51 protein-coding genes, 6 tRNA genes, 3 rRNA genes, 1 pseudogene, 1 riboswitch and 1 other annotated feature (2 of these 63 only partly in view) are annotated in these 57671 nt (G+C 39.1%); of the genes and pseudogenes, 48 read left to right on the top strand and 13 right to left on the bottom strand.

The window, feature by feature from the left end:
• From zwf to D0Z64_RS01875, 13 genes are all read left to right on the top strand, one after another.
• Positions 1-1054 carry the 3' portion of a glucose-6-phosphate dehydrogenase gene (zwf, locus tag D0Z64_RS01820; RefSeq protein WP_080881188.1) on the top strand. 398 nt of this gene lie to the left of the window's left edge, so the window shows 1054 of its 1452 coding nt (coding positions 399-1452); its start codon lies beyond the left edge, outside the window; it ends in the stop codon at positions 1052-1054.
• Entirely contained in the window at positions 1047-2168 is a 1122-nt protein-coding gene (gene dinB, locus D0Z64_RS01825) for a DNA polymerase IV (protein ID WP_080881189.1), read from the top strand. Before zwf ends, dinB begins: the two co-directional genes overlap by 8 nt.
• Before the next feature lie 56 nt (positions 2169-2224).
• Positions 2225-3181: a DHH family phosphoesterase gene (locus D0Z64_RS01830; RefSeq protein WP_080881190.1), complete on the top strand. Its 957-nt coding sequence runs from the start codon at positions 2225-2227 to the stop codon at positions 3179-3181.
• Positions 3174-4535: a DEAD/DEAH box helicase gene (locus D0Z64_RS01835; protein WP_040457229.1), complete on the top strand. Its 1362-nt coding sequence runs from the start codon at positions 3174-3176 to the stop codon at positions 4533-4535. The genes D0Z64_RS01830 and D0Z64_RS01835 overlap by 8 nt, the downstream gene beginning before the upstream one ends.
• Before the next feature lie 237 nt (positions 4536-4772).
• A complete protein-coding gene (alaS, locus tag D0Z64_RS01840) occupies positions 4773-7412 on the top strand; it encodes an alanine--tRNA ligase (RefSeq protein ID WP_080881191.1) in 2640 nt (879 codons plus the stop codon).
• A 52-nt stretch (positions 7413-7464) separates the two neighbouring features.
• Positions 7465-7722, top strand: a complete 258-nt coding sequence (locus D0Z64_RS01845; protein ID WP_080881192.1) for an IreB family regulatory phosphoprotein — start codon at positions 7465-7467, stop codon at positions 7720-7722.
• A complete protein-coding gene (gene ruvX / locus D0Z64_RS01850; protein ID WP_080881193.1) occupies positions 7723-8151 on the top strand; it encodes a Holliday junction resolvase RuvX in 429 nt (142 codons plus the stop codon). It abuts the gene before it with no gap.
• Position 8152: 1 nt separating this feature from the next.
• The gene (locus D0Z64_RS01855) at positions 8153-8467 is read left to right on the top strand and encodes a DUF1292 domain-containing protein (protein ID WP_006352125.1); all 315 of its coding nucleotides are present in this window, start codon (positions 8153-8155) and stop codon (positions 8465-8467) included.
• 66 nt (positions 8468-8533) lie between these two features.
• On the top strand, positions 8534-10888 hold the full coding sequence (locus D0Z64_RS01860; protein WP_080881888.1) for an endonuclease MutS2: 2355 nt from the start codon (positions 8534-8536) through the stop codon (positions 10886-10888).
• 89 nt (positions 10889-10977) lie between these two features.
• A complete protein-coding gene (gene trxA / locus D0Z64_RS01865; RefSeq protein ID WP_080881194.1) occupies positions 10978-11289 on the top strand; it encodes a thioredoxin in 312 nt (103 codons plus the stop codon).
• A gap of 121 nt (positions 11290-11410) precedes the next feature.
• The gene (locus D0Z64_RS08470; RefSeq protein WP_236943524.1) at positions 11411-12340 is read left to right on the top strand and encodes a hypothetical protein; all 930 of its coding nucleotides are present in this window, start codon (positions 11411-11413) and stop codon (positions 12338-12340) included.
• A gap of 5 nt (positions 12341-12345) precedes the next feature.
• Positions 12346-12756, top strand: a complete 411-nt coding sequence (locus tag D0Z64_RS08475) for a GHKL domain-containing protein (protein ID WP_236943525.1) — start codon at positions 12346-12348, stop codon at positions 12754-12756.
• 3 nt (positions 12757-12759) lie between these two features.
• Positions 12760-13557 carry a LytR/AlgR family response regulator transcription factor gene (locus tag D0Z64_RS01875; protein WP_080881195.1) on the top strand — a complete coding sequence of 266 codons (798 nt, stop codon included), beginning with the start codon at positions 12760-12762 and terminating at the stop codon, positions 13555-13557.
• Positions 13558-13600: 43 nt separating this feature from the next.
• Here D0Z64_RS01875 and mscL read toward each other — a convergent pair whose 3' ends face one another.
• Both mscL and D0Z64_RS01885 read right to left on the bottom strand, forming a co-directional pair.
• Positions 13601-13969 carry a large-conductance mechanosensitive channel protein MscL gene (mscL, locus tag D0Z64_RS01880; protein WP_080881196.1) on the bottom strand — a complete coding sequence of 123 codons (369 nt, stop codon included), beginning with the start codon at positions 13967-13969 and terminating at the stop codon, positions 13601-13603.
• Between the two features lie 82 nt (positions 13970-14051).
• Positions 14052-14462, bottom strand: a complete 411-nt coding sequence (locus D0Z64_RS01885; RefSeq protein ID WP_080881197.1) for a YslB family protein — start codon at positions 14460-14462, stop codon at positions 14052-14054.
• Between the two features lie 86 nt (positions 14463-14548).
• On the opposite strand from D0Z64_RS01885, the gene murI reads away from it, so the two are divergent.
• On the top strand, positions 14549-15352 hold the full coding sequence (gene murI / locus D0Z64_RS01890; RefSeq protein WP_080881198.1) for a glutamate racemase: 804 nt from the start codon (positions 14549-14551) through the stop codon (positions 15350-15352).
• Positions 15352-15972, top strand: coding sequence for an XTP/dITP diphosphatase (locus D0Z64_RS01895; protein WP_006352115.1), 621 nt, complete (start codon positions 15352-15354; stop codon positions 15970-15972). Before murI ends, D0Z64_RS01895 begins: the two co-directional genes overlap by 1 nt.
• A 34-nt stretch (positions 15973-16006) precedes the next feature.
• On the opposite strand, the gene D0Z64_RS01900 is transcribed toward D0Z64_RS01895, so the two are convergent.
• Positions 16007-16855 carry a mechanosensitive ion channel family protein gene (locus tag D0Z64_RS01900; RefSeq protein ID WP_006352114.1) on the bottom strand — a complete coding sequence of 283 codons (849 nt, stop codon included), beginning with the start codon at positions 16853-16855 and terminating at the stop codon, positions 16007-16009.
• Between the two features lie 110 nt (positions 16856-16965).
• Here D0Z64_RS01900 and D0Z64_RS01905 point away from each other — a divergent pair, with 110 nt between their 5' ends.
• Together D0Z64_RS01905 and D0Z64_RS01910 are read left to right on the top strand one after the other, a co-directional pair.
• Positions 16966-17391, top strand: a complete 426-nt coding sequence (locus tag D0Z64_RS01905; protein WP_040457212.1) for a DUF948 domain-containing protein — start codon at positions 16966-16968, stop codon at positions 17389-17391.
• A gap of 25 nt (positions 17392-17416) precedes the next feature.
• The gene (locus D0Z64_RS01910) at positions 17417-17773 is read left to right on the top strand and encodes a hypothetical protein (RefSeq protein ID WP_006352112.1); all 357 of its coding nucleotides are present in this window, start codon (positions 17417-17419) and stop codon (positions 17771-17773) included.
• A gap of 61 nt (positions 17774-17834) precedes the next feature.
• Here D0Z64_RS01910 and D0Z64_RS08780 read toward each other — a convergent pair whose 3' ends face one another.
• The 3 genes from D0Z64_RS08780 to D0Z64_RS01920 all read right to left on the bottom strand — a co-directional run bounded on the left by D0Z64_RS08780 (position 17835) and on the right by D0Z64_RS01920 (position 20194).
• Complete coding sequence (locus tag D0Z64_RS08780) at positions 17835-17933, bottom strand: IS3 family transposase (protein ID WP_406565681.1); 99 nt, start codon at positions 17931-17933, stop codon at positions 17835-17837.
• A 179-nt stretch (positions 17934-18112) separates the two neighbouring features.
• A complete protein-coding gene (locus D0Z64_RS01915) occupies positions 18113-19009 on the bottom strand; it encodes a DDE-type integrase/transposase/recombinase (RefSeq protein WP_406565680.1) in 897 nt (298 codons plus the stop codon).
• Between the two features lie 78 nt (positions 19010-19087).
• On the bottom strand, positions 19088-20194 hold the full coding sequence (locus D0Z64_RS01920; protein ID WP_006352109.1) for an aminopeptidase P family protein: 1107 nt from the start codon (positions 20192-20194) through the stop codon (positions 19088-19090).
• 172 nt (positions 20195-20366) lie between these two features.
• Between D0Z64_RS01920 and D0Z64_RS01925 the strand changes: the two genes are divergently transcribed.
• The 6 genes from D0Z64_RS01925 to D0Z64_RS01950 all read left to right on the top strand — a co-directional run bounded on the left by D0Z64_RS01925 (position 20367) and on the right by D0Z64_RS01950 (position 25131).
• Complete coding sequence (locus D0Z64_RS01925; protein ID WP_080881199.1) at positions 20367-21368, top strand: substrate-binding domain-containing protein; 1002 nt, start codon at positions 20367-20369, stop codon at positions 21366-21368.
• 86 nt (positions 21369-21454) lie between these two features.
• Positions 21455-21787 (top strand): hypothetical protein, encoded by a 333-nt coding sequence (locus tag D0Z64_RS01930; RefSeq protein WP_040457211.1) that lies wholly within the window; start codon positions 21455-21457, stop codon positions 21785-21787.
• Between the two features lie 11 nt (positions 21788-21798).
• On the top strand, positions 21799-23175 hold the full coding sequence (locus tag D0Z64_RS01935) for a bifunctional metallophosphatase/5'-nucleotidase (protein WP_006352106.1): 1377 nt from the start codon (positions 21799-21801) through the stop codon (positions 23173-23175).
• Positions 23176-23754: a YutD family protein gene (locus tag D0Z64_RS01940; protein ID WP_080881200.1), complete on the top strand. Its 579-nt coding sequence runs from the start codon at positions 23176-23178 to the stop codon at positions 23752-23754. It begins immediately after the preceding gene.
• Between the two features lie 2 nt (positions 23755-23756).
• On the top strand, positions 23757-24539 hold the full coding sequence (locus D0Z64_RS01945) for a TIGR01457 family HAD-type hydrolase (RefSeq protein ID WP_006352104.1): 783 nt from the start codon (positions 23757-23759) through the stop codon (positions 24537-24539).
• Complete coding sequence (locus D0Z64_RS01950; RefSeq protein WP_080881201.1) at positions 24523-25131, top strand: TIGR01906 family membrane protein; 609 nt, start codon at positions 24523-24525, stop codon at positions 25129-25131. The genes D0Z64_RS01945 and D0Z64_RS01950 overlap by 17 nt, the downstream gene beginning before the upstream one ends.
• 11 nt (positions 25132-25142) lie before the next feature.
• Here the strand turns inward: D0Z64_RS01950 and D0Z64_RS01955 are convergent, their stop codons facing one another.
• Positions 25143-25793, bottom strand: a complete 651-nt coding sequence (locus tag D0Z64_RS01955; RefSeq protein WP_080881202.1) for a VTT domain-containing protein — start codon at positions 25791-25793, stop codon at positions 25143-25145.
• Positions 25784-26815: an NAD(P)/FAD-dependent oxidoreductase gene (locus D0Z64_RS01960; RefSeq protein WP_080881203.1), complete on the bottom strand. Its 1032-nt coding sequence runs from the start codon at positions 26813-26815 to the stop codon at positions 25784-25786. Before D0Z64_RS01960 ends, D0Z64_RS01955 begins: the two co-directional genes overlap by 10 nt.
• Before the next feature lie 357 nt (positions 26816-27172).
• Between D0Z64_RS01960 and D0Z64_RS01965 the strand changes: the two genes are divergently transcribed.
• From D0Z64_RS01965 to D0Z64_RS02015, 11 genes are all read left to right on the top strand, one after another.
• Positions 27173-28736 (top strand): 16S ribosomal RNA (locus tag D0Z64_RS01965).
• Between the two features lie 201 nt (positions 28737-28937).
• A 23S ribosomal RNA gene (locus tag D0Z64_RS01970) occupies positions 28938-31836 on the top strand.
• A 59-nt stretch (positions 31837-31895) separates the two neighbouring features.
• A 5S ribosomal RNA gene (gene rrf / locus D0Z64_RS01975) occupies positions 31896-32012 on the top strand.
• The 16S, 23S and 5S rRNA genes sit together here with 3 tRNA genes alongside, the layout of an rRNA operon.
• Before the next feature lie 13 nt (positions 32013-32025).
• A tRNA-Asn gene (locus D0Z64_RS01980) sits at positions 32026-32098 on the top strand.
• Between the two features lie 5 nt (positions 32099-32103).
• Positions 32104-32194, top strand: a tRNA-Ser gene (locus D0Z64_RS01985).
• Positions 32195-32213: 19 nt separating this feature from the next.
• Positions 32214-32286, top strand: a tRNA-Val gene (locus tag D0Z64_RS01990).
• A gap of 88 nt (positions 32287-32374) precedes the next feature.
• The gene (locus D0Z64_RS01995; protein ID WP_080881204.1) at positions 32375-33253 is read left to right on the top strand and encodes a metal ABC transporter solute-binding protein, Zn/Mn family; all 879 of its coding nucleotides are present in this window, start codon (positions 32375-32377) and stop codon (positions 33251-33253) included.
• 59 nt (positions 33254-33312) lie between these two features.
• Positions 33313-33384, top strand: a tRNA-Glu gene (locus D0Z64_RS02000).
• Between the two features lie 5 nt (positions 33385-33389).
• Positions 33390-33462, top strand: a tRNA-Val gene (locus D0Z64_RS02005).
• 64 nt (positions 33463-33526) lie between these two features.
• Positions 33527-33613, top strand: a riboswitch (SMK box riboswitch).
• Complete coding sequence (gene metK, locus D0Z64_RS02010) at positions 33611-34810, top strand: methionine adenosyltransferase (protein WP_080881205.1); 1200 nt, start codon at positions 33611-33613, stop codon at positions 34808-34810. It overlaps the preceding riboswitch by 3 nt.
• A gap of 22 nt (positions 34811-34832) precedes the next feature.
• Positions 34833-36299 carry an MDR family MFS transporter gene (locus tag D0Z64_RS02015; protein ID WP_080881206.1) on the top strand — a complete coding sequence of 489 codons (1467 nt, stop codon included), beginning with the start codon at positions 34833-34835 and terminating at the stop codon, positions 36297-36299.
• Between the two features lie 38 nt (positions 36300-36337).
• Here the strand turns inward: D0Z64_RS02015 and D0Z64_RS02020 are convergent, their stop codons facing one another.
• Entirely contained in the window at positions 36338-37006 is a 669-nt protein-coding gene (locus D0Z64_RS02020; protein ID WP_080881207.1) for a phosphatase PAP2 family protein, read from the bottom strand.
• Positions 37007-37076: 70 nt separating this feature from the next.
• Positions 37077-37259, top strand: a binding site (T-box leader).
• A gap of 37 nt (positions 37260-37296) precedes the next feature.
• Here D0Z64_RS02020 and leuS point away from each other — a divergent pair.
• From leuS to D0Z64_RS02040, 5 genes and pseudogenes are all read left to right on the top strand, one after another.
• Positions 37297-39711 (top strand): leucine--tRNA ligase, encoded by a 2415-nt coding sequence (leuS, locus tag D0Z64_RS02025; RefSeq protein WP_006351655.1) that lies wholly within the window; start codon positions 37297-37299, stop codon positions 39709-39711.
• A gap of 99 nt (positions 39712-39810) precedes the next feature.
• Entirely contained in the window at positions 39811-41460 is a 1650-nt protein-coding gene (locus tag D0Z64_RS02030) for a putative polysaccharide biosynthesis protein (protein ID WP_080881208.1), read from the top strand.
• 415 nt (positions 41461-41875) lie between these two features.
• Positions 41876-42095, top strand: a pseudogene (locus D0Z64_RS02035) (cupin domain-containing protein); the annotation flags it as partial.
• A gap of 21 nt (positions 42096-42116) precedes the next feature.
• Complete coding sequence (locus D0Z64_RS08290; RefSeq protein ID WP_164742110.1) at positions 42117-42749, top strand: hypothetical protein; 633 nt, start codon at positions 42117-42119, stop codon at positions 42747-42749.
• Positions 42750-43269: 520 nt separating this feature from the next.
• The gene (locus D0Z64_RS02040) at positions 43270-44109 is read left to right on the top strand and encodes a hypothetical protein (RefSeq protein ID WP_127345550.1); all 840 of its coding nucleotides are present in this window, start codon (positions 43270-43272) and stop codon (positions 44107-44109) included.
• Positions 44110-44152: 43 nt separating this feature from the next.
• On the opposite strand, the gene D0Z64_RS02045 is transcribed toward D0Z64_RS02040, so the two are convergent.
• Together D0Z64_RS02045 and D0Z64_RS02050 are read right to left on the bottom strand one after the other, a co-directional pair.
• Positions 44153-44380 carry a PspC domain-containing protein gene (locus tag D0Z64_RS02045; RefSeq protein WP_127345551.1) on the bottom strand — a complete coding sequence of 76 codons (228 nt, stop codon included), beginning with the start codon at positions 44378-44380 and terminating at the stop codon, positions 44153-44155.
• A gap of 88 nt (positions 44381-44468) precedes the next feature.
• Positions 44469-44552, bottom strand: a tRNA-Leu gene (locus D0Z64_RS02050).
• A gap of 97 nt (positions 44553-44649) precedes the next feature.
• On the opposite strand from D0Z64_RS02050, the gene D0Z64_RS02055 reads away from it, so the two are divergent.
• From D0Z64_RS02055 to D0Z64_RS02075, 5 genes are all read left to right on the top strand, one after another.
• On the top strand, positions 44650-45948 hold the full coding sequence (locus D0Z64_RS02055; RefSeq protein WP_127345552.1) for a serine hydrolase: 1299 nt from the start codon (positions 44650-44652) through the stop codon (positions 45946-45948).
• Positions 45949-46806, top strand: a complete 858-nt coding sequence (locus tag D0Z64_RS02060; RefSeq protein ID WP_127345553.1) for an NAD(P)H-hydrate dehydratase — start codon at positions 45949-45951, stop codon at positions 46804-46806.
• 16 nt (positions 46807-46822) lie between these two features.
• Entirely contained in the window at positions 46823-47458 is a 636-nt protein-coding gene (locus D0Z64_RS02065; RefSeq protein ID WP_127345554.1) for a L,D-transpeptidase, read from the top strand.
• 249 nt (positions 47459-47707) lie between these two features.
• Positions 47708-49393 carry an arginine--tRNA ligase gene (gene argS / locus D0Z64_RS02070; protein ID WP_127345555.1) on the top strand — a complete coding sequence of 562 codons (1686 nt, stop codon included), beginning with the start codon at positions 47708-47710 and terminating at the stop codon, positions 49391-49393.
• 109 nt (positions 49394-49502) lie between these two features.
• A complete protein-coding gene (locus D0Z64_RS02075) occupies positions 49503-50417 on the top strand; it encodes a class II fructose-bisphosphate aldolase (protein ID WP_127345556.1) in 915 nt (304 codons plus the stop codon).
• A 68-nt stretch (positions 50418-50485) separates the two neighbouring features.
• On the opposite strand, the gene D0Z64_RS02080 is transcribed toward D0Z64_RS02075, so the two are convergent.
• On the bottom strand, positions 50486-51295 hold the full coding sequence (locus D0Z64_RS02080) for a Cof-type HAD-IIB family hydrolase (protein WP_080881216.1): 810 nt from the start codon (positions 51293-51295) through the stop codon (positions 50486-50488).
• Positions 51296-51410: 115 nt separating this feature from the next.
• On the bottom strand, positions 51411-52250 hold the full coding sequence (locus D0Z64_RS02085; RefSeq protein WP_127345557.1) for an RluA family pseudouridine synthase: 840 nt from the start codon (positions 52248-52250) through the stop codon (positions 51411-51413).
• Between the two features lie 90 nt (positions 52251-52340).
• Between D0Z64_RS02085 and D0Z64_RS02090 the strand changes: the two genes are divergently transcribed.
• The 4 genes in view from D0Z64_RS02090 to D0Z64_RS02105 are tightly spaced (at most 20 nt apart) and all read left to right on the top strand, a layout consistent with a single transcriptional unit that may run on beyond the window.
• Entirely contained in the window at positions 52341-54422 is a 2082-nt protein-coding gene (locus D0Z64_RS02090; RefSeq protein WP_127345558.1) for a PBP1A family penicillin-binding protein, read from the top strand.
• 20 nt (positions 54423-54442) lie between these two features.
• Complete coding sequence (locus tag D0Z64_RS02095) at positions 54443-54793, top strand: YlbF family regulator (RefSeq protein ID WP_006351641.1); 351 nt, start codon at positions 54443-54445, stop codon at positions 54791-54793.
• Positions 54794-54799: 6 nt separating this feature from the next.
• Positions 54800-56005 carry a metallophosphoesterase family protein gene (locus D0Z64_RS02100; RefSeq protein WP_006351640.1) on the top strand — a complete coding sequence of 402 codons (1206 nt, stop codon included), beginning with the start codon at positions 54800-54802 and terminating at the stop codon, positions 56003-56005.
• Positions 55986-57671, top strand: partial view of an ATP-binding protein gene (locus tag D0Z64_RS02105; RefSeq protein WP_127345559.1) — the 5' portion only. The gene runs 804 nt beyond the window's last position; only the first 1686 of its 2490 coding nucleotides appear in the window; its start codon is at positions 55986-55988; its stop codon lies beyond the right edge, outside the window. Before D0Z64_RS02100 ends, D0Z64_RS02105 begins: the two co-directional genes overlap by 20 nt.

Consider the following 57671-nt stretch of genomic DNA (forward strand, 5'->3'; position numbering starts at 1 on the left):
CGATCAGCATTTGACTGGCAGCGGCTTTAACCGGATTGTTGTTGAAAAGCCATTTGGCCGTGATCTTAAGAGTGCTGAAGAATTAAATAAGCAAATTACCGCTTCATTTTCTGAAAATGAAATCTTTAGGATCGATCATTACCTTGGCAAGGAAATGATTCAAAATATTTTGCCAATGCGTTTTACCAATCCATTGATTAAGAATATTTGGAACAAAGGCAATCTCAAGAATATTCAAGTTACTTTTGCTGAAAGACTCGGTGTTGAAGCTCGTGGTGAATATTATGAAACCTCAGGTGCTTTGCGTGATATGGTGCAAAATCATATTTTCCAAATCATTACCTTATTGGCAATGCCAGAACCAGAGAATATTTCTTCAGAAGCCATTCACAAGGCAAAGCAAGAATTGTTGGAAAGCTTGATTATTCCAAATGCTGAACAAGTAAAAAAGGACTTCGTTCGAGGCCAATATGCTGGTAGTGACACCACCTTTGCTTATAAGAAAGAACCGAAGGTAAATCCTAATTCTTTAACTGAAACATATGTCGCAGGAAAGGTTAAGTTTGAAAGAGGACCAATTGCCGATGTTCCAATTTACTTCAGAACTGGTAAGAAATTCAAAGAAAAGAAGAACCGAATTGACATAGTGCTAAAGCATATCAACACTCCATATGGTCAAGCTTATTCCAACAATATTACGATTGAAATTGATCCAAAAAGTCGAATTTTTATTACCATCAACGGTAAAAAGATTAGTGAAGAAGGAATTAGAAGAGAAAATCTTGACTACACTTTCTCTAAGTCTGAATTAGCAGAAGTGCCAGATGGTTATGAACGCCTTCTCCATGATGTTTTTGTCAATGATTCCACTAACTTTACCCACTGGAGCGAATTAAAACGTTACTGGATGTTCATTGATGCAATAGAAGATGCTTGGCAAAAGGAAAACGAAGCTGGCAACCCAGATATCGTCCAATACGCACCATATCGGATGGGGCCAACTGAAAGCAACCATATTTTTGAATCTCCAACTGAACATTGGATTTATGAATAATAACGAGAATTTATTACCTAAAAACGACATCCATCGCCGGATTATTCATCTGGATATGGATGCTTTTTACGCTTCAGTGGAAATGCGGGATCATCCCGAATTAAAAAATAAGGCAGTAGTTGTTGCTCATGATCCGCGGGATTTCAATGGTCATGGCGTGATTACGACTGCAAATTATATCGCGCGCAAATATGGCGTTGGCAGTGCTATGCCGGCAATTAAAGCAGTGCAGCTTATTCCAGCAGATAAATTAGTCTTTATTCCGCCCAATTTTGACAAGTATCATGCGGTTTCTAATCAAGTCCATGCCATTATGCACGAAGTAACAGATATCATTGAGCCCGTTTCTTTAGATGAGGCATATCTTGATGTTACGAAAAATAAACTAGGCGATTACTCTTCAATTCAGTTAGGCAATTACATGCAGCAAAAAGTATATCGCACGACCGGTTTAACTTGTTCATATGGCGTGACCTATAATAAGTTTTTGGCAAAAATGGGTTCTGAATATGCCAAACCATTTGGAAAAACAGTCATTTTGCCCAGTGAAGCCCAATCCTTTTTAGCACAGCAGGATATCAAGAAGTTCCCTGGAGTCGGGAAAAAGATGCAGGCCGTTTTAAGAGAAATGGGGATCAATACTGGTGCCGATTTGCAGCAAAAAAGCGTCAAATTTTTAATTGATCATTTTAAAAAGATGGGTTACGTATTAGCGATGCATTCACGTGGCATAGACTTAAGTCCGGTTGAAGCCAAGAGACAACGGAAGTCGATTGGCAAGGAAAGGACGTTTGAGCCTAGCATTTTTGACCAGCAGCAAGCGCTGACTTTATTAAGAAATTATGCACGAGATGTCAGTCAGATGCTTAAAGAAAAAAATCTGCAAACCAATTGCATCGTCTTAAAATTGCGCAATACCGATTTTCATACGGTTACCCGGCGACGCATGCTGCGGCAAAAGACGCAGGATGAACAGTTGATTTATAGTGAGGCAAAGTCATTATTTGAGACTTTGCCGGAATTTTTAGATCAAGGAATTCGGCTGCTCGGTATCTCGGCTACCAATTTGGAACAAGAAACTTATCGTGAAACTAATCTGTTTTCAACTTTATAAAAAAGGCGATTGTCTGTTACACTAGAGGGTAAGAAAATTAAGGAGAGTTAAAGATTATGAGTACTTTTGATGAAATCTACGAAAAAATTAAAGAATATCCTACTATTATCTTGCATCGTCACGCCAGTCCTGATCCAGATGCAATTGGTTCACAAGCTGGTCTTGCTAGAAGCTTGCAAGAAAAATTCCCTGACAAACGTATTTTGTGTGCCGGTGAAAATGACGAAGGCGATTTAGCCTGGATTAATACTATGGATAAGGTCACTAAGAAAGATTATGAAGGTGCTTTGGTAATTACAACTGATACTGCCAACACCTCTAGAATTTCCAACAAGCTTTACCGTGAAGGTTCTTTCTTAATTAAAATTGACCACCACCCTGATGTCGATCCATATGCCGATATGAGTTATGTCGATCCAGATGCACCAGCAGCTTCTCAAATTATTGTTGATTTTATTAATGCTGAAAAATTGCCTCTTCCTGAAGAAGTTGCTTATCCGCTTTATGCTGGAATTGTTGGTGATACCGGACGGTTCATGTATCCAGAAACTTCCGCTCATACTTTTGATGTAGTAGCTCAACTTGCCAGAACAGGCATTAATATTACTGAGATTGCTCGTAATATCAGTGATGTTACCTTTGCTCAAGCTAAACTTCAAGCTGCCGTTCTTGACTATATGACAGTTGATCCATGCGGCGCAGCTTATGCTGTTTTAATGCAAAAAGATTTGAAGAAACTTGGCATTACTGATGATCAAGCATCAGTTACTGTTTCTACTCCAGGAAGAATTAAAGATATCAAAGCTTGGAATGTTTTTGTTGAAAAACCAGATGGTACTTTCCGCGTTCATTACCGTTCAAAGGGTCCTGTAATCAACAAATTAGCTGAAAAACATGATGGCGGTGGTCATGCTTTGGCTTCAGGCGCTAATGCAAAAGATATGGATGAAGTAAAGCAAATCTTCGCCGAAGTTGTTGAGGTAACTAAGAAATACAATGAAGAACATGAATAATACTTTTACTGATTCAAGAATTAAACCTGAACTGCAGGCCGGGCTTGAAAAAATTCATTTTACTAAGCCAACTAAAGTTCAGGAACGAGTTATCCCGACCATGCTTTCACGGCAAAATGTGATTGTACAGTCAGCAACAGGTTCTGGTAAGACGCATGCTTATCTAGTACCGGTTTTTAATGATATTGATCTGTCTTCTGACTATGTTCAAGCAATTATTACTGCACCTAGTCGTGAATTAGCCGATCAGCTTTATCAGGTTGCCAAGAGCCTGCGCAAGGCTTCAGGATTGAATATTTCAATCATGCACCTGGCTGGAGGAACTGACCGGGAACGTCAATTAGAAAAAATCGAAAATAAAAAACCGCAACTGGTTATTGCAACGCCAGGTCGTTTGCTGGATTTTGTCCAAAAGAAGATCTTTGCTGTTGATGCCGTGAAGGACTTTATCATTGATGAAGCTGATATGACTTTGGATATGGGCTTCTTAAATGATATCGATCAAGTAGCTGCTAAGTTGCCAAAGGATGTGCTTTTTGCAGCCTTTTCAGCAACTATTCCAGTGAAGTTGGCCAACTTTTTACGTAAGTATATGGCGCATCCTGACGAAATTATCATTGATAATCCAGCAATTATTGCGCCAACAATAAAAAACGATCTTTTGGATGTTGGTTCAAAAGATAAGAAGAACGTTCTTTATCAATTATTAACGATGGGGCAGCCATATTTGGCCTTGGTTTTTGCCAATACAAAGCAAAAAGTTGATGAATTAACCAAGTTTTTGCAGGATCAAGGATTAAAGGTCGCTAAAATTCACGGCGGCATCACTGAACGTGAGCGTAAACGGACGTTGCGCCAAGTTGAACAGGGGCAATTCCAATATGTAGTTGCCAGCGACTTGGCAGCCCGTGGTCTTGACATTGATGGCGTAAGTTTAGTTATCAATTATGAAGTTCCGCGCAATTTGGAATTCGTCATTCACCGGATTGGCAGAACAGGTCGCAACGGTTTGCCAGGTCACGCAGTTACTTTGATTCGCGAAGAAGAGATGAACCGAATTGAAGAGCTGGAAAAGATGGGCGTTCATTTTGATTTTGTTGAAATTAAAAAGGGCGAACTGGTTCCTCGTAAACATTATCGCCGTCGCGACAACCGTGAAGCTAAGAATCGCAAGCTTGATACAAAACTGGTTGGTTATGTTAAAAAAGAAAAACGTAAACGCAAGCCAGGCTACAAGAAGAAAATCAAACGTGCTATTCAAGAAGACAATCGTCAAAAGCGCAAGCTTGAACAGCGGCATGAGGTTCGCAAAGCTAAGCGGCAACGTCGCCGTCGGCGTGAGCAGGGACGTTGACAAACTTCGTCTAAGTAGTACAATTATTTTCAGCTTAAGATATGTCTTTTAAAGTTGAATTTCAAAGAGAGAGCTAATTGGTGAGAAAAGCTTAATTCGCTTTAGGGGATGCTCCTTTAAGTATTAATTTTAAAGATAATCAAGAGGTAACAAACACTGTTGCAATCAAGGTGGTACCGCGCACGTAGCGTCCTTGAAACTGTAATGGTGTTTTTTATTTTGGATTAGGAGATAAAAATGAAGAAACTAACAAGTTCAGAGTTTCGGCAAATGTTCTTAGACTTCTTTAAAGAACATGGCCATATGATTATGCCAAGTGCATCACTTATTCCACAAGATGACCCAACTCTTCTTTGGATCAATTCTGGTGTTGCCACAATGAAGAAGTACTTCGATGGTTCAGTTGTTCCTAAGAACCACAGAATTACTAGTTCACAAAAATCAATCAGAACTAATGATATTGAAAACGTTGGTAAAACTGCTCGTCACCAAACCTTCTTTGAAATGCTTGGTAACTTCTCAGTTGGGGACTACTTCAGAAATGAAGCTATTACTTGGGCTTGGGAATTTTTGACAAGTCCTAAGTGGTTAGGTCTTGATAAGAGCAAGCTTTATTGTACTGTTTATCCAAAAGACATTGATTCACAAAAGGTATGGGAAAAGGCAGGAATGCCTAAAAATCATATCTTTAAGTTAGAAGACAACTTCTGGGATATTGGTGAAGGTCCATGTGGTCCTGATACTGAAATTTTCTATGACCGTGGTCAAGAAAACAACGATGTTGCTGAAGATGACCCTGAAAACTTCCCAGGTGGTGAAAACGCTCGTTACCTTGAAATTTGGAACATTGTTTTCTCACAATACAACCACCTTCCAAATGGCAAATATGTTGATCAGCCACATAAGAATATCGATACTGGTATGGGTCTTGAACGTGTGCTCTCAATTTTGCAAGGCGCACCAACAAACTTTGAAACTGACTTGTTCTTGCCAATTATTCATGCAACTGAAGAGATGACTCCAGGCAAGAAATACGGTGTTAACAAAGCAGATACTACTGCTTTCAAGATCATTGCCGACCACGTTCGTGCCGTAAGTTTTGCTATTGCTGACGGTGCTCTTCCTTCTAACAATGGTCGTGGCTACGTTCTTCGTCGTTTAATTCGTCGTGCTGATTTGAATGGTCAACGTTTGGGCATTAAAGGTGCATTTCTTTACAAACTTGTTCCAGTTGTTGGTAAAATTATGCAAAGCCATTACCCAGAAGTTATGGATCAAAGAGGCTTCATTGAAAATGTTATTCAAAATGAAGAGGAAAGATTCCAAGCAACTCTTGATTCTGGTTTAACTTTGCTTGATGAATTAATTGCCAAGGCTAAGAAGTCAGACAATAAGACTATTTCAGGCAAGGATGCCTTCAAGTTGTTTGATACTTATGGCTTTCCTTATGAATTAACATTCGAATCAGCTCAAGATGCAGGTCTTAAGATTGACAAGAAGGGCTTTGATAAAGAAATGCAAGCTCAAAAAGAGCGTGCTCGTAAAGCTCGTGGTGACCTGCAATCAATGGGTCGTCAAGATGTAACCTTGATGAATATCAAGGACAAGTCAGAATTTGAATATGGCAAGTATGAAGAAGACCATGCTAAATTGATTGACATTGTTGTTAATGACAAGTTGGTCAACAAGGCTGATGGTGAAGAAGCAATTTTAGTATTTGATAAGACGCCATTTTACGCTGAACGTGGTGGACAAGTTGCCGATCATGGTAATATTTACAACCAAGATGGCGAATTAGTTGCTAAAGTTACAGATGTTCAACATGCACCTAATGATCAAAACTTGCACTTTGTTGATATCATTTTGCCACTTGAAAAGGGCAAAGAATATGTTTTAAAGATTGATCGTGAACGTCGTGAAGGTTTGCGTCACTCTCACACTGCAACTCACTTATTGCACGCAGCTCTTCGTCAAGTTTTAGGTGAACATACTCACCAGGCTGGTTCACTTGTTGAACCTGATTACTTGAGATTTGACTTCACAGCTATGGAACCAATGACTCCACGTGAAATTAAATCAGTTGAAGAATTGGTTAACCAAAAGATCTGGGAAGCAATTCAAGTTAAGACTACTGTCACTACACCAGAAGAAGGCAAGAAGATGGGTGCCTTAGCTTTGTTCAATGGCAAATACGGTGATAAAGTTCGTGTTGTTCAAGTAGGTGACTTTTCATCAGAATTTTGTGGTGGTACTCACTGTGACAATACCAACCAAATCGGTATTTTCAAGATTATTTCTGAATCCGCTGTTGGTGCAGGTATGCGCAGAATTGAAGCCGTAACTTCAAAGAAGGCTTATGAATACTTAGCTGACCGCTCAACTTTACTTGATGATATTCAAGAACATGTTAAGGCTACTAAGCCAGATGGCATTATAGACAAGATTGATTCACTTGAAAGTAGCTTGCATGATGCCCAAAAGCAAATTGAAGATTTAACTAAGAAGATCAACCAAGCAAAGGCTGGAGAAATCTTTGACAATGTTCAAAAGGTTGGCGATTTAACAGTTATTGCTGCAACAGCAGACGTTAGCGGTATGAACGACTTGCGTGAAATTGCCGATAGCTGGAAAAGTGGCAACAAGTCTGATGTCTTGGTATTGGCTGCCAAGAATGATGGCAAGGCTAACATGATTATTAGCTTGAATAAGAAGGCTCTTGATAAAGGTCTTAAGGCTGGCGATTTGATTAAGAAAGCCGCTCCAATCTTTGGTGGTGGCGGTGGTGGCCGTCCAAACATGGCTCAAGCCGGCGGTAAGAAGCCAGAGGGCATCGATGAGGCTATTAAGACTGTAATTAGTGAAATTTCTAAGAATTAAATAATTGAGTTTGGCTCTTATTTCAAGTAGAATTGTGACAGGAGGAATAATTATGAGTTCATTAGATAAAACCATGCATTTTGACTTTAACCAAAATAAAGGCAAAAACGTGTATGATACTCTAAAAGATGTTTACAATGCGCTCGAAGAAAAGGGCTACAATCCAATTAATCAAATTGTTGGATACTTGCTTTCTGGGGATCCTGCTTATATCCCACGGCATAATGATGCTCGTAATTTAATTCTTAAGCATGAGCGTGATGAAATTATTGAGGAGCTTGTAAAGAGCTACCTTGGCAAAGATAAGTAAATGAGATTAATCGGTTTAGATATCGGCTCCAAAACAGTTGGAGTTGCAGTCAGCGATGAATTGGGGATTACTGCGCAAAAATTAGAGACGATTCCAATTGATGAGAGTAAATTTAACTTTGGAATGCGTCCACTGAAGAAAATTGTGCGCGAATATGATCCTGCAGGATTTGTCTTAGGTCTGCCAAAGAACATGGATGGAACAAGTGGGCATTCAGTAGATCGGAGCAAGGCTTATGGCGAACGTCTGAAAAAGAAGTTTAATCTGCCTGTTTATTATGATGATGAACGATTAACAACAGTGGAATCACGAAGAGTTCTAGTTGAAGAAGCTGGCGTTCATGATCGCAAGAAGCGTAAGCAGGTAATTGATCAGATGGCTGCAGTGCTTATCTTGCAAAATTATTTAGACTTACACCGAAAGGATTAAAATGGCAGCAAACATTAATGGTGATGGTGATAAGGACCGTCAAATTACCTTGATTGATGATCAGGGCAATGAAGAATTATATGAGATCTTATTCACTTTCCATTCTGATGACTACAATAAGTCTTACGTACTTCTGTATCCTGCAGCAGTAGGTGATGATGAGGATATCGAAGTGCAAGCATTTAGTTATGATGCTGATGATGCAGGCGACGTTACAAGCAGCGACTTGCATGAGATTGAATCAGATGAAGAATGGGATATGGTTCAAGGAGTATTGAATACATTCTTGAGCGATGATCGTTTAAGTGGTGAATAAAACAAAAAGGACTGGCATTGCCAGTCTCTTTTTGTCTTACTTGGAATGTAAAGATAAATAGCTATGATGAACAAAAAAATTTTAGAAATACTTGAATTTCAACGGATCACTGCTCGTTTAAAGAGTTTGGCAATCACAGCTCCTGCTAAAAAGAGGGCAGAACAATTATTGCCAAGTGGTGATTATGAGCAGGTACAAAAACAATTGGATCAAACTTTTGCTTTAAGCAGTCTTTTGAGAGTGAAGGGCAATTTACCATTAACAGACTTTGAAGATGTTCGTCCAAGTACCAAAAGATTAGGTGTAAAAGCAAATTTAAATGCAAAAGAATTAGGCAATTTGTTGTTGGTTTTGACTTTAGCTAATGATGTTAACGGCTTTATGGAAGAAGTCGATGATGAAGTTGATCTAAGTTCAGTTGACGAAATTTTGACAGAACTTGATGTACCGGAGACTTTGTTTCATGAATTAAAAAAGTCGGTCGACTATGACGGTGAAGTACTGGATACAGCTTCTACTGCTTTAGCCAGACTGCGTCATGATATGCGCAGCAATGAAGAAGAAATTAAAGCAAAAATGGAAGGCTACACCAAAGGCAATTCTAGTAAGTACTTGTCTGAAGGAATTGTAACTATCCGTGATGATCGCTATGTTATTCCAGTCAAGCAAGAATATCGTGGAAAATTTGGTGGCGTTGTTCATGATCAAAGTGCCAGTGGTCAAACTTTGTTTGTGGAACCAGAAGCCGTTTTGAATTTAAATAATCGGCAGCAAAATCTGGTAGCGCAAGAGCAACAAGAAATTCACCGCATTTTAAAGTCGCTTTCAAATTTAGCACGGACTGAAATTGATCGCTTAAATGCGATTGCCTCAGCTCTGACTGAATTAGATTTTTTGCAGGCTAAAGCAAAGTTGGCAAAGCAAATGAAGGCCTCACAGCCAAAACTGAGCAAAGATCATTCTTTGAATTTGCTTAAAGCGCGGCACCCATTAATCGATCCAGAAAAGGTAGTACCAAATGATATTCGCTTAGGTGATAAGTTTGATACAATGCTGATTACTGGCCCCAACACTGGTGGTAAAACTATTACTTTAAAAACTGCCGGGTTATTGCAATTAATGGCGCAATCTGGTCTGTTTATTCCAGCTGAAGAAGGCAGCACGGTAGGCGTCTTTAAACAGGTCTATGCTGATATCGGTGATGAACAGTCGATTGAGCAATCACTGAGTACTTTTTCTTCACACATTAACGATATCGTGTACATTATGAAGCATGTCAATGCCGATACTTTAGTTTTAATTGATGAAATTGGTGCGGGAACTGATCCAGAAGAAGGGGCTAGTTTGGCAATAAGCATTTTGGACTTTTTGCGCAAAAAAGATGCCAAAATCATGGTTACCACACACTACCCTGAATTAAAACTGTATGGCTACAATCGCGAGCGAACAACAAATGCTTCAATGGAATTCGACCTCAAGACGCTGTCGCCGACATACCATTTGCAGATCGGTATTCCGGGGCATAGTAATGCGTTTGCTATTGCACGTCGATTGGGGATGCGTGAAGACGTCGTTCAAAATGCCCAAGGATTAATGAAAGATAGTGACTCTGACATCAATAAGATGATTGAACGCTTGAATGAACAAACAAAGGCTGCAACGGCGGCCCGTAATCGGCTGCAAACCAGTTTGGATCGCAGTCAAAAATTAGAAGAAAAACTGCAAGAGGCACTGGACTGGTACAATCAGCGAGTTCAAAAGCAGCTTGATTTTGCCCAGGAACGAGCTAATGAAGTTGTTGCTAAGCGTCGTAAAAAAGCTGATCAAATTATTAAGCAGCTCGAAAACAGCCGGCAGCATATTAAAGAAAATGAGATTATTGATGCTAAAGGTCAGCTTAATAAGCTTGAACAGCAGGAGGCAAACAATTTAGCCCATAATAAAGTCTTGCAGCGTGAGAAGCGTCACCACCATGTGAATGTTGGCGATAAGGTAAAAGTCCTCTCATATGGGCAAACTGGGACGATTACCAAGAAACTGTCTGAGCATGAATATGAAGTTCAGATTGGAATTATCAAGATCAAAGTTTCCGATCGCGATATTGAAAAAGTAACGGGTGAAAAAACCACGCCAAAGAAGCAAGTACGTGCAACCAGTGGTACTTTGAGAAGAAATAATGCTCATAGCGAACTCGATCTGCGTGGTCAGCGTTATGATGAAGCAATGACGAACTTGGATCGTTATATCGATTCAGTTTTGCTAGCCGGACTTGACTATGTCACAATTATTCATGGAATCGGGACAGGTGCTATTCGTAAAGGCGTATGGCAATACCTGCGTTCAAGCAATCACGTTAAAAGTTTTAATTATGCACCGGCTAATGAAGGCGGCAATGGTGCAACGATTGTCCATTTAAAATAAAAGCAAGCAATTAACTTGTAAAAAGTAAGTAAACTTGCTATAGTATTTTTATAAAGAAAAAAGATTATTGATTAAGAGAGGTAAAAACGATGGTTGATGCAATTACTGACCAAAATTTTGAAGATGAAACTAAAGATGGCGTTGTTTTAATTGATTTCTGGGCACCCTGGTGTGGTCCATGCAAGATGCAATCACCAGTTATTAATCAATTGGCTGAAGAACGTCAAGATGTTAAATTTACTAAGATGGACGTTGATGATAACCAAGATACTGCTAAGAAGTTGGGTATTATGGCTATTCCAACTTTGCTTATCAAGAAGGACGGCAAGATTGTTGACCGTTTGACTGGTTACACCCCAAAAGAAAAATTGAATGCAATCTTGGATCAATATACTGATTAAGTTTGTAATTAAAAAGAGGATTAAGCGTTTGTGCGCTTAATCCTTTTTTTACTGCTTATTTTATTTTTACTATAAATATGGGCTAAAATTAGTTATCTTATCAATAAAAGGAAATGAAAATATGGATTTTTATATCGATTTCTACGGAATGATTCTAGCTTTTATCGATCTTTTTTATTTCTTGTTAAGCCTTGCCGTAGACGTCGTTGTTTTTGTTAAACTAGCGCAGCCGATTAAGACAGGGAAAGATAAACTATTTTTGGTACTTTTTTGCTTAATTATGTCGGTGATTTTGGTATTTAGTCCATTAGATTTCGTTAATACCTGGCTGACCTATGCCGAAATAGCGGTCTTGTATCTGTATTTTGCGATAATTCGCAAGAATAACCATAAATTAATTTTAGGTTCGCTACTTTTCTTTTACGTAATTGATCAATTTCTTTTGGCGAGTGAGTTTTTAATTAGCTCCTTCATCGCCTTTCTCAAGCTGCATATCTGGGAAGAAGCCTTTGATATTTTACTAATTACAATGGTGATTGTTGCAAAATATAGCCGTTTTTTACGCGAAAGATTGATCGATCAAAATAGCAATATTTTCATTGGTATCTTGTTCTATATTTACCTTTCCTGCGATGTTATCAATTATTATTTGGGAATTGATAACCGGCCAATTGAAGTAATTCAAATTTCAATTGGTTTGTTGATTTTCCAAACTATTTTTGCAATCTTGATTTATATTGGAATGGTTCACACGCAGCGTAATTTGTTAAATCATCAGGAGCAAAAAGCAGAATTTGAAAAACAGCAGCAGCTTGAGGATTACGCGACTTATCTCGAAAAAAGCGAAGACGAACTTAGAAGCTTTCGTCATGATTACCGCAATATGTTTGAATCACTTAAATTGAGTGCAAAAGAGGGCAATGTTGACGAAGTAATTGAAAAATTGGATCAGTATACTAAAACCAATTTAAATTCACAGGCATTTTTGAAGTATAAGGATATTAATCATGTCCATTTAAAATTATTAAGAGCATCATTATTTCTAAATTAACAGAAATGTATAATTTAGGAATTAAATATAATTTTGAATGTCGCCAAGAAATTACGAAATTGCCGCAAAACTTCGATGCCTTGGATTTGGTTAGAATTATTGGGATTACCTGCGATAATGCGATTGAAGAAAGCAAACTGCTAAAAAAACGCGGCCTAACGCCAGAGATTCAAATCATGTTTTATTCTGAAGGCAATAATGAATTTGAATATGAAATTCGCAATCGAACAGTGCAGTCTAAAATTTCTATCAAAAAAATTCAGGAACAGGGTTATACCACTAAGAAAAATCATGCTGGCCTGGGTTTAGCAAATATTGCCAAGATTGAAGATAAATATGCAGAAATGTCGATTTCATATAATGTAAAAGATAATTGGTTCGACTTTTATTTAGTTATTGACACGGAAGGAGATTAAAGAATGAATTATTCGATTATTGTTTGCGATGATGATCGAGCGTTGTCAGAGAGACTCGCTGACCAGATTAAGATTGCTATTCAAAACATGCGCGACGACAGTCCTAACTATGACCAAATTCAACTGCAAATTTCCTTAATTGCTAATAGCTTTGATGAAGTAATTGCTTTTTTAAAACAAAAAACAATCGAAAATGGGATTTACTTCTTGGATATTGAATTGAGTCATGATCCAGAAGCAAAAAATGGAGTTGATTTAGCAGAAAAAATAAAAGAACATGATTCTAATGCACAAATTATTTTTGTGATTGCTTATGACAAATATGCTCCGTTAACTTATCGCCGACGGATTGGGGCAATTGATTATATTAATAAGGCCCAAACGCGGAATCAAATAATTAATCGTTTGGAAGAAACACTCAAAAATGCTATTGATAATTTAACAATGGCAGAAAAAGTAGAAGTAAAGAGTTTAATCTATAGAGTTGGTCATCGCGTGCAAAAAGTAAGAGCAGATGAAATTTATTATATTGAAAACAGTTCTGTTCAGCATAAGGTTAAAATGGTAACGGAAACCGGTGAAAGTGAGTTTAAGGGGACGATCACGCATCTGGATCAGGAAAATGCTTTTTTGATGAAAGTTTCGCAATCATTCTTAGTTAATCCGGAGAATATTGCAGCGATTGATCTATCCAATCGCATAATTAGTTTTCCAAATGGGGATGAAGTTAGTTTTTCAAGAGATAGAAAAAACATTATTAATCAGATTTTGAACCAATTTCATGGAATTGAAGTCAATTGATTACGAGATTCGTCTAATTTTGAACGAGATTTGTCCTTTTTTATTATTGTGTTTCTTTTTCTTTTAATAGATCTCGAATTTCTTTGAGATAATCAGCTTCAGTTGGCTTAGCCGCCTTTTTGTTAGCCTTCCCAATTTTATTGACAGCTTTGACAATTAAAAAGACAACGAAAGCAATAATAATAAAGTTAATAATTGAATTAATAAAACTGCCGTACTTAAATGTTGCGCCGCCAACTTTAAAAACGAGATTGGACAAATCTATTCGACCAATAATTAATCCTAAAAGAGGATTAATCAAATTTTTAACCAGGGAGTTCACAATTGCAGTAAAAGCGGCTCCGATTATCACGCCGACAGCAAGATCGATCACGTTGCCGCGAGCAATAAACTGCTTAAATTCCTTAATCATATTATTTCTCCTATATATTCTTTGCAAAATATTGTTTGTAAATAAGTATACAGAAGAAAGAAAAGTTTAACTATTTTTTTGCCTAGCTAAAGCGAGCAACAAGTTCGACCTTGTTTTCTTTATCTAAAATATTGATTTCACACTCAGTTGTGCGGCCATTTTCTTTTTGCATTGCTTCGGCGATCATTCCCGCTTCAATAGCGAATTCTTTGCTATCGCTGTTTAAACGATCTGTGACGGTTTGACCACTTAATTCATAAGTAGTTGATGTCCGTCGCTCTTTAACTTTTTCTAATTTGCCGAAGTTAGCCATTTTAAAGAATTCAGCCAAATCGTCAAAAGAGGAAAGATCATAGTGCCGAGAGATTCTCTTGCCGGCCCAGTAAAGGATATTTGCAGTATCTTTACCGAGAATTTCTGGTAAAAGGAAGTCTCTGTAAAGCTGATTTAAAAAGTAAACATGTTCGTTTGTTTGATTTGTTTTATCTTGCATAAGTTTCATCCCTTTTATTCTTTTTTATTTTACCGTAAACTAGTGGGAGTAGAAAATAAAATTTTTCTTTAGAGGTGCATAAAATTATGGATAATCGTCCGATCGGACTACTAGATTCTGGTGATGGTGGTTTTAGCGTTGTTAAAAAAGTTATCAAAAAACTGCCTGAAGAATCAACTATTTTTATCGGTGACAATGCTCATATGCCGTACGGAGACAAGAGCAAAGAAGAAGTTATCGAGTTGACGCGGCATAGTGTTAATTTTTTATTAAGCAGAGACGTTAAGCTGATTATTTTTGCCTGCAATACGGCAACTGCAGCTGCTATGTCAACAATTCAAAAAGAAATTAAACCACAAATTATCGGCGTCATTCAATCTGGAAGTTTGGCTGCAGTCAGAACAACTGAAAATAAAAAAGTGGCTGTCTCCGCTACGCCAGTGACTATTGCTTCACATGCTTACAAAAATGAAATTCAATTTCGCGATCCAGAGATTGAGGTAACTGAATTGGCTACGCCCAAGCTGGCACCTCTTGTAGAAGCAGAGGAAGACTACAATACTAATTTGCGGGTGGTTAAGGAAAGTTTGAAGCCACTCCAAGGAAAAGACTTTGATACTTTTGTTTTAGGTTGTACGCATTATCCACTAATTCAAAAAGAGTTTGAAGAAGCACTGCCTGACAACGTTTCAATTGTAGATCCAGCAGATCAAGTTGCACAATATACTTTCAACGTGATGCGCCGCGATGGCTTATTTGCAGCTCCAGGCAGCGTGGCTCGACATGAATATTACACGACAGGAGACGTAGAAAAATTTGAACGTATGGGGCAATCTTTCTTGGATCAGCCTGATTTAAAAGCAAAGTATGTAGATACGGAGAATATGTGATGACGAGAGAAATTTTGTTTGCAACAAATAATCAAGGCAAAGTAAAAGAACTTAAGGAAGCATTCAAGCAAGCTGGAGTTGATTTAATCGTTAAAACGGACGCAGATTTGGATAATCCGCCTCATCCAATTGAATCTGGCAAAACCTTTGAAGCAAATGCCAAAATCAAGGCTCATGAATTGGCAAAATTTTCTGGCCTGCCGACAATTGCTGATGATTCAGGTTTAATGGTTGATAAATTAAATGGTGCACCTGGCGTACGTTCAGCTAGGTATGCCGGCGAAGCTCATAATGATGCCCATAACAATGCCAAGCTTTTGGCAGAATTAGGCGGAGTGCCACAAGCTGAAAGAACAGCAAAGTTTAATACGACCATCGTTGTTTCAATGCCGGGACACTTTGATCAGGATCTAGTAGTTTCTGGTCAATGTGCTGGTGAAATTATGCCAGGTCCTGTTGGCGAAGATGGTTTTGGCTATGATCCGCTTTTTTATGTTCCTGAAAAAGAAAAAACATTTGCACAAATGACTACCGATGAGAAGAATGAAATTTCACATCGTGGCAGAGCAATTAAAAAACTGCTTAAAGAATTGCCTGCTTGGCTTGCACAATTTGATTAGAGAAAAGAGTTGGAATTTTATTTCCAACTCTTTTTTAGGCTGATTTTGTAGTAATCGTGCTTGAAGCCTCCGCAAATTTAATATGACTTTTTTGCAAAGCTTCAATGTAGTGACTCAAGTACAGATTTTTAACAATGCTTTGTTTGTCCAGCTTTACTTTAAAAGAAACAGCATAAGTGATTGTCTGCCCATTTTGACCAGTAACTCCGATGATCGTAGGTGCGGTCGCAAGCAAATTTTTGCTGGGCTTAATTTCCTTATTGACTTGCTTGATAATCTGAGTGACTTGATCAAAATTATCGCCCGCATCTAATTCCAAATTGACCGTCATGCTGATGAAGTTATGAGCTAAATTTTGAACAATCGAAATATTGCGATTGGGAATAAAAATCGTAGAGCCATCGGAGGCCTTAAGTCTGGTTGTTCTGAGTCCTAATTGCGTAACTGTTCCTGTTTGCGAATCGATTAACACGGTATCGCCAACGTCAAATTGATCTTCACTCAAAATAAAAAAGCCGTTAACAAGGTCGCTAACAAAGCCCTGTGCTCCCATTCCTAGCGCCAGGGAGAAAATTCCGGCGCTGGCAAGCAAGGTGCCAACTGGAACACCGATAATTGATAGAATGCCAAAAAGATAAAAGAAAATTACAGTATACTGAAAAACACTGTTGATCAATGCAGTAATTGTTTTAGTACGTTTATTTTTGATCCTTTTTGGCTTGCTTTGCAGATAGCGATTAATTATTTTTTTGCCGAAGTGTGAAATAAGATAAAAAATTAGCGTGGTTAAGAGCAGTTGCCACAAAACAGTGATTAAATAGTTGCCGATTTTATCCCAATTAAGTGAAAAAGTATTTTTACCAATATGCAATGCGGTTTTCATTAGAGTTTCTCCTTGTAAAATCTTGTTTCTATCTTAACAAATAACTTTTTGATTGAGAAACAAGCATTTTCATGCTAGACTTTTTTTAGATGTATTATTGGAGGCAGAAGATGGTAATTTCTTATGGAGCTATCGCTGGTTTAATTGCTGCTGTAGCATTTCTATTGTTAGTTTTATTTACAATTCCAATGCTTGTGCGTACTTCAAAAACTTTAAAAGAAGTTAATAAAACTATGCAAACAACTAACAAGTCAATTCAAGAAATTTCAACAGATGTAGATGGCTTGATGAAGCAAAGCAGCGACTTATTAGATAAAACAAACGATTTATTAGCCGATGTTAATGGTAAAATGAAGACAATTGATCCAGTAGTTAAAGCTGCTGCAGATCTTGGGGAAAGTGTTTCAGAAATTAACGCTTCTTCTAAAAAGATGGCAAAACGGATCAAAAATGTGCATCTAGGTCGAACAGGCATTGTTTCTTCATTGTTAACAGCAATGCTGGCTAGACGCAAACGTCGCAATGGTAAAGATTAAATAGAAGATAAAGGAGGAAACCCCGATGAGTAAATTTACTAGTTTTTTAGTTGGTGCTGTTTTAGGTGCTGCCGCTGGTTTTGCAGCTGGCTCATTATTAGTTGATAATGATCAACTTGATGATATAAAGAAAAAAATTAAGGACAACGAAAAACTTCAAGATCTTAAAAAGAAGTATGATAACGGTACTGAAATCGTTAAGAATCAATTGGCATCCTTCCCAAAGAGCGTTGAGGATGATTCTGAATTAAAAGATTTTGATGATATTGTCATTGATGACTCAAACAATGATGATGACGATGAAGAAAAAGCAGCAGATGATTTGAATAATGCTGAAAAAGATGACGATACTGCTTCAGATGAAGGAGCACCTGAAGAATAAATTTAAAGTTAAAAAAAGACTTCTATGTAGTGACCCAGCAAAATTGGACACTTTATTGATATTATGCAGCTAAGGATTGATTCCGAAATTGTTCCGGAGTCAGTCCTTTTAGTTTTGTCTTGGTTCTTTCAGTATTGTAGAAGCGGATATGGTCTTTGATAGCTTGCTCTAATTCATCAGGATTGGCATAATTTGTTTATTTGCCGTAGAACATTTCGCGTTTGAGAATGCCAAAGAAGCCTTCCATCAGAGCCCATCATCAGGAGAGCAGCCCTTTCTAGACATACTTTGTTCTATTCCATGAATGGCTAATTCGCGCTGGTAAGCTCGGTTTTGATATTACCAGCCACGATCAGAATGAAAGATTAAACCATTGAGCGCAGGATGAGCAGTAAAAGCATCATTAAGCATTGTCATTACTTGTTTGAGGTTAGGATGACGAGAAGTATTGTAGGCAACTATATCTCTAGCACAGCCATCGATAATTGGCGAAAGATAAAGCTTCTGTCCTCTTAAATTGAACTCGGTAACATCCTCGTACCACTTCATATTTGGCCTGACGGCAAAGAACTTGTGCTTAATCAGATCTGGCTTGATTCTGCCCTCAATCTCTCCCTCATAGCTGTCATAACGTTTTCTTCGTCTCATGCGATAGCCAATTAAGTTCAGCTTGCTCATCAGACGGTAAACTGTCTTGCGGTTAACCTTAAAGCCTTTATTGTGCAAACGGTCGGCAACCACACGGTATCCGGGTGCAGTGTATCTGCCTTTGAGCTCAGCACCAAGGCATCCGATTTTTTTATAAATGCGTTTTCGACAGTAAGCTTTAAATTCTGGCGACGAAGCTTTTCTTTTTCTCGTTTCAGCTTCTCTAGCTCTTTGCTTGTTCTTTTCTTCAAGAGTATGTCGTCCTTTCTTCTTGATAACGACATTATACCCATTTTCTTTGTAGGAGCGAATCCAATTGCTTAGCATGCCTATACTGGACAAGCCAAGATCAAGAGCTACTGCAGCAATTGCTTCGTCTCCGAAGATTGCACGTTCTTTATATTCCTTGGAGTAATAAGTATGAGGCTTATCAAGAATGGAAAAGCCATGAATTTTAATCAGTTTTACCAAATAGTTTATAATTTCTTTTCTTACTCCATATTTTTTACCTAAATAGGTTCCGCGTTTCTCTTCTAAAGTCCATTCTTTAAAAATATGAATTTTATCTTGTTTAGATAATTTAAACATAGAAAAACCCCCGAAATCCGTGTCCGAATTTCGGGGGTCACTACATTAGCTTGTTGCTAGAAGTCTTTTTGTTTGTCTTTAATCTTTTAAAGGCAAAATCTTTAAGTCTTTATCAGTATGGGTAAAGGTTTCAAAACCATCTTTGGTGACAACGCCACAATCTTCGATTCTAACACCGGCAAAACCTGGAATATAAATTCCTGGTTCGATGGAGAAACACATGCCTTCTTCAAGAACTAGATCGTTTCCTTGAACAATTGATGGAAATTCATGGACATTTTTACCAATACCGTGACCTAAGCGGTGGATGAAGTATTCACCATAGCCTGCCTTAGTAATAATGTCGCGAGCAACGCTGTCCAATTCTTCAGCCGTAATTCCAGGTTTGGCAGATTCAATTGCAGCTTGCTGGGCTTCACGATCCACTTCGTAAATTTCTCTTTGCTTGGCAGTTGGTTCACCATAGGCAACAGTTCTGCTTGAATCAGAAGCATAGCCTTCATGCATGGTTCCGAGATCAAATAAAACCAATTCGTTAGGTTTGACTCGGTTCATTGTTGGGCCCAAGTGAGGGTTTGCGGCGTTTTTCCCAGCTTGGACAATCGTTTCAAAACTTTCATGCATAACGCCTTTTTGAATTTTTAATTGATAATCGATCTGTCCAGCAATGCTGCGTTCAGTAGCCCCAGTCTTAATAGCGTCGAATCCAATCTTAAATGCAAAGTCGGCTTCGGCTCCGGCACCTTTTAATTTTTCAATTTCTTCTGGAGTCTTGTAAAGACGGATTTTTTCTACGAATGGAGATACATCGCCGTTGAAATCAGCATTTGGAAATTGCTGATGCAAAAGTTGATAATGAGCTACTGACAGATCGTCTTTTTCAATTGCCCAATTTTGATAATCCTTAGTTCTTTGCTTAACATGGTCAGCAATCATCTGCCATGGTTTTTCTGAGTCAAGATAGCCAAAGACATCACCGTTCCATGCGCTCGCTTTAGCCTCTTCGACATTTAATGCTGGGGTAAAAACGAAGGGTTCAGCATCTTTAAAAGCGACTAAAGAAAAGATTCGCTCATGTGGATCCATTTCATAGCCAGTGAAATAAGCAATAGTAATTGGGTTAGAAATATAAGCTACATCTTGGTTGTTGTCTTGCAGCCATTGTTGTAATTTTTCTAGGTTCATATTTTTCCTTTCTAAAAGAAAATTTGTTAATATTTTCAATCAAGTATATCATGAATAAGTATGAAAAAATGAAAAAAAAAAGCAGTAAGCGCTTGCAATTGCGGAGCTTTGGTGTTAAATTACTCTATGTGTATTTTTGAGATGTAAAATATAAAGAAGCGTGGAACTTAGAATGCATAAGCAAGAAGTTACGATTTATGATGTTGCTCGAGAAGCTAAAGTTTCCATGGCAACAGTCTCTCGTGTTATTAATGGCAATAGCAATGTTAGAAAAGAAACACGTGAACGGGTTGAAGCAGTAATTAATCGTTTGCATTATCAACCCAATGCAGTTGCTCAGGGCTTAGCCTCAAAGAAGACAACGACAGTTGGTTTGATTGTTCCAGAATTAACCAATCTTTATTTTGCTGAACTTTCCAAAGGAATTGACGATATTGCATTGCTTTACAAATACAATATTATTATCAGCAGTATTGAAAACCGTTTAATGAAAGAAGACGAAGTAATCCAAAGTTTGCTTAACAAGCAAGTAGATGGCGTTATCTATATGTCTAATCGTCTGCCAGATAAAGTAGCTAATGCTTTCAAGCAGACAAACACGCCAGTAGTTTTAGCAGGGACTAAGGATAACCGGGATGAATTTGCTTCAGTAACGATTGACTATCAGAAGGCCGATACAGAAGCTTTGAATTTAATGTATAACGACGGCAAGAAGAACTTGGCAATTGTGGTTGGCGATCCTGATACAGTTGTTAATAAGGACAACAGAATTCCTGCTTATCGTAAATTCTTAGCTGATCATGATATTGCAGAAGAGCATATTTATACCAAAATTAATAACTACTCTGACGGCTATAATCTTTATTCTCAACTTGAAAAAGACGGCGTAGATGGTGTTATTGTCACTCGGGATGTTACTGCAGTCGGAATTTTGAATTCTGCAATGGATGCAGGCAAGAACATTCCTAAGGATTTGGAAATTATTACTGCAAGTGCTACGCAAATTGCTTCAGTTGTTCGTCCGGCTTTAACTACAATTAAGCAGCCTTTGTACGATATGGGTGCAGTTGCAATGAGAATGTTGACGAAATTAATGAATAATGAAGAAGTAGACGACATTCACGTTCAATTGCCATATGAATTGCTTAAAAAGCAAAGTACTTTAAATCAATAATAATAATCCAAGCAGAGGTCGATTAGTTCGACCTCTTTTTTGTGTTACAATTGCATGTATACTAGCACTTAGAATGGATGTCAGCTATGGATCATCAATACGAAACATTGGATTTAATTGAAGAAGTCACACGTAAGGACGGCAGTAAGTATTACGAAATTTCCAATATTGATCAAAATGGGATCGCAGAATTGGCTGCCAACCGCGGTTATATTAAGCGCGTGCAGATTTTAAAAGTAAATATTGCTCGAACTAAGCCGTTAATTACTTATGAAAAGTATATTAATGAAAACTATCATCTGCAAACTTTATTAAATGAAGATGACTGGAAAAATCCGAAATGGGTTGAATGGGAAAAGCCTAAAGGTAAAATTTTAGATGCGTATAAGATGGTTTTAAAGGCCAACCGGATAGGATAAGGAAAATTCTCATGGAAAATATTCGTATTTTACACACAAATGATCTTCATTCTCATTTTGAACACTTTCCTAAAATAGGACGTTATTTGCATCAAATGCAAGAAAAACCGAATGCCGATGAAGTTTATACTTTTGATGCCGGGGATTTTATGGATCGTTCACATCCGTTGACTGATGCAACTGAAGGTCAGATCAACATCAAATTGATGAATGATTTTCATTACACAGCTGGCACGATCGGCAATAATGAAGGTATTTCTAATCCACATGCCGTTTTAGAGGATTTATTTGATCATGTTAACCATCCGATTCTATTGTCTAATTTGCGTGAAGAAGATGAGAGTTTTCCTAAGTGGGCAAAAGACTATGAAATTTTGACTACCAAAAAGGGCACTCGCATTGCTTTGGTTGGTCTAACAGCGGCTTATCCAATGACTTATGGCCCTAATCACTGGCATATTAAAATGCTGGGTGAAACGATGGATCGCGTTTTGCCTGAAATTGAAGGCAAATATGATGTGCTGATTTTAATTACACATGTCGGTTTAGAAAAAGATCGGTGGCTAGCAAAAAATTATCCACAAATTGACTTGATTGTTGGTGGACACAGTCACGATTTAATTCCAAATGGTGAAAAAGTTAACCAAACCTGGATTACGCAGACAGGCAAGTGGGGAAATTATGTTGGTGATATTATGCTTGAAGTTAATGATCAGCATCAAGTAGTTAAAATTGCGCCAACAACAATTAGTACTGCTTCAATGCCTGAAGAAGCAGGCGATGAACAAATTATCCAAGGTTATCTTGAGCAGGGAAAGCAAATCTTAGAGCAAGATCATGTTGCATATTTGCCAGAAAAATTTGCTGATGATAAAGTAGCGGCCATTCAAGTATCGCTTGATGCAATTGCTCATTTTGCCAATACTGACTTGGCAATGTTGAGTTCGGGTCTGTTTTTATCATCTTTTAAGGTAGGAACTTTAACAAAATTTGATTTGCAAAAGGCCTTGCCACACCCAATGCATGTAGTAAGAACGAAGCTGAAGGGCAGCGATCTTTGGCGTTTGGTGATGGAGATTGAAAAGAATCGCCATTATTTAGACCATTTTCCTTTGCAAGGAATGAGCTTTAGGGGAAAAATTTTTGGTCAAATGTATTATCGTGGGATTAAAGTGGACAAGCTCCACCGGATCGTTTATGTAAATGGTCAAAAGATTAACCCAGAAAAAGATTATCAAATTGCAGGTCTGGACCATTATGTATTGGTTCCATTTTTCCCAACTTTAGCGATCGTTGGTGAAAACGAATTTCTATTCCCACAGTTCTTACGCGAAGTTGTTGGCGATTATCTCGCACAAAAATATCCGATAACGCAAGAAGTGAAGTAAATGACAGAAAAGAACAGATCAAATTCCGAAACAGAGAACAAATTTGAAAAAGAACAGCCTCTGCGCCACCCACTAGCTGTCGTAGCGCAAGATGATGATAAATTAAAAATCAATAAGCAGCTGTATCGTATTATCGTTAATAAAGATAATGCACTTGACGTAGAGATGCTGCGCAAAAAGTATGATCCTTACTTGGATCAATACGATTATATTGTGGGTGATGTGTCGAGTGAACATTTGCGTCTAAAAGGTTTTTATAAAAATGTTGTTAGAACTGCAATCGAGCGTAAGCAGAGAGCAATTGCGGATTACTTGATTGAATATTGCAATCCTGGGGCCGCTTATTTTGTGCTAGAATTGATTTCTCCTACACATAAGTATAACTATAGTCGCTCGCAGGAAAAACGTCCTGGGCGTTATTATAAGTACCGTTATTCAAATAGGCATCGGACGCGCTTGAAGAATAACTTTAAAAGACGATGCGTTCATCAAACTCGTTTTCCAAAGAAGAAAACAATTGCCGTTCAAAAAGGCAAAGGTCGTAATCATGCTTTCGTAATTAAAAAGAGAAAGGATTAGCAGTGAAAGACTATCGCATTTTTTTAATCGATCTTGATGGTACAGTCTATCGCGGAGATGAAACTGTTGAATCTGGAGTCCGTTTTGTTCATCGATTAGCGGAGGCCAAGAAGGATTATCTTTTTTTGACCAACAATACGACTCGTACACCGCAGATGGTAGTTGATAAATTAAAAGGGCACGGAATTGAAACAGATACGGCCCATGTTTATACGCCATCAATGGCCACTGCAAGCTATATTTTGCAGCGCAATCATCAAAAGAAAATCGGACTGTACATTATTGGTGAGATTGGTCTATGGTCAGAGATGCTCAGCCATCCTGAATTTGAAATTAACGAAAAAAATCCAGACTATGTCATCGTCGGTATGGATAGGGATTTGACCTACCACAAAGTTAGAGTTGCAACTAGAGCAATTCGCAATGGTGCTACTTTTATTGGTACCAATGCGGATTTGAATTTGCCACTCGGGGATGAATTAATTCCAGGCAACGGTGCTCAATGTGCGATGGTCGCTGCCGCAAGTGGTCAAAATCCGCTTTATATTGGCAAGCCGGAATCGATTATTGTCGAAATGGCATTGGCCAAGGTCGGTCATACTAAAGATGAGGCCATTATTGTTGGCGATAATTACGATACTGATATTCGGGCTGGTTTTAACAGCAATGTTGATCAACTTTTAACACTGACGGGCGTTACGCAAAAACAGGACATTGTTGGCAAAAAACAGCCGACTATTTTAGTTAACAATTTAGATGAATTAAATTATGAGAAGAAATATTAATCCACTGATTATTTTGTATCATTTTTTATTTGGTCTCTCTAGTAGTGTGGTCGGAGCAATTATCGCGAGTTGGTCGCTGCTGTTTATTTTTATGCTTGTGCAGAAAACAAATGAGATTGTACATATGTCGATTTTTAAAGTGATGCATAACTATAGCCAGCTGATGTGGTATTTGCTATGGCCATTTAAACAAAAATTGAAAATGGATAATTTTCCAACATCTAAGAATGCAGCTGAGCATTTTGTCTACTGCAAAAGATTGTTTATTTGGGTAGTCGTCGTTTTTATAGTATGTTTGGTTCTGCACTTTATCGCAAAAAAGCAAAAAAATAAGGCCATGCTTAAGCTGGATAAAACATGGGCTTTATTATTTTTAATTTTGCCAATTGTAATTTTACCGTTTGCATTTGCTAATTTTGATAGCTTTTTTATTGTTTTTCACCAGTTGTTCTTTTCTAATAGCAACTGGTTGTTTGATCCAACGACTGATCCGATTATTAATGTCTTGACAGAAGGCTTTTTTGCTTCTTGTTTTGCGGTTGATGGTATTATTTATGAATTATTCTTTGCTGAAAAATTATTAAACAAATAAAAAGAGTTCCGCTAATGGAACTCTTTTTTTAATAAAATCTTCTTCTTTAAAGCTACAATTGCAATTGGTACTACTGAAACAAAGATAATTGCCAAGACAATCATCGAGAAGTGCTCTTTGACTACCGGAATATTGCCAAAGAAGAAACCAATAATTGTGAACAACCCGGTCCACATTAAACCACCGATAATGTTGTAGGTAATAAATTTGCCGTAATGCATTTTGCTTCCGCCAGAAATAAACGGTACGAAAGTTCGAATAAACGGAATAAAGCGTCCAATCACGATTGTAATTGGGCCATGACGTTCGAAAAATTTTTCGGCTGCCAAACGATTGTTGTGATTGATCAAACGATTGAACCAGTTGTGCTTTTCACCAGCTGCGGCTGACCACTTTCCAATACGATAATTTACACTGTCACCAATGATGGCAGTTAAAGCTACGATAATGTAAATCAGCCAAATATTGAGCGAGTAACGCGGGTTGGCCGCCATAGCGCTGGCAGCAAAAATAAGTGAATCACCTGGTAAGAATGGAAAGACAACTAGTCCTGTTTCGATGAAAATAATTGCACATAGGACTAAATAGCTGCCTGCACCAAATTGATTAACAATTGTGACAAGGTGATCATCGATATGAAGAATAAAATCTATTAAAGGCATGACGACTCCCACATACTAGTTGAATGAATAGTTAATGTTTTTTCAGGGAAAAGGTCGCGCATAATGGCGTTAATCGCAATCTGTACTTCACCAAAGCCAACTCCAATTACTGGCACGCGCCCAGGATAAGAGATAGCGTCTCCGACCGCATAAATACCAGGTAGGTTGGTTTGCATAGAAGAATTGACTGCAATACGAGCATCGGTTAATTTTATGCCCCATTTTCTGATGAGGCGGTTATTTGCTTTAAACCCATAAGCTACTACAATTTGATCACAGCAAATTTTCTGCAGATACGTATTGCCCATCCTTTTCAACGTGACCGATAGCTGATTATCTTCTATTTGAATTTGTTTTGGAAGATACGGGGTGATAATTTTAACATTTTTTAATTGACGCAATTTAGACAATGTAGATTCGAGTCCGCGAAATTGTGGGCGCCGATGGACTAAAACAATATTGCTGAAATGTGATAATTCTAGCGCCCAATCAAGGGCGGAATCGCCACCACCGAAGATGGCGACCGTTTTTCCAGAAAATTCTTTAGGATTGCGAACATAATAATGGATTCTTTTTTCAATTTCAGAATCAAGTTTAAGTGGCAATTTTTTGGGATCAAACGCTCCATTACCAGTTGCGATAATTAAACTGCGAGTACTGTATTTATCATCAATTAAAATCTCTTCATTTCTTTTCTCAATCTGAGTAACAGAATGATTAGTTACGATTGAGGTGTCCTTATTTAATCCTTTTTTCAATTGAGTAATAAGATTGGTTGCCGTAATTGCTTGGTAAACCGGAATGTCGTTAATTGTTTTAAAAGGATAAAGCATTTGCGGTTGTCCGCCGACCTCATTTAATGAATCAAAAATGACAGTCTTTAATCCATGAAGCTGAGCATAATTTGCCGCAAATAATCCAATTGGTCCGGCACCGATAATAGCCAAATCAAATTTTTTAATTTTTAAAACTCCCTTCAAAGTTGATATATCAACTTTAACATGATTCGCTAAACATTTCATTTGAATTTATACTTGTCAAAATATTCAAATTAGGGTAAATTAATTAAGTCAGCTTTTTGAGAAAGCAAATCTTGATTATTGAAAAGATAAAAAAAGACTTGCATTTGAATAAAAAAGTTGGTAATATATAAAACTGTCGTCGGGCGAAAGCGCGACGGCGCGGGTGAAAAAGTTCTTGACAGAGAACAGGACATCTGCTAAAATAAAAAAGTCGTCTGCACAAAGCAGACGGAGCTAGTACTTTGAAAACTGAACAAAGTTTCGCTAAAAGTGTGCGGGTGTAAAAACCCAAACAAAAAGCGAAGTCAATTCGCAAGCAATAAATTTTGAGACAAAGATCTTAAAAACGATTATTTAAAAAATGAGAGTTTGATCCTGGCTCAGGACGAACGCTGGCGGCGTGCCTAATACATGCAAGTCGAGCGAGCAGAACTAACAGATCTACTTCGGTAGTGACGTTTCGGAAGCGAGCGGCGGATGGGTGAGTAACACGTGGGTAACCTGCCCTTAAGTCTGGGATACCACTTGGAAACAGGTGCTAATACCGGATAACAACAAGTGCTGCATGGCACTTGCTTGAAAGGCGGCGCAAGCTGTCGCTAAAGGATGGACCCGCGGTGCATTAGCTAGTTGGTAAGGTAACGGCTTACCAAGGCAACGATGCATAGCCGAGTTGAGAGACTGATCGGCCACATTGGGACTGAGACACGGCCCAAACTCCTACGGGAGGCAGCAGTAGGGAATCTTCCACAATGGGCGAAAGCCTGATGGAGCAACGCCGCGTGAGTGAAGAAGGTTTTCGGATCGTAAAGCTCTGTTGTTGGTGAAGAAGGATAGAGGTAGTAACTGGCCTTTATTTGACGGTAATCAACCAGAAAGTCACGGCTAACTACGTGCCAGCAGCCGCGGTAATACGTAGGTGGCAAGCGTTGTCCGGATTTATTGGGCGTAAAGCGAGCGCAGGCGGAGAAATAAGTCTGATGTGAAAGCCCTCGGCTTAACCGGGGAATTGCATCGGAAACTGTTTTTCTTGAGTGCAGAAGAGGAGAGTGGAACTCCATGTGTAGCGGTGGAATGCGTAGATATATGGAGGAACACCAGTGGCGAAGGCGGCTCTCTGGTCTGTAACTGACGCTGAGGCTCGAAAGCATGGGTAGCGAACAGGATTAGATACCCTGGTAGTCCATGCCGTAAACGATGAGTGCTAAGTGTTGGGAGGTTTCCGCCTCTCAGTGCTGCAGCTAACGCATTAAGCACTCCGCCTGGGGAGTACGACCGCAAGGTTGAAACTCAAAGGAATTGACGGGGGCCCGCACAAGCGGTGGAGCATGTGGTTTAATTCGAAGCAACGCGAAGAACCTTACCAGGTCTTGACATCTAGCGCAATCCGTAGAGATACGGAGTTCCCTTCGGGGACGCTAAGACAGGTGGTGCATGGCTGTCGTCAGCTCGTGTCGTGAGATGTTGGGTTAAGTCCCGCAACGAGCGCAACCCTTGTCATTAGTTGCCAGCATTAAGTTGGGCACTCTAATGAGACTGCCGGTGACAAACCGGAGGAAGGTGGGGACGACGTCAAGTCATCATGCCCCTTATGACCTGGGCTACACACGTGCTACAATGGGCAGTACAACGAGAAGCAAGCCTGCGAAGGCAAGCGAATCTCTGAAAGCTGTTCTCAGTTCGGACTGCAGTCTGCAACTCGACTGCACGAAGCTGGAATCGCTAGTAATCGCGGATCAGCACGCCGCGGTGAATACGTTCCCGGGCCTTGTACACACCGCCCGTCACACCATGGGAGTCTGCAATGCCCGAAGCCGGTGGCCTAACCTTCGGGAAGGAGCCGTCTAAGGCAGGGCAGATGACTGGGGTGAAGTCGTAACAAGGTAGCCGTAGGAGAACCTGCGGCTGGATCACCTCCTTTCTAAGGAAGCAGCGGATATGGAGAGTAGAAATACTAAGAGAAGTATCCAAAGCAAGCGGAAGCACACTGAGAAACTTTGTTTAGTTTTGAGGGCATTAGCTCTCAGAGTTAGCACATTGAAAACTGAATACAATCCAAGCAAAAACCGAGACAATCAAAGAAGAGATTGAAGAGCGACCGAGAAGAGAGATTCTTGAGTAAGGTCAAGTAGAAAAGGGCGCACGGTGAATGCCTAGGCACTAGAAGCCGATGAAGGACGTAACGAACTGCGAAAAGCTTCGGGGAGCTGTAAGTAAGCTAAGATCCGGAGATGTCCGAATGGGGGAACCCGGTGCAGGAGATGCATCATTGCATGCTGTTAAGGCATGTAAGGGAAGACGCAGCGAACTGAAACATCTAAGTAGCTGCAGGAAGAGAAAGAAAAATCGATTTCCTTAGTAGCGGCGAGCGAAGAGGAAAGAGCCTAAACCCGTTGATTTATCAGCGGGGGTTGTAGGACTGCGCAAGGCAGCTCAAAGGATAGCAGAACTACCTGGGAAGGTAGGCCAGAGAGGGTGAGAGCCCCGTAAGCGAAATCCAGCGAGCGCCGGCAGGATCCTGAGTAGGGCGGAACACGAGGAATTCCGTTTGAATCCGCGAGGACCATCTCGCAAGGCTAAATACTAGCTAGTGACCGATAGTGAACCAGTACCGTGAGGGAAAGGTGAAAAGAACCCCGGAAGGGGAGTGAAAGAGAACCTGAAACCGTGTGCCTACAAGTAGTCAGAGCACATTAAAGTGTAATGGCGTGCCTTTTGTAGAATGAACCGGCGAGTTATGCTGTGCAGCGAGGTTAAGTCAGAAAAGACGGAGCCGGAGCGAAAGCGAGTCTGAAGAGGGCGAGAAGTTGTGCGGTGTAGACCCGAAACCAAGTGACCTACCCATGACCAGGTTGAAGGTGCGGTAAAACGCACTGGAGGACCGAACCCACGTAAGTTAAAAATTGCGGGGATGAGTTGTGGGTAGCGGTGAAATTCCAAACGAACTTGGAGATAGCTGGTTCTCTCCGAAATAGCTTTAGGGCTAGCCTCGTGGAGAGGATAATGGAGGTAGAGCTCTGTTTGGACAAGGGGCCCGTCAGGGGTTACTAAATCCAGATAAACTGCGAATTCCAGATATCCATACACGGGAGTCAGACTGCGAGTGATAAGATCCGTAGTCGAAAGGGAAACAGCCCAGATCACCAGTTAAGGTCCCCAAATCTATGCTAAGTGGAAAAGGATGTGGAGTTGCGTAGACAACTAGGACGTTGGCTCAGAAGCAGCCATCATTCAAAGAGTGCGTAATAGCTCACTAGTCGAGTGGCTCTGCGCCGAAAATTTACCGGGGCTAAGCATAGTACCGAAACTGTGGACGTGTTTTAAAGAGCACGTGGTAGGAGAGCGTTCTAAGAGCGGAGAAGTCTGATCGAGAGGACAGATGGAGCGCTTAGAAGTGAGAATGCCGGTATGAGTAGCGAAAGATAGGTAAGAATCCTATCCGCCGGAAGACTAAGGTTTCCTGGGGCAGGCTCGTCCGCCCAGGGTAAGTCGGGACCTAAGGCAAGGCCGAGAGGCGTAACCGATGGATAACAGGTAGAGATTCCTGTACTGCGTTTAATCGTTAAGAGCGAAGGAGGGACGCAGGAGGCGAAGCACGCATGGCGCTGGAATGCCATGTTCAAGCGATAAGCCTGGGAGCGAGTAAAATGCTTGCTTCTAAGGGCAAGTCGTGAGGAGGAGCGAAGTTAAAGTAGCGAAGGTGCAAGAGTCACACTGCCAAGAAAAGCTTCTAGCCAGAGAGAACGTACCCGTACCGCAAACCGACACAGGTAGTCAAGTGGAGAACACTAAGGTGAGCGAGAGAACTCTCGTTAAGGAACTCGGCAAAATGACCCCGTAACTTCGGGAGAAGGGGTGCTGATCGAGAGATCAGCCGCAGAGAATAGGCCCAAACAACTGTTTATCAAAAACACAGGTCTCTGCAAAGTCGTAAGACGACGTATAGGGGCTGACACCTGCCCGGTGCTGGAAGGTTAAGAGGAGTGCTTAGCTTCGGCGAAGGTACGAATTTAAGCCCCAGTAAACGGCGGCCGTAACTATAACGGTCCTAAGGTAGCGAAATTCCTTGTCGGGTAAGTTCCGACCTGCACGAAAGGTGTAATGATTTGGGCACTGTCTCAACGAGAGACTCGGTGAAATTATAATACCCGTGAAGATGCGGGTTACCCGCGACAGGACGGAAAGACCCCATGGAGCTTCACTGTAGCTTGATATTGAGTATCTGTTAAACATGTACAGGATAGGTAGGAGCCAGAGAAGGTAGGACGCTAGTCTTACTGGAGGCGATGTTGGGATACTACCCTTGTTTGATGGATGCTCTAACCTAGGCCCGTAAGCCGGGCCAGGGACAGTGTCAGGTAGGCAGTTTGACTGGGGCGGTCGCCTCCTAAAGTGTAACGGAGGCGCTCAAAGGTTCCCTCAGAATGGTTGGAAATCATTCGCAGAGTGTAAAGGTATAAGGGAGCTTGACTGCGAGAGAGACAGCTCGAGCAGGGACGAAAGTCGGACTTAGTGATCTGGTGGTACCGTATGGAAGGGCCATCACTCAACGGATAAAAGCTACCCTGGGGATAACAGGCTTATCTCCCCCAAGAGTTCACATCGACGGGGAGGTTTGGCACCTCGATGTCGGCTCGTCGCATCCTGGGGCTGAAGTTGGTCCCAAGGGTTGGGCTGTTCGCCCATTAAAGCGGCACGCGAGCTGGGTTCAGAACGTCGTGAGACAGTTCGGTCCCTATCCGTCGTGGGCGCAGGAAATTTGAGAGGAGCTGTCCTTAGTACGAGAGGACCGGGATGGACGCACCGCTGGTGTACCAGTTGTCTTGCCAAAGGCATCGCTGGGTAGCTATGTGCGGAAGGGATAAGCGCTGAAAGCATCTAAGTGCGAAGCCCCCCTCAAGATGAGATTTCCAATGCGAAAGCAGTAAGACACCTCAGAGACGATGAGGTAGATAGGCTGGGAGTGGAAGTTCTGCGAAGAATGGAGCGGACCAGTACTAATCAGTCGAGAACTTGACCAAAGCTCAGAGGTCGGAGCTTGGAATGTATTTAGTTTTGAGCGTGGAAGCTCAAGAAAGAGTACGGTGGCGATAGCAAGAAGGATACACCTGTTCCCATGCCGAACACAGAAGTTAAGCTTCTTAACGCCGAGAGTAGTTGGTGGGAAACTGCCTGCGAGGGTAGGCAGCTGCCGTGCTCTTTTTTAATATTCCGGCTTAGCTCAGTTGGTAGAGCGCTTGACTGTTAATCAAGATGTCGTCAGTTCGAGTCTGACAGCCGGAGCTAATGGAGTCTTGTCCGAGTGGCTTAAGGAGCATGATTGGAAATCATGTATACGGGTTTATACCTGTATCGAGGGTTCAAATCCCTCAGACTCCGTTGGGGTTGTACCCAGAATGGAGGATTAGCTCAGCTGGGAGAGCATCTGCCTTACAAGCAGGAGGTCACAGGTTCGAGCCCTGTATCCTCCATATTGAGAACGGAAGGTCTTTAAGATCTTCCTTTTTTTGTTTTAATTATTAGAAGAATTTACTCGATTAAACAAGAAAGGAATGAAATATGAGAAGAAGAACCGATATTTTTCTCGCATTATTTTTATTATTGTTAACTTTAACTGCCTGTCAAAACAAATCGCAAGAGAGCACATCAAAACATAAAGTAAATATCGTTACATCGACAAATATATACAGTGATATAGCAAAACAAATAATAGGTAAACATGGGACTGTAAAGTCAATAATCAGTAACGGAAATACAGATCCTCATGATTTTGAGGCAACTGTTGACTCTGCTAAAGAAGTAGCAGAGTCAAATATCTTGATTGCTAACGGTTTAGGCTACGATGATTGGATGAATAATTTAGCAAAATCCAATAACTTAAAACTAACTAAAGTTGGAGAAGATCTAATGCACCTGAAAACAGGTGATAATCCTCATATTTGGTATGATTTAGCAATGCCAGAAAAATACGTGAATTATTTAGTGAAAAGAGCAGGTCAAATTGATCCGGATCATAAATCTTATTTTCAAGCTAGAGCTAAAAAGTATTTAGCCAAAATCAATAAGATCAAGGCTTTGGCAAAAACAATCAATGGGGCAAAAGAAAAACAAGTTTACGTAAGTGAACCAGTCTTTGACTATGCTTTAAACGATTGCCATTTTACAATCGGGGACAAGGATTTCGAAGAAGCCGTCGAGAATGAAACAGATCCTAGTGCTAAGAGCGTTCATCAGATGCAAACAGAAATAAAAGAAAAGAAGGTTTCTTTCTTTGTAAACAACACTCAAGCATCGAGTTCAACGGTAGAAAACTTTGTAAAATTATGTAAACAAAATGGTATTCCTGTATTAAATGTTAGAGAAACAATGCCTAATGGCGTGCATTATAGTGACTGGATGATGCAAAACTACAAAAAATTAAAAGAAGTTGCCAAATAACCCTTGCATTTTATCTCATTTCCGGTATACTAGTTTATGTTCTCGGTTATGAGATTTAAGACCCGTTGGTCAAGTGGTTAAGACACGGCCCTTTCACGGCCGTAACATGGGTTCAAATCCCGTACGGGTCACTTATGGAGGATTAGCTCAGCTGGGAGAGCATCTGCCTTACAAGCAGGAGGTCACAGGTTCGAGCCCTGTATCCTCCATCGTTCTAAGACTACCGATCATGGTAGTCTTTTTTTATTCCTAGCAAGAACGAATTTTTAATCAAATCGGTTCAAGTCCTGATGGGATTCACTTTTTGTGAAGATTCCTTGTAACCGAATGGCTATATGTCTATATAGGGGGACTAATATGGAAAAACGTTTATTTACTTCAGAATCTGTTTCTGAAGGGCACCCTGATAAGGTTGCTGATCAAATTTCAGATGCAATATTGGATGCACTTTTGGCAAAAGACCCAAATTCACACGTTGCATGTGAGACAATTGTAACTACTGGTATGGTTTATGTCTTTGGAGAAATCTCCACGAATGCTTATGTTGATATTCAGAGCGTCGTCCGTAAAACCATTTTAAAGATTGGCTATGATCGTCCAGAATTAGGTTTTGATGGTAATAACTGTGCTGTTCTGGTTGATATTGATGAGCAGTCACCTGATATTGCTGGTGGTGTTGATCATTCTCTTGAAACTAGAGAAGATAAGGACGATAAAGATAAGCTTGATCAAATTGGTGCCGGCGACCAAGGCTTGATGTTTGGGTTTGCAATTAAAGAAACACCTGAATTGATGCCACTTCCAATTTCATTGGCGCACCGTTTAATGAGAAGAGTAGCAGCATTAAGAAAAGACAATACTTTAGATTGGCTTCGTCCAGATGCAAAAGCACAAGTTACGGTTGAATATGATGAAGATCATAAGCCAAAGAGAGTTGATACAGTTGTTATTTCAACTCAAACAGATGCTGAAGTTTCAAACGATGAAATTCGTCGTGCAATGATCGATTTGGTTATTAAAGAAGTTATTCCTGCAAAATATTTGGATAGTGAAACCAAATTCTTGATAAATCCATCAGGTCGTTTCGTTATTGGTGGACCTAAAGGTGACTCAGGTTTGACTGGTCGTAAGATTATCGTTGATACTTACGGTGGTTACGCTCGTCACGGTGGTGGTGCCTTTTCTGGAAAGGATCCAACAAAGGTTGACCGTTCTGCTTCATATGCGGCACGTTATGTTGCTAAAAATATTGTTGCTGCTGGCCTTGCATATCGCTGTGAAGTTCAACTCGCTTATGCGATTGGTGTGGCTCACCCAGTATCAATTATGATTGACACTGCTGGAACAGGAAAAGTTGACGATCAACTTTTAACCGAAGCTGTTCGTCACGTATTTGATTTGCGTCCAGCTGGCATTATTAAGATGCTAAACTTGCGTCGACCAATCTATGAACAAACAGCTGCTTATGGTCACTTCGGTAGAACGGATATTGATTTGCCATGGGAGAAGACTGATAAGACTCAAGAATTGCTTGATTTTATCGAAAGTAATAAATAAGAATACTAAGAGGGAGTAAGTAATGAAAAAAACAAACGTGTCAATCGTCACGCTTGCAATTTTTATGACGACTTTTATGACTGCAATTGAAGGAACAATCGTTTCAACAGCAATGCCGACTATTGTTTCTGATCTTGATGGATTGGAAATAATGAACTGGGTGGTTGCAATTTTCCTTCTGATAACGGCAGTTTCGACTCCTTTATACGGAAAACTGGCAGATAGCATAGGGTGCAAGCCAGTTTTTTTGTTTGGGATCGCACTTTTTGTCATTGGTTCATCTTTATGCGGCTTAGCCCAAAATATGGTTGAATTGATTCTATTTAGAGTAATTCAGGGCCTGGGTTCAGGTGCCGTCCAACCAGTTGCAATTACGATTATCGCCGATTTATATAAATTAGAAAAACGTGCCAAAATGTTGGGACTAAATTCAGGCTTTTGGGGAGTGGCCGCGGTTATTGCACCATTATTAGGCGGCTTTATTGTTCAGCATTTATCTTGGCATTGGGTTTTCTATATTAATGTTCCTATCGGGATTATTGCTTTCCTATTAGTCGTATTTTTCTTGAAAGAACCAGAGCATAGCTCAAAATCAAAAATGGATCTCAAAGGTACGTTTTATTTAATTGTTTTTTTGCTTTCGTTGATGGTCTTCTTGCAAGAATTAGGAACCAGCAACAATTGGCTTTTAATGATCGTCTTAGTACTATTAATTATTTCCTCGGTAATAATATTCTTTAAGGTTGAAAAAAGTGCACAAGACCCAATAATGCCGTTAAATATCTTAAAAAGCAAAGAATTCACGATTATTAACTTGATCACATTATTAATTTCTGGAGTTGTTATCGGCTTTGAATTTTATATTCCAACCTGGATGCAGGGAATTAATGGAACCAACGCTTCTTTGGCAGGATTTGCTGTAACGCCAAGTTCGCTAATGTGGATTGTCGGTTCATTCTTGATCGGTTGGATGTTGGCAAAGTGGGGCATCAAGCTTACTTACGACTATATGCTGATTATTTTGATCTTAGCCGATCTAGTTCTAATTTTGGTCCCAATTTATACTCCATTTTGGGTATTTTGTATTGTGGCCGCATTTAACGGTACGGCTTTTGGAGCAATTACAACAGCATCACAAGTTCGTTCGCAGGTCTTAGTAGGAAAAGATGAAATTGGGGTTGCTACAAGTTTTAACACTTTGATGAAATACTTGGGACAAACGATGATGGTTTCAATTTATGGGATCACTTTTAATACAATTATTGCGCAGCATTTGAAAAATCATCCGAATTTGAATCAAGGGATGATGAATAAAATTGTTTCAGCTCAAAAAGCTCTATCTTTACCACAAAAATTGGTACCTCAATTGCGTCAGGTGCTGTTTAGTAGTTTAAAGGGTGTTTACGTTGTTTCTCTGATTGTTATTGTTATTTCCCTGATTATGAATCAGTTTTATCAGAACCATAAACTTAAACAAAATAATGCATAGAAAAACCTCAAGTTCAAAACTTGAGGTTTTTATTTTAATTATGTATTCTTTCGACTTTGATCAATTAGCTCAGGTTCGATATAGAAATGGTATAAGAAGGAGTAACCAATCAAAACGAAGGTAATACCGCCAAGCCATCCGCCGACTACATCTGAAGGATAGTGAACGTGGAGGAAAATTCTGGTGTAGCCAATCATTAGTGGGAATAAAGTCCAAACAATGATTAACAATGTTTTCCAGAATTTATTTTTAATAATTAAAATTATCAGAACAATCAAAATTCCAAACAAAGCTGCGCTACCTACTGAGTGACCAGATGGAAAACTATAACCGTCAGCATAAACCAGGTGACGAACAGTTGGCCGTGGTCGCTGCACCATATGCTTTATAATCCAATTAAAAGCATTAGCGACAATCATTACTCCAGCAGTAAACCAGGCGTATGCATACTGCTTAAAAGCAATTAAAATTACAAATAAAATGATGGCCTCAACAACGATAGTGCTTGTGTTACCTAAATTGGTAAATGTCCTTGCAAAACTGATATTGGCAACATTCGTATTGCATACAACTCCAATGACAGCTTTATCAAAAGATTGGATAAAGGCAGAATTAGAAGCAACTAGCAATGCCCAACCTGCATAAATCAATGTAAAGATTGTTGCAGGAAGCAAGGTGTGTCGAGGTGGTCTTTGTGTATTAATCAAAAGATCTTCTCCTCTTGTCTTTCTATTTTTTAGCATTTGTGGTAAATTATAATCATTATCCATAAGAAAATAAAGGTCAGGAAGTAGTAATAGAAAAATTTTTTCAGAGAGAAGCTGGTTGCTGCGAAGCTTTAAAATTAATCTATGAACTTGTCCTGAGTTAAAAACCTATCGTTTTGCCATCCGCGTTAAGGAGCAATTAAGTGTCACAATATGTGGAACTTAGGTGGTACCGCGATAATTCGTCCTATGATTAATTGATCATAGGACTTTTTTGTTAGGAGGAAAATATGTACAATCACAAGGTTGTCGAAAAGAAATGGCAAGATTATTGGGCAAAGCATGATACTTTCAAAACTACCAATGATCCTAAAAAGAAAAATTATTATGCCTTAGATATGTTCCCATTCCCATCAGGCAAAGGCCTTCACGTTGGTCACCCAGAAGGTTACACCGCAACGGATATTATTGCCAGAATGAAGCGAGCACAAGGCTACAATGTCCTTCACCCAATGGGCTGGGATGCATTTGGTCTTCCAACTGAACAATACGCTTTAAAGACTGGTGAAGATCCAGCCTTAGTTACTAAAGAAAATATTGCTACTTTCAAAGAGCAGCTTAATAAGTTGGGCTTTTCATATGATTGGGGTCGTGAAATTACAACTAGTGATCCTAATTATTACAAGTGGACTCAATGGGTCTTTGAACAAATGTATAAAAAGGGGCTTGCTTATGAAGCCGATGTACCAGTTAATTGGTCACCAGATCTTGGTACTGTAGTTGCCAACGAAGAAGTAATCGATGGTAAAACTGAACGTGGTGGCTACCCAGTATATCGCCGCAACATGAAGCAATGGATGCTTAAGATGACTGCCTATGCTGATCGTCTGCTTGAAGATCTGGACGATTTGGACTGGCCAGAACCAGTTAAGGAAATGCAACGCAACTGGATCGGCCGTTCTGAAGGTGCTCAAGTTACTTTCAAAGTTAAAGACAGTGACAAGACTTTTGATGTCTTTACCACGCGTCCAGATACCTTATTCGGCTGCTCATACACCGTTTTGGCACCAGAAAGCGATTTGGTTCAAGAAATCACTACTCCTGAACAAAAAGAAGCTGTCGATGCTTACATTAAATCTATTGAATCTAAGTCTGACCTTGAAAGAACTGATCTTAACAAGGATAAAACTGGGGTCTTCACTGGTGCTTACGCAATCAACCCAGTTAATGGCAAAGAAATTCCAATTTGGATTTCTGATTATGTCTTAGCAAGCTACGGTACGGGTGCCGTTATGGCCGTCCCAGCTCATGACGATCGTGACTATGCTTTTGCTACTAAGTTCCATTTACCAATTAATGCAGTTATCGAAGGTGGCAATCTTGAAAAAGAAGCTTACACCGGTGATGGCAAGCACATTAATTCAGAATTCTTAGATGGTTTAAACATTGAAGAAGCTAAGAAGCGCATGATCCAATGGCTCGAAGATCATAACTGCGGCAAGAAGAAGGTTAACTACAAGCTTCGTGACTGGGACTTCAGTCGTCAACGTTACTGGGGTGAACCAATTCCAGTTATTCACTGGGAAGATGGTACTACTTCACTTGTTCCAGAAGATGAGCTTCCACTTCGTTTGCCACATGCAACTAACATTAAGCCATCTGGTACGCCAGAATCACCACTTGCCAACTTAACTGATTGGGTAAACGTCGTTGATAAAAATGGTCGCAAGGGCAAACGTGAAACCAACACTATGCCAAACTGGGCTGGTTCATCATGGTATTACCTTCGTTATGTTGATCCACATAATGACAAAGAATTGGCTAACTACGATCTCTTGAAGCAATGGCTCCCAGTTGATCTTTACATTGGTGGTGCAGAACATGCCGTTCGTCACCTTCTTTACGCTAGATTCTGGCACAAGGTTCTTTATGACTTGGGTGTTGTTCCAACCAAAGAACCATTCCAACGTTTATACAATCAAGGCTTGATCTTGAAGAATCATGAAAAGATGTCTAAGTCTAAAGGAAACGTTGTTAACCCTGATGATGTTATTGATGAATACGGTGCTGACTCACTTAGAATGTACGAAATGTTCATGGGTCCACTTGATGCTTCAATTGATTGGGATGACAATGGCCCAGCTTCAACTAAGAAGTTCTTAGATCGTGTATGGCGCTTAATGGTTAACGATCTTGACTTGAAGGCAATTCCACAAGAAAAAATTGTTGATGAAAATGACGGTGAGCTGGACAAGGTATATAACGAAACCGTTAAGAAAGTTACTGAAGACTTTGACGCTCTTCACTTCAATACCGCTATTTCTCAAATGATGGTCTTTGCTAATGCTGCACAAAAGGCCAAAACGATTCCACGTGAATATGCTGAGGGCTTCGTTAAATTGCTTGCCCCAATTGCACCACACATGATGGAAGAAATTTGGTCCGTCTTTGGTCACGATGAATCAATTACTTATGCTAAATGGCCAACTTACGATCCAGACAAGTTGGTTGAATCAACAGTTGAAATTATGGTTCAAGTTAACGGTAAGCTTCGCGGCAAGTTTAAAGCTGCAAAGGATACTGCAAAAGATGAATTGCAAAAACAAGCTTTAGCAATTCCACACGTTGAAAAGTTTTTAGAAGGAAAAGACATTAAAAAGGTTATTGTTATTCCTAATAAGATTGTTAATATCGTTGCCAAATAAGTTTAATTTTTCCTAAAAAAGAAAAAATATTGTTGTATCTTCTTTTAGAGACTAGCAGAATAGATTAGTTAGATTGAGCTTTAGGAAATTTTGAATTAAATGGAAGAAAATGAAACAAATCTAAAAGGAAAAAATACGCAGGAAACCTTTATTAAAGGTTCTGCGTGGATGACATTTGGTTCAATTGCTTCAAGAATTTTAGGTGCGCTTTATATTATTCCTTGGTATGCCTGGATGGGAGACTATGGAAATATTGCGAACGCGCTGACTGCTAGAAGTTATAATATTTACAGTATTTTTATTCTAATTTCTACAGCGGGAATTCCTGGTGCAATTGCCAAACAAGTAGCTAAATATAATGCCTTGAATGAGTATGGGATTGGTCGAAAATTATTCCGCAAAGGTTTAATTTTGATGGCAATTTTGGGGGTCATTTCAGCTGCAATCATGTATTTTGCCGCACCGCTTTTAGCATCAAACGGCAGTGCAAGTGATCCAAGACAAGTCGCAGTGATGCGCAGTTTATCATATGCTATTTTGATTATTCCGATTCTGAGCATCATGCGTGGTTACTTTCAAGGTTATGCCGATATGATGCCATCGGCTCTGTCGCAGTTTGTTGAACAATTAGCTAGAATTATTTGGATGCTTTTAACGGCATATGTAATTATGCAAATGCAGCATGGTTCTTATGTTCATGCGGTTATTCAATCAAATTTAGCAGCTGCCATCGGTGCCATTTTTGGGATTGGAATTCTGGTTTGGTTCTTATTATCTAGAAGAAATAAGTTGAATGATTTAGTTGAAAATTCTAATAATGCGATCAAGGTTTCAACGGCTAGCTTATTTGCTGAAATCATTGAACAGGCTATCCCATTCATTATTATTGATGCAGGAATTCAGCTGTTCAATCTGGTTGATCAATATTCATTCCACCCAATGATTGCCGGTTTGTTAAGTGCAAGTTCTGACACTATTGAAGGTTGGTATGCGCTATTTTCACTTAATGCCAATAAATTGATCATGATCATTGTTTCTTTGGCAAGTGCAATGGCGGTAACAGCAATTCCGCTTTTATCCGCTGCACATACTCAAGGAGATTTTAAGAGTATTTCAAAACAAATTGGCAATACGCTTGATTTATTCTTATTTGTCATGATTCCAGCATCATTCGGTATGGCTGGTATAGCAACGCCAATTTATACTGTGTTTTACAGTTATGATCCATTAGGCTCTAGTGTTCTTTACTTGTCAGCCTTCACTGCAATCAGTTTGGGACTTTTCACCGTTTTGATGGCTATTTTGCAGGGACTTTCAGAAAATGCACTTGCAATTAAATATCTGGTTTTAGGTTTAATTTTAAAGATACTATTGCAGTATCCAATGATTTATCTATTTAAGATATACGGACCACTGGTTTCTACCAATATTGGGATGCTGGTAATTATCTTCTTAGCGATTAAACATCTGGAAGTGAGTTATGATTTTAATATCGGCCGTACTGGACGGCGATTCACGGGAATTACTGTTTTCTCAATTATAATGTTTGCTGTCGTTAAGCTGATTGTTACCTTTGTCGGAAAAGTGTTAACACCTGAACGTCGTTTCCCAGCTTTGGCTTTGGTTGTTCTAGCTGTTATTGGGGGAGTCGCAGTCTATGGCTATCTGACTTTGAAGACGGGCTTGCTTGAAGAAATCTTGGGCAACAAGGCTACCAGATTATTAAGAAAACTGCATTTGGCTAAATAGAAAAACACGTCACTAAGTTTAAGTGACGTGTTTTTTGGATGGTCAAAAAATTAATTTTTACAACTGAAACTAAGCTTTGTAGTATGACAAACCGATAACTCCGATTAATTCAATTGCTAAAAAAATACTGCCTAAAATCAAGCTCATCATAACGATCATCTTCCTTTTCAATCTCGATCTTATCTTTACATTTTTAATATATCACAAATGTGTCAATAATGAAATCGCTTTTATTATTGGATGAGGAAAAAGGCAGCCAAAAAGCTGCCCATCTTCGCAACCTGCCAAGGAAATTTATTATAGCATTTTTAACAATAAGTAAATATTATGGCCAACCAGTGCTAATAACTATTTCTTTATTCATAAATATTTGACTAAAATGAAGCTAAGAAATTCAAATAAGGAGAGAGAAAAAATGGCAAAGAATGAAGAAGAAGTAAAAAACAACGTTTTTGGTTTTGGCGATCCTAATGACGCTTTTACTAAATACTTTAGTGGCAAAAGCTATTTGAAGGGCTTAGCAATGAGCAAGGCTGCTAAGACTGGGCGTATCTAACGTAACTTTTGAACCTGGCTGTCGCAATAATTGGCATGAACATGAAAATGTTCAAATTTTGATTGCTGCCATCGTTGAGCGGGCGTTATGGACGAGAACTTTGACCTTGGATAATCGCCGGAAGATTGTCGAGAATGGTAAATATACGACTGCATGGCATTGTGATCATGATTATTTTGCTTCAGTTAAAGTACCCCCAATTCCAGGCTATGAAAGTAGCAAGAAAATTGTATCCGGCCCAAAGGTAAGTATGGAGAATCTTGAAGTGGTGGTTGACTATCAAGAAATTAAGCAAGAGGTACCGGACATTTCAACTATGGGTGCTTATGTAGAAACGATTCATTTTGTAGATGAAAATGGGCGTGCTTTAGCAAATGATTGCCAAGAATCGCTTGATTTTGATGATAAGCGGCCAGTACAAACTTTTGCCAGCATCACTGTTACTGTTGTTCCAGGCTATTTTGCCGAAGAAAAGCAGCCAGAAATCACGGTCAAATATCACAAATTAGGTCAGATCATTCCTGTAGATCTGAATGGTCAAATTATTCATGATCCGGAAGATGAAACCAAGATGATGAGTAAAGTCTTTGCCAATGATCCGCATGATGCCAGTCAAGCTTTAAGCGATCAAAAGGTACCTTCGCTTGAAGGCTGGAAGCCAACCGTGCTGACAGTAAGCCCAGTTGAATCAGAAATCAATATTCCGGTTCTTTACAATAAAATTGATAATTAAAAAAGCTTGAGCAGTAATCTACTCAAGTTTTTTTGTACACAAAAACCGCTAAGAGATCAGCATTGTCTTAGCGGCCATGAAAATACAGATACAAAACGACAATTTCAAAGTCACCATAAGGTAAAGAAATTGTTTTGTAGGTTTTCTCCCCTACAATTTATATCATACTCTAAATACGGTTGATGGCAATAATAAAGTGATAAATAAAAATAGCGTAAGGCAAAGAAAAAGGACCTTTGTGCAAAACTAGCTGAAGTACTGTAATATCAGTAGTTCCACATGCCTGTAATTTCTAAAAAGATGATAAAAGCCGACCTAAAGATAATGAAACCGATTAATGCAAAAAGCAGGTAAAAGTCCAAATAAGTACCTAAAAATAAGACACATAAGCAATCTTTAAGTTAAAAAATAAAATATTAAAAATGTTTCATGAGCTGTGGATAGAGAAAACTAACACAAAATAGCTAAGAGGTTTATAATAAATAAAAACAGAGTTTATAGAAATAGAGAAGGTTAAAAGATGAAGAAGAATAAGTTATTTACTGCTGTTGCTGCAATTGCATTATTAGGAAGTACTGGAGTTGGTTTGGTTGCCAATAATGCTCCTGTAGCTCAAGCTGCTACTAAAAAATCAAAGAAGAGCAAATCTACAGTTAGTTCAAAATACCCAGTTATTACGATTAAGAAGGGTGCCGTTTTATATAAAGTAACTGTAAACAAGACAAGTGGTAAAATTACCAAGGTAACTAACAGCAAGAGAATATTTGTTAGTGCCACCAAAGTTAATGCTATTTATTCAACTAAGTATAAGAAGACCAACTACTATTTAATTGATAGTGGATATGCTGTTAAAACCAGTTACGCTAAGGTAACTGGCAAGAAGAGGGTTCCAACCTTGACTTCATTGACTAAGGCTGCAAAAGCAAAGGCAGCTGCAGCTCAAAAGAAGGTTAAGGATACAATTGATCAATGGAATTCTAAGATCACTGCCGCTGCACCACAAACTTACACTGGTAAAGTTAATACTGCAGCAAACTACTTAACCTACAATGACAGCACCAAGAAGTGGTCAGTTGCTTCTGACACGCTTGCTAGCGGAACTCCTGTAACTGTTTTGTTCACAATTGACCTTACAAGCAGTAATGGTTCAACTATTCCAGGTTATTACGCAGTAACTTCTAATAATACTGCTGTTTTGTTGGAACAAACAGATGTAACTTTAGATGATGCAAATGCTCAAGTCCTTGATCAAAGTACTTACACCAGCAAATACAATGCTGCAAAGCAACTTCAAACACAAGCTTTGGCAGCTTTAAAAGCAATCGGCGTTGTTCCTGCAAGTTCAAGCAGCAATAACTAATTAATGTAAAAAAGAAACCCTCAAGTGAGGGCTTCTTTTTTGTCTAATTTTTCTTGAAATCTCCATCTATTGAATTTGTTCGTCCAGTCGGATCAGGCATTACTAGAGCGGCGATCAAGTAAAGCAAAGTTCCTGGGAAAAAGCCAGTGAAAATTATCACAGCTGCGCCAATGATCCGTACCCAAGCTGGATCAATGTCAAAGTATTCAGCTATTCCGCCAAAAACACCAGCTAGGATTTTGTTGCGTGATTTGGTCAATCTCTTTTTCATAAAAATCATCTCATGTTTATAGTCTAATTATATAATATTGTATAATGCAAAAGAAAAAACTAGCCCTCGCGGGACTAGTTTTATTAAATGCCCCGAAAAAGATTCGAACTTTCACTCAGTTACCTGAACAGCGACCTGAACGCTGCGCGTCTGCCAATTCCGCCATCGGGGCAAAGTTATTTTCAACTCATGATTAATAATACCAAATATTTGGTAAAATGTAAGCATAAATATAAAAATCAAATTTTATTCTTTCAAAGGAAATTTCTATGCGAAGAAAATTTAGTTTTAAAAAAGCAGCGATGATCATTGTCGCTGCCGTTTCGTTGTGTTCATTTATGGGCTTTGCTGCCCCTGTTAATGCTAGCAGCACGATTAGTTCATATCGTCAAGACAAATTAAATTTAAATGTTAAATCAGCTTTGGCAATTGATAGCAAGACCGGTCAAATTTTATATGCAAAAAATGCTGACAAAACTTTGCCTATTGCTTCAATGACAAAATTAGTTACGGTTTATTTAACATTGCAAGCCATTAAGAACAAGCAGATTTCTTGGACAACCAAGGTTAAGCCAACTGCAACTATTGTCAAGGTTGCTAATAATTCAGAATATTCAAATGTACCATTAAAGAAGGGCCATTCATATACCATCAAGCAGCTTTATCAGGCTACTTTAATTGAATCTGCTAATGGTGCGGCTATGTGTTTGGCTCAAGCAGTTTCTGGTTCTCAAGTTGCATTTGTCAAAAAAATGCGGGCCCAAGTTAAAAAGTGGGGCATCAATGATGCCAAAATTTACACCGTCTGTGGTTTGCCTAATGGCAACTTGGGCAGCGATGCCTATCCTGGCGTAAGCAAGAATGCAGAAAATACAATGTCTGCCAAAGATATGGCTATTATTGGACAACGATTAATTAACGATTTCCCAGCAGTTTTAAAGACAACTTCAATTGCCAAACTTGTATTTAAAGATCAAGGCAAAACTACTCAAATGGAGAACTTTAACTGGATGTTAAAGGGATTATCACAATATGACGCCAATTTAAAGGTCGATGGCCTTAAGACGGGTACTACTGATGCGGCAGGAGCATGTTTTATCGGAACTATTAAGAAAAACGGCTCAAGAATCATTACCGTTGTCATGGGTGCACGTCACCAAGACGGGACAGATCCTTCCAGATTCGTACAAACCAAAAAGCTGATGAACTGGATTTTCAGCAAATATACGCCAGTAATCATGAATGCTGGTACTACCTTTAACCAGGCTAAAGCAGTTAGTGTTACCGATGGTGATCAGTTAACGACAAACGTTGGCTTAAAGAGCAAAACTACGATCTGGGATCCCGTAGATGGCAGCAAGATTAGTGCATCCTTAACTAAGAAAACTGTTAATGCGCCTGTTACTAAAGGGCAAACAGTGACTGACTACGAATTTAAATCAGGCAAGGAACAATTAGTTTCTTTAAAGCAGCCGAACGGAATGAAGGTTGCCGCTAAATCTTTGCAAAGCAATGGCAAGGTTAATATTTTTGTTAGAATTTGGCGTTGGATTACCGGGGCGAGATAAATGACGCAAACACAAGAAATCAAAGAAGATATTCTTAAAAAAGTTATTAAAACTCGTCCTAGCAATTCCTACAAAGGAAAATTTGGTCGGATTCTTTTAATTGGCGGCAGTGAAAATTATGGTGGCGCAATAATTATGGCAACAGAAGGTGCGATTAACGCTGGAGCCGGCTTAACTGCCGTTGCTACCCGTTCGATCAATTTGACTGCGCTTCATGCAAGAGATCCTGAAGCAATGTACATCGACTGGCAGGATCGCAACTTGCCAGAATTAATTAAAAAGATGGATGTCATTGTTTGTGGGCCCGGTCTTGGCAGCAGCAGAGTGGCCCTGCAAATTATGCAGATGCTAAAGGCTAACGTTGCAGCACAGCAAACAGTCGTGTTAGATGCTAGTGCGCTCGATCTGATCAGCAACGATAAAACACTACTGCCTGGCAAAGCAGGGCATCTGATTTTAACGCCTCATCAAATGGAATGGCAAAGACTCAGTCAGATAAAAATTCCTTTTCAAACTGATAGTGCCAATTTAACCGCCCTTAAGCAGTTAAATTCAGTAGGCAATACTACTTTGGTTTTAAAATCAAATCATACCCATATTTATACCGAAGATGGTAAAATTTTTGTTAATCCAACTGGCAATCCTGGAATGGCGACTGGCGGCATGGGTGATACATTAGCTGGAATTATCGGCGGCTTTATTGCTCAATTTGGCTTTCAAGCTGATAATATTTTAGCAGCAGTGTATTTGCATTCCTTAGCTGGGGATGTCTTGTATCGCGATCACTATTTAGTTAAGCCAACACAGATCTCTCAGTTGCTGCCTAAGTTGATGAAAAAATATGCAGAGCAAGATTAGTGAGACGTTAGAGTAGATGAAAAAGAGAATATTATTAGCGATTGTATTGGTTCTCTGTGCAATTGGCCTAGCTAAGCTTTGTATTCCAAAAGAAGCTCCGAGTCAAAGCAGTAAGCCAAAAGAAACGCAAAAAGTGAAAAAAGTTTCGGTTGCTGAAGCTGCAAGACCTTATAAGGATCCAAAAGATTTGCGATCTGAAGGTACTTGGAAATTAAAGAGCGAAACAAAAGCTTATCCGAAAATTACAAGCAAAAAAGGTTTGGTAATCAAAGTCTCTTTAAAAGGCAATCGAGTTTATATAATTAAAAATGGCAAAAGGGTTTATACTATGCTCTCTTCGGCCGGAATTTATCATAATGGTAAGTTCGATACTCCAACTGGGACATATTATGTACGCTATGAACGGGGCGACACCTTTTTCAATCACAAATTAAAAGAAGGAGCAAACTACTGGACTAGTTGGGACAAGAAAAATGTTTACCTTTTTCACTCAGTTCCTACAAAGGCAAACGGCAAATATAATCTAACTGAAGCGGCAAAATTAGGGAAAACTCAGGGTTCTCATGGCTGCATTCGTTTAAGTTTGCCCGATTCAAAATGGATTATGAAAAATATTCCAGCCGGTACAAAAGTAATAATTAAAGATGAATAGTAGCGCTTTGAAATAAATCCTGTTATAATCATGCTGTTAACAAAGTAGCAGTAGTAGCTATTTATTTTCTTTTCAGCGAATCTGAGACGGTGCAAGTCAGATAGAAATAATGGTGAAGGCGTGGCTAGCTTTTAAAATATGATAAATAAATGAGCGGATGAACTTCATCAAATAGAGTGGTACCGCGGGTAATAGCTCGTCTCTTTCTACAATCGATAGGAAGAGACTTTTTTTGTAAAGGAGAAAAGAATGGACTTTAAAAATGAAGTAGTTGAATTGATTGCAAGTCAAATTGATCTGCCAAAAGAAAAAATCAATGACTTAATTGAACGTCCAAAGAATGCCAAAATGGGTGATTATGCTTTTCCTTGCTTTGTTTTGGCAAAGAAAATGCATAAAAATCCAGCCGAAATTGCTAAATCAATTGCTGAAAATTTAAGCAGCGAAAATTTTGCCAGTATCCAAGCAGTTGGTCCTTACGTTAACTTTAGTATTGATCACGGCAAGCTTATTTCTTCAACTTTGAAGGATGTTTTAGATAAAGGCGAGCATTATGGCGATCAAGAATTGGGCAAGGGCAATGTCCCAATTGATATGTCCAGCCCTAACATTGCTAAGCCAATGTCGATGGGTCACCTTCGTTCAACAGTAATCGGCAATTCAATTGCTAACACTATGGAAAAGGTTGGTTATACGCCAATTAAGATCAACTATCTTGGTGACTACGGTACCCAATTTGGTAAACTGATCGCAGCTTACAAGCACTGGGGCAATGAAGAAGACGTTAAGAAAGATCCAATTATGAATCTTTTCCACTACTACGTTCGTTTCCATAAAGAAGCAGAAAAGAATCCTGAACTTGATGATGAAGGCCGTGAATGGTTTAAGAAGCTTGAAGATGGCGATCCAGAAGCAGTTAAATTATGGAAATGGTTCCGTGAAGTTTCTCTTAAAGACTTCAAGCGTATTTACAATGAATTAGGCGTAACTTTTGATTCCTATAATGGTGAAGCATTCTTTAACGATAAGATGCAACCAGTGATTGATGAATTGAGGGACAAAGGCTTGCTTCACGAATCTCGTGGTGCACAAGTTGTTGATATGGGTCCTGATGAAAACCCAGCAATTATTGTTAAATCAGATGGTACTTCAATTTATTTGACTCGTGATTTGGCTGCAGCTGAATGGCGGATGAAGCACTACAACTTTGTTAAGATGCTTTACGTTGTAGGTAATGAACAAGCCCAACACTTCGTTGAACTAAAAACTGTGCTTAAGAAGATGGGCTATGACTGGGCAGATGATATTCACCATGTTTCATTCGGCTTAATTACCCAAGGCGGCAAGAAACTATCAACTCGTAAAGGAAATGTGGTTTTCCTAGATCAAGTTTTAAAGGATGCCGTATCGCTTGCTAAAAAACAAATTCAAGAAAAGAACCCAGATTTGGCAAATCAAGATCAAGTTGCTCATGATGTTGGTGTAGGTGCTGTTGTCTTCCACGACTTAAAGAATGACCGTCTTGACAACTTTGACTTTAATTTGGAAGAAGTTGTTCGTTTTGAAGGAGATACCGGTCCTTACGTTCAATACACCAATGCGCGTGCACAAAGTGTTTTAAGAAAAGCATCTAAGGTGGGCAAGAAGCCTGCCGATAATGACTTGGCTCTTGATGATGAATGGTCATTTGCTGTTGCTAAGGATCTAGCTGATTTCCCAAGAATTATCGCTAGAAGTGCTGATAAGTTTGAACCATCAGTTATTGCTAAATACGCACTAGACTTGGCTAAGAAGTTTAACAAGTACTATGCTAATGTGAAAATTTTAACGGATGATAATCAAATTGGCGCTCGTTTGGCTCTGGTTCAAGCAACATCAATTGTTTTAACAGAAGCACTTAGACTCTTGGGAGTAAGTGCTCCTAAGGAAATGTAATTTTGCTAATGAAAACTTTAAAATAGCGCTTACATATAAACGGAAAGATTGTTCAAAAGTTCATAAAAGGGTACAATAAACTTGTAAATGATTTAGGAGGTATTTTTTAATGGCTTATTTTGATAACGGTAATCAAATCTTTAAAGATGCTCGTAGAGAACATTATGCTGTAGGTGCTTACAACACTAACAACTTGGAATGGACTCGTGCAGAATTACGTGCTGCTGAAGAAACTAGAACTCCATTGTTGATTCAAGTTTCAACTGGTGCTGCTAAGTACATGGGTGGCTACAAGTTCGTTAAGGACATGGTAGCTGACCAGATAGACTCAATGAACATTTCAGTTCCAGTTATCTTAAACTTGGACCACGGTGACTATGAATCAGCTAAGGAATGTATCGCACTTGGCTACTCATCAGTTATGTTTGATGGTCACGCACTTCCAGTAGAAGAAAACTTAGCTAAGACTAAGGAAATCATCAAGTTGGCTCACGAACGTGGTATTTCTGTTGAAGCTGAAATTGGTAAGATTGGTGAAAACCAAGGTGCCGATGGTGGTGAATTAGCATCTGTTGAAGACGCTATTACTTTCTACAAGGCTGGTGTTGACAAGCTTGCTTGTGGTATTGGTAACATCCACGGTGTATACCCAGAAGGTTGGAAAGGCCTTAACTTTGACCGTTTGAAAGAAATTGCTGACGCTGTACCAGTTCCATTGGTATTGCACGGTGGTTCAGGTATTCCTGAAGACCAAGTTAAGAAGGCTATTTCACTTGGTATTGCTAAGGTTAACATCAACACTGAATTCCAATTAGCATTCCAAAAAGCAACTCGTAAGTACATCGAAGAAAAGAAGGACTTGGACACTGCTAACAAGGGTTACGACCCACGTAAGTTGTTGTTGCCAGGTACTGAAGCTATCACTGCAGCTATGAAGGAAATGATTAGCTGGTTAGGTACTAAGTCAATTGATGATGAACTTAAGGATGCATCATTTGACCGTGCTTCATTAAACGAAGAATAATTTAATTATTCTGAAATTAAAAGCTCTCGGATTTTCCGAGAGCTTTTTGTTTTTCAAAAAATGTTTAATTAATTCAAGTAGCTTTCCAGCACTTTAAGAACCCCATTTTCATTATTGCTTGGAGCTTCATACTTGGCGATCTTTTTTAATTCAGGATCAGCATTTTCCATCGCGTAACTGTATCCAGCTAGTTGCAACATCTCTGAATCATTCATCCCATCGCCAAAGGCGATCAGTTCTGATGGGTTGATTTTAAAGTAACGCAAAAAATATTTAATGCCGCTTGCTTTGTTTACGCCATGATTGATAATATCTATACAATTAAAGCCGCTAGAAGTGGCATGAACTTGTTCGGTGTAATCTGTATTAAACTCACTTTCAATTTCTTCAGGAGTTGCATCGGTCCACAAGGTTATTTTATCGATAGGATCATTAACTGGAATTTCATCAATGCTGTTGATTGTTAAATAATTGTAGTAGTAATAGTTCATAAATTTTTTGAAATTAACCGATGAATTGGCTAAAACATAACTATTGCTCAAACCACAAGCAATAACTGATGAATTGGGATACTTGCGTAAAATGTAGCGTAAAAGCTTAAGCGTTGTTTGGTGTGTAAAATAATGCGTGTTAATAATCTTTTTATCACGAACCAAAATGGCACCATTGTCACTGATAACATCGATTTTATCCATAAAACCAGCAAAATCTTTTTCTAGTCTGATTAACGGACGACCACTGGCAACGATAAAATGAATATCGTGTTCATGCAATTTATCCAAGACGCGGCGAAAACGCTGACGATCATAAGTATTTTGCGAGTTAACAAAAGTACCATCCATGTCGACAGCAACAGCTTTAAATGGAATTTTTTTCATATTGAAGACCCTTTCATTTATTATTGCTTACTTAATTATACCGTTTTCATAAAGCAAAATTAATGTATAAGGATTAAATTGGCAAATGCATCAGTATTTATCAGTGAATACCGATTTAAAATAAGCGAATGGTTTGCTTTTTAAATGAAAAGGGTTCAATGAAGGACATCTGATAAGCCGTCAATTGTAAATCTTGTCCTTCTTTGTAATCAGGATTGTAAAGCGGATCGCCAACTATGGGACAGCCAATAGCAGCCAAATGAACACGAATTTGATGAGTACGGCCAGTTTCAAGCTGCAATTTTATGAGAGCAATTTCGTTTTCTTTTTTTAAAATTTGATAATGAGTTGTGGCCTTTAACCCATTTGACCTAACCATTCTCTTTCTTTGGTCGTCTGGATCCTTGCCAATGGGAAAAGAAATAGTACCATGATCGGGCAATGCAGCGTTTAAGTTAACTTGTGCCAGATATTCACGATGAAAAATTTTCTGCGTTAGCTGCCGATTGAGAATTGGCACAACCGCTGGATTTTTAGCTACCAGCAACAGTCCACCGGTTAGCATGTCAAGGCGATGGACTATGTATGGACTTTGTCCTAAATAAGTGGCACAATCGTTGAGCGCGGTGTCGGTTTCAAATAAATTAGGGTGAGTCTTTTGTCCCTTTCTCTTGTTGATAACTAAGACGTTAGAATCTTCAAAGATAATTTGCGGAAAATGACCGCTAGCCGGATAGCTTTGCTGCTGACTGTCTACAAAATCTAGTTTAAAGCAGACTTCATCATTTGCTTTTACTAGTTGGTTAAAATAGCGGTAGTGGCCATTAACGGTCACTTGCTTTTTTGTCCGCAACAAATGCTGCCATTTACGGGGAAACAATAATTTCCTGAGCAAGTCTCGTACTGACATGGCCGGCATGTCTTCTGGATAAATTAGTTTAAAATTGTAAGTCATAATATTGATATTTTCTAAAATTCTATTCAAAATATAAGTTATTGTATCGGCGTATGTTAAAATGCAAGTTGTTTTAAAAGGAGCAGATGTATGCCAAATTTGCGACGAACACAATTTAATAAGTCAGAAAAAGCAGGTGCCAAGAAAGATTCTTTATGGCACCGTTTTGATCAGCGTTTCTTTGTTGGAAGATGGATCATTTTAATTCTTCTGATCTTAACGCTTTTCACATGTACCTATTATACAATCAAAGTTAAAACTTCAAATATCTCAAACTTGAAGGCTTCTTTGTCAATAACGACAACTATTTACGATTATAAAGGAAAAAAAGCTGGATCACTTTATTCACAAAAGGGTTCCTTTGTTGAATACAATAAAATTTCGCCCAACATTGTGAATGCGGTTGTTTCCACAGAGGACAGAACTTTTTGGAAAAATCCCGGTTTCAGTGTCAAAGGTATGGCACGAGCAGCATTAAATTTGGTTATTCACCATGGTGAAATTACAGGTGGTGGATCTACTTTAACGCAGCAGCTTGCGAAAAACTCTTTATTGACCCAGCAGCAGACTTTTTCAAGAAAATTGGAAGAGCTCTTTTTTGCAATTGAAATTAATCATGTTTATTCCAAAAAAGACATCATTACCATGTATCTGAACAATGCCTACTTTGGCAACGGTGTCTGGGGTGTACAGGATGCCAGCCGGCGCTACTTTGGCAAAAATGCCAGCAAGCTGTCGGTAAGTGAAGCGGCCACTTTAGCAGGGATGCTTTGTAGTCCAAGTTATTACAATCCAGTAGATCATATGTCAAATGCTTTGTCCAGACGAAATGTGGTCTTGCAGCTGATGGTTGAAAACAATAAACTAACTGCGTCTCAGGCCAAAGCAATTTCTAAAACTGGTTTAACTTTGAAAAATACTTTCAAATACAAAGATGGATATCGTTACCCTTACTTCTTCGATGCAGTTGTTGATGAAGCTATCAGCAAGTATGGTTTGACGGAAGAAGACGTAATGAATAAGGGGCTAAAAATATACACCACGCTTAACCAGAACTATCAAAAGAGCTTGCAGAATACCTTTAATGAGAGTTGGCTATTCCCTGCAAGTGCGGTTGATGGTACGCAAGTCCAAGGTGCCAGTGTTGCCATGGATCCAAAAACCGGTGCGGTTCGCGGAATTGTAGGTGGCCGCGGAAAACACGTCTTTCGCGGTTATAACCGTGCAACGCAAATGAAACGGCAGCCCGGTTCAACAATTAAGCCACTGGCGGTTTATGCGCCAGCTCTTCAAGAGGGTTATCACTACGATTCCATGCTGTCGAACAAGCTGCAGAAATTTGGTAAAAACAATTATGAACCACATAATGTTGATAATGAGTATTCAGCTAAAATTCCAATGTATGAAGCCGTTGCGGAAAGTAAGAACGTGCCCGCTGTTTGGCTTTTGGATAAAATTGGCGTCAATAAAGGAGTTCAATCGGTTGAAAACTTTGGTATCAACGTTCCAAAGAGTGACCAGAATCTGGCCTTGGCTTTGGGTGGACTTTCTTCCGGTGTATCGCCTTTGCAGATGGCACGAGCATATTCTGCCTTTGCTAACAGTGGCAACTTGCCAAATAATTCTTACTTTATTACTAAGATTACTGATGCCAGCGGCAAAGTTTTGGCAGAAAATAATGATACCGGCAACCACCGCGTCGTTTCTGAGAACACTGCTAAAGAAATGACGACAATGCTCTTGGGCGTCTTCAAGAACGGAACAGCCCAGACAGCTCAACCAAGTGGATATACGGTCGCTGGTAAAACCGGTTCAACTGAAGTTCCTAATTCATATGGTTTTGGTACAAGAGACCAGTGGATTGTTGGATATACGCCGGATGTCGTTTTAGCAACTTGGGTAGGTTTTGATAAAACAAATAAACAGCACTATATGCATGGTGTTTCAGAAACTGGAATTACCAAATTGTATAAAGCGGAGATGGAGGCAATGCTTCCGTACACGGCCAAAACCCAATTTAAGGTTCAAGCTCCGAGCCAAATCGTCAAGCAGAATGGTTCAACTTCAGATTGGACTTCCGGATTAGGCGATAAGATTCAAAAAGGAATTGGTTCGGCCGGAGAAAAGATTAATGAATGGTATAATAGTATAAAAGGCCTTTTCGGCAATTAAATTAGGAGGAAAAAACCTTTATGGTAAATGTATATGACTCAGCTAATCAATTAGCAGAAGACTTAAAGAAAACCCCAGAATATACTGCGTTAAAAGAAGCAGTTCAAAGCGTTAAGAATGATGAAAACAGTTCAAACTTATTCCAAAAAATGGATGAAGTTCAAACTAAGATCATGGCAGCTCAACAAAGTGGCCAACCTTTGACTGATGATGTTAAAAATTATTACAAGGAACTCAATGACAAAGTTCAAAAGGATGCCAACATCGTTAAGCTTTTGACAGCAGAACAAGGACTTTACAAGTTAATTGATGATTTGCAAAAGACTTTTACCAGTCCAATTAATGATCTTTACTCAGATCTTAGAAAATAATTGAAGATGAAATTTATTCATTTTGCTGATGTGCATTTAGATAGTCCTTTTCGTGGGCTATCTTTTTTGCCATCTAAAGCTTTTAATCAAATATATCGTGCAAGCGATGAATCGCTAACTAAAATTATAGATTTAGCTTTACAAGAACAGGTCGATCTAGTTTTAATCGCGGGAGATACTTTTGATAGTACTCATCCTAGTCCGCGCAGCCAGCTGTTTTTTGCAGAACAGATAAAAAGATTGACGGATGCCGAAATTCAAGTAGTCATGATTTTTGGCAATCATGATCACATGCCGGAAGCTGACTTGCTTGTGAACAGCAGTCCTTATTTCAAACTTCTTGGGCCAAACCAGCAAGTTGAAGCCAAAAATTTTGTTACAAAGAGCGGCTTCAATTACCGCGTTGTAGGCTTTTCTTATTTAAACAATCATATTGTCGAAGACAAATTACCAGAGTTTCCGGCTAAGGATGATCGCTATACCTTTGGCATCATGCACGCTCAAGAAAAAACGTCGACAAACAGTCAGAATGTTTATGCCCCATTCACCTTAGCAGAGATAAAAGATTTAAATTATGATTATTTTGCTTTGGGACACATTCACTTGCGACAAATAATTAGTCACGAGCCGTTAGCGGTTTTCCCAGGAAATATCCAGGGCAGACATATTAATGAATTAGGGGCTAAAGGCTGCTATTTGGGAAAAATTGATGAAGAGACCAAGCAAACTAAGCTTGAATTTCATCCCACCAGTCCAATTGTTTGGCAATCAGTTGATGTTCACTTAACTGAAGCAATTTCTAAAAATGATCTGCGTGATCGATTGCAGTCAGCTTGTCAGCCGCAGCAGACGACTTATTACAGTATTCGGCTTCATGGAGCAGAGCTTCTCAATGATGAGGAGATCGATTTGGTTCAGGATAACAGTTTTTGGCCAAGTTTACCGCTTGATTCACAAATTGTAGATCTGCGTTTCGTCACTGAAGAAAAAATGCAATTGGGCGATAGCGATCAAGAATCTTTTGAACAAGCACAAAAAGAAATTTTCTCAAAAAAGGAATTCTTGCATGCAGCTTTGGACTGGGCTAAAAAGGATCCAGTGGCAGAAAAGGCGGCTAGCGATGATCAATTTAGACAAGAAGTTGAAGCACTAGCAAAGATAAAATTGTCACAGAAATTGAAAGGATTTGCCGATGAGACTGAAACAGATTAACATTATTAATTTTGGCCAGCTCTCTAATCTGACTTTTAATTTGCCAAGCGATGAAATAAACGTCTTTTTTGGTGAAAACGAAGCTGGCAAAAGTACAACTGTAGCTTTTATTAAACAGGTTATCTTCGGCTTTTACCTTCGTTCCAATTCATCGCCATTTTTTGAAGATTACAAGCCTCTGGCACACGTTTCGCCAATGGGAGGCAGTTTAATTTTCGAAGATGAACAGCAGCAAGAATATAAATTGGAGCGGCTATGGGCAAAAGGCGATAAGACCAAAAAAGGTATTTTGACCGTTACTCATAACGGTGAACAGGTACCTGAAACGCTTTTTTTCGACAAAATAAAGAATATCGATGGCAACTTTTATGCTGACAGTTTTATTTTTAATCAAGAAATGTTAGGTCAAGTTACCAGTTTGAGTCAGGCGGATTTGCTGGAACGCATCTATTATTTAGGAGCAGCTAATAGCAGCCAACTTTTGAATTTGCGAGATAGTTTTAATAAAGAGGCTGGTCAACTATTTAAGAAAACCGGGAAAAAGCCAGAGGTTAATCGGCTCCTGAGACAAATAGACGATGAGCGTGCTTCCTTGAAAGATACGCAGTCCGAATTTACTGAGTATGAGAAATTGCGCCAGGAATTAAAAGAGCAAACTGAAGAGCTGAATGCTGAAGAGAAAAAGCTGAAAAAATTGCAGACTGACTTGCAGCATATGCAAGAAATTCAAACAGAGCTGGGCAGTTATATGCAATTGCAACAGTTGCAAGGGAGGGCCTCAAAGGTTCAATTTACCGCTGAAAATTATCGTCAGGCTCAGGAATTAACAGCTCAGATTAAGAATTTGCAGGCGTCTATTGCCAGTCTGAAACAGGAATTAATGCAGATTTCTGCAAATGATTCTTTTGATTTGGAAACTGCTAAAAAATTAGTCCAAAAGAAGACGGAAGTTTTACAATGGCAAAGTGAATACAAGACTTGCGTTCAAAAGGCAGAAGAAATTAAGACTACTGAAAAACAGCTGCTGCAGCTTAATCCTGAATTAGCAACGGTTTTAAAATTATCGGACCCACAAATTAGCCAATTACAAAAAGACTTCACAAGTTTGCCTCAAAAACCGACAGTGCCAAATATTTCTAATAATAGCAGCAACAAATTATGGCTAATTGCCGGCGCCGTGCTAATTATTCTGGGCTTAACGCAGGTTATGAGCAATGGCTTAATTGGCGCGATTGGCTTTATCTTAGGAATCATGACCTTTGTCTATGGCTTTTGGTCACAAAAACAAGCTAGCAAGAAAATTGCTTTAACTGAACAGGTTTTTCAACAAAAAGAATCTGCCTTTAAAGAAGAATATGGCTTAAATCCTGAGAATTTAGATCTTAAGTCTTTGCTTACGAATCGTAACAATTATCTGTTAAAGGTTGAAGCTGAAAAAAACAACAACCAAAATTTGGCTGAAATTAAGGATCAAGTTGCAGTATTGCTTGATCAGCTTAAACAGCTGCTTAAGAAGCCTATTTCAGCAAATTTTGCTGATATTTTGACTGCACTGGATCAATTGCAGGAAAAGCTTGATCGCTATCAAAATAAAAATGAACGCCATCATAGCTTGCAGATGCAGCTAACGCAGCAAACACAGAAACTGAATGATTTGAATTTAAAG

Origin of the sequence: Lactobacillus amylolyticus, assembly GCF_003999355.1 — a bacterium.
GTDB classification, from domain to species: Bacteria; Bacillota; Bacilli; order Lactobacillales; family Lactobacillaceae; genus Lactobacillus; species Lactobacillus amylolyticus.

Bases quoted from the DNA above. Each gene is read 5' to 3' on its own strand.
- dinB (WP_080881189.1), top strand. From the start codon at position 1,047: ATGAATAATAACGAGAATTTATTACCTAAAAACGACATCCATCGCCGG.
- D0Z64_RS01830 (WP_080881190.1), top strand. From the start codon at position 2,225: ATGAGTACTTTTGATGAAATCTACGAAAAAATTAAAGAATATCCTACT.
- D0Z64_RS01835 (WP_040457229.1), top strand. From the start codon at position 3,174: ATGAATAATACTTTTACTGATTCAAGAATTAAACCTGAACTGCAGGCC.
- alaS (WP_080881191.1), top strand. From the start codon at position 4,773: ATGAAGAAACTAACAAGTTCAGAGTTTCGGCAAATGTTCTTAGACTTC.
- D0Z64_RS01845 (WP_080881192.1), top strand. From the start codon at position 7,465: ATGAGTTCATTAGATAAAACCATGCATTTTGACTTTAACCAAAATAAA.
- ruvX (WP_080881193.1), top strand. From the start codon at position 7,723: ATGAGATTAATCGGTTTAGATATCGGCTCCAAAACAGTTGGAGTTGCA.
- D0Z64_RS01855 (WP_006352125.1), top strand. From the start codon at position 8,153: ATGGCAGCAAACATTAATGGTGATGGTGATAAGGACCGTCAAATTACC.
- D0Z64_RS01860 (WP_080881888.1), top strand. From the start codon at position 8,534: ATGAACAAAAAAATTTTAGAAATACTTGAATTTCAACGGATCACTGCT.
- trxA (WP_080881194.1), top strand. From the start codon at position 10,978: ATGGTTGATGCAATTACTGACCAAAATTTTGAAGATGAAACTAAAGAT.
- D0Z64_RS08470 (WP_236943524.1), top strand. From the start codon at position 11,411: ATGGATTTTTATATCGATTTCTACGGAATGATTCTAGCTTTTATCGAT.
- D0Z64_RS08475 (WP_236943525.1), top strand. From the start codon at position 12,346: ATGTATAATTTAGGAATTAAATATAATTTTGAATGTCGCCAAGAAATT.
- D0Z64_RS01875 (WP_080881195.1), top strand. From the start codon at position 12,760: ATGAATTATTCGATTATTGTTTGCGATGATGATCGAGCGTTGTCAGAG.
- mscL (WP_080881196.1), bottom strand. From the start codon at position 13,969: ATGATTAAGGAATTTAAGCAGTTTATTGCTCGCGGCAACGTGATCGAT.
- D0Z64_RS01885 (WP_080881197.1), bottom strand. From the start codon at position 14,462: ATGCAAGATAAAACAAATCAAACAAACGAACATGTTTACTTTTTAAAT.
- murI (WP_080881198.1), top strand. From the start codon at position 14,549: ATGGATAATCGTCCGATCGGACTACTAGATTCTGGTGATGGTGGTTTT.
- D0Z64_RS01895 (WP_006352115.1), top strand. From the start codon at position 15,352: ATGACGAGAGAAATTTTGTTTGCAACAAATAATCAAGGCAAAGTAAAA.
- D0Z64_RS01900 (WP_006352114.1), bottom strand. From the start codon at position 16,855: ATGAAAACCGCATTGCATATTGGTAAAAATACTTTTTCACTTAATTGG.
- D0Z64_RS01905 (WP_040457212.1), top strand. From the start codon at position 16,966: ATGGTAATTTCTTATGGAGCTATCGCTGGTTTAATTGCTGCTGTAGCA.
- D0Z64_RS01910 (WP_006352112.1), top strand. From the start codon at position 17,417: ATGAGTAAATTTACTAGTTTTTTAGTTGGTGCTGTTTTAGGTGCTGCC.
- D0Z64_RS01915 (WP_406565680.1), bottom strand. From the start codon at position 19,009: ATGTTTAAATTATCTAAACAAGATAAAATTCATATTTTTAAAGAATGG.
- D0Z64_RS01920 (WP_006352109.1), bottom strand. From the start codon at position 20,194: ATGAACCTAGAAAAATTACAACAATGGCTGCAAGACAACAACCAAGAT.
- D0Z64_RS01925 (WP_080881199.1), top strand. From the start codon at position 20,367: ATGCATAAGCAAGAAGTTACGATTTATGATGTTGCTCGAGAAGCTAAA.
- D0Z64_RS01930 (WP_040457211.1), top strand. From the start codon at position 21,455: ATGGATCATCAATACGAAACATTGGATTTAATTGAAGAAGTCACACGT.
- D0Z64_RS01935 (WP_006352106.1), top strand. From the start codon at position 21,799: ATGGAAAATATTCGTATTTTACACACAAATGATCTTCATTCTCATTTT.
- D0Z64_RS01940 (WP_080881200.1), top strand. From the start codon at position 23,176: ATGACAGAAAAGAACAGATCAAATTCCGAAACAGAGAACAAATTTGAA.
- D0Z64_RS01950 (WP_080881201.1), top strand. From the start codon at position 24,523: ATGAGAAGAAATATTAATCCACTGATTATTTTGTATCATTTTTTATTT.
- D0Z64_RS01955 (WP_080881202.1), bottom strand. From the start codon at position 25,793: ATGCCTTTAATAGATTTTATTCTTCATATCGATGATCACCTTGTCACA.
- D0Z64_RS01960 (WP_080881203.1), bottom strand. From the start codon at position 26,815: ATGAAATGTTTAGCGAATCATGTTAAAGTTGATATATCAACTTTGAAG.
- D0Z64_RS01995 (WP_080881204.1), top strand. From the start codon at position 32,375: ATGAGAAGAAGAACCGATATTTTTCTCGCATTATTTTTATTATTGTTA.
- metK (WP_080881205.1), top strand. From the start codon at position 33,611: ATGGAAAAACGTTTATTTACTTCAGAATCTGTTTCTGAAGGGCACCCT.
- D0Z64_RS02015 (WP_080881206.1), top strand. From the start codon at position 34,833: ATGAAAAAAACAAACGTGTCAATCGTCACGCTTGCAATTTTTATGACG.
- leuS (WP_006351655.1), top strand. From the start codon at position 37,297: ATGTACAATCACAAGGTTGTCGAAAAGAAATGGCAAGATTATTGGGCA.
- D0Z64_RS02030 (WP_080881208.1), top strand. From the start codon at position 39,811: ATGGAAGAAAATGAAACAAATCTAAAAGGAAAAAATACGCAGGAAACC.
- D0Z64_RS02040 (WP_127345550.1), top strand. From the start codon at position 43,270: ATGAAGAAGAATAAGTTATTTACTGCTGTTGCTGCAATTGCATTATTA.
- D0Z64_RS02045 (WP_127345551.1), bottom strand. From the start codon at position 44,380: ATGAAAAAGAGATTGACCAAATCACGCAACAAAATCCTAGCTGGTGTT.
- D0Z64_RS02055 (WP_127345552.1), top strand. From the start codon at position 44,650: ATGCGAAGAAAATTTAGTTTTAAAAAAGCAGCGATGATCATTGTCGCT.
- D0Z64_RS02060 (WP_127345553.1), top strand. From the start codon at position 45,949: ATGACGCAAACACAAGAAATCAAAGAAGATATTCTTAAAAAAGTTATT.
- D0Z64_RS02065 (WP_127345554.1), top strand. From the start codon at position 46,823: ATGAAAAAGAGAATATTATTAGCGATTGTATTGGTTCTCTGTGCAATT.
- argS (WP_127345555.1), top strand. From the start codon at position 47,708: ATGGACTTTAAAAATGAAGTAGTTGAATTGATTGCAAGTCAAATTGAT.
- D0Z64_RS02075 (WP_127345556.1), top strand. From the start codon at position 49,503: ATGGCTTATTTTGATAACGGTAATCAAATCTTTAAAGATGCTCGTAGA.
- D0Z64_RS02080 (WP_080881216.1), bottom strand. From the start codon at position 51,295: ATGAAAAAAATTCCATTTAAAGCTGTTGCTGTCGACATGGATGGTACT.
- D0Z64_RS02085 (WP_127345557.1), bottom strand. From the start codon at position 52,250: ATGACTTACAATTTTAAACTAATTTATCCAGAAGACATGCCGGCCATG.
- D0Z64_RS02090 (WP_127345558.1), top strand. From the start codon at position 52,341: ATGCCAAATTTGCGACGAACACAATTTAATAAGTCAGAAAAAGCAGGT.
- D0Z64_RS02095 (WP_006351641.1), top strand. From the start codon at position 54,443: ATGGTAAATGTATATGACTCAGCTAATCAATTAGCAGAAGACTTAAAG.
- D0Z64_RS02100 (WP_006351640.1), top strand. From the start codon at position 54,800: ATGAAATTTATTCATTTTGCTGATGTGCATTTAGATAGTCCTTTTCGT.